The sequence below is a fragment of the Flavobacterium anhuiense genome, from assembly GCF_900101855.1.
Classification (GTDB): domain Bacteria; phylum Bacteroidota; class Bacteroidia; order Flavobacteriales; family Flavobacteriaceae; genus Flavobacterium; species Flavobacterium anhuiense.
The window spans coordinates 173,014-230,684 of sequence record NZ_FMVC01000001.1 but is presented as its reverse complement, the minus strand read 5'-3'; the positions used below and the strand labels follow the sequence as shown (position 1 = coordinate 230,684).

45 protein-coding genes and 2 riboswitches (1 of these 47 running past the window's edge) are annotated in these 57,671 nt (G+C 34.3%); of the genes, 38 read left to right on the top strand and 7 right to left on the bottom strand.

What is annotated here, in order from left to right; all coding sequences use genetic code 11:
* The first annotated feature begins 69 nt into the window (after window positions 1-69).
* The 5 genes from BLP44_RS00890 (at window position 70) to BLP44_RS00865 (ending at window position 7,708) form a co-directional block, all read left to right on the top strand.
* Window positions 70-1,047 (top strand): pyruvate dehydrogenase complex E1 component subunit beta, encoded by a 978-nt coding sequence (locus tag BLP44_RS00890; RefSeq protein WP_008466560.1) that lies wholly within the window; start codon window positions 70-72, stop codon window positions 1,045-1,047.
* Window positions 1,048-1,116: 69 nt separating this feature from the next.
* Window positions 1,117-3,618: a DUF5686 and carboxypeptidase-like regulatory domain-containing protein gene (locus tag BLP44_RS00885; protein WP_008466561.1), complete on the top strand. Its 2,502-nt coding sequence runs from the start codon at window positions 1,117-1,119 to the stop codon at window positions 3,616-3,618.
* Window positions 3,619-3,834: 216 nt separating this feature from the next.
* Entirely contained in the window at window positions 3,835-4,434 is a 600-nt protein-coding gene (locus BLP44_RS00875; RefSeq protein ID WP_091128325.1) for a DNA-3-methyladenine glycosylase family protein, read from the top strand.
* A gap of 111 nt (window positions 4,435-4,545) precedes the next feature.
* On the top strand, window positions 4,546-5,076 hold the full coding sequence (locus BLP44_RS00870) for an inorganic diphosphatase (protein ID WP_008466564.1): 531 nt from the start codon (window positions 4,546-4,548) through the stop codon (window positions 5,074-5,076).
* 112 nt (window positions 5,077-5,188) lie between these two features.
* Complete coding sequence (locus tag BLP44_RS00865) at window positions 5,189-7,708, top strand: sodium-translocating pyrophosphatase (protein WP_091128321.1); 2,520 nt, start codon at window positions 5,189-5,191, stop codon at window positions 7,706-7,708.
* Between the two features lie 185 nt (window positions 7,709-7,893).
* On the opposite strand, the gene BLP44_RS00860 is transcribed toward BLP44_RS00865, so the two are convergent.
* Complete coding sequence (locus tag BLP44_RS00860) at window positions 7,894-8,508, bottom strand: deoxynucleoside kinase (protein WP_008466572.1); 615 nt, start codon at window positions 8,506-8,508, stop codon at window positions 7,894-7,896.
* Window positions 8,508-9,323: a hypothetical protein gene (locus BLP44_RS00855; RefSeq protein ID WP_008466573.1), complete on the bottom strand. Its 816-nt coding sequence runs from the start codon at window positions 9,321-9,323 to the stop codon at window positions 8,508-8,510. The genes BLP44_RS00860 and BLP44_RS00855 overlap by 1 nt, the downstream gene beginning before the upstream one ends.
* A gap of 212 nt (window positions 9,324-9,535) precedes the next feature.
* On the opposite strand from BLP44_RS00855, the gene BLP44_RS00850 reads away from it, so the two are divergent.
* From BLP44_RS00850 to BLP44_RS00840, 3 genes are all read left to right on the top strand, one after another.
* Window positions 9,536-10,423: a GLPGLI family protein gene (locus BLP44_RS00850; protein WP_091128318.1), complete on the top strand. Its 888-nt coding sequence runs from the start codon at window positions 9,536-9,538 to the stop codon at window positions 10,421-10,423.
* Between the two features lie 91 nt (window positions 10,424-10,514).
* Window positions 10,515-13,202 carry a carboxypeptidase-like regulatory domain-containing protein gene (locus BLP44_RS00845; protein ID WP_091128314.1) on the top strand — a complete coding sequence of 896 codons (2,688 nt, stop codon included), beginning with the start codon at window positions 10,515-10,517 and terminating at the stop codon, window positions 13,200-13,202.
* 93 nt (window positions 13,203-13,295) lie between these two features.
* Window positions 13,296-15,569, top strand: coding sequence for a hypothetical protein (locus tag BLP44_RS00840; protein WP_091128310.1), 2,274 nt, complete (start codon window positions 13,296-13,298; stop codon window positions 15,567-15,569).
* Window positions 15,570-15,678: 109 nt separating this feature from the next.
* Here the strand turns inward: BLP44_RS00840 and metK are convergent, their stop codons facing one another.
* Complete coding sequence (gene metK / locus BLP44_RS00835) at window positions 15,679-16,929, bottom strand: methionine adenosyltransferase (RefSeq protein ID WP_091128308.1); 1,251 nt, start codon at window positions 16,927-16,929, stop codon at window positions 15,679-15,681.
* A 547-nt stretch (window positions 16,930-17,476) separates the two neighbouring features.
* On the opposite strand from metK, the gene BLP44_RS00830 reads away from it, so the two are divergent.
* The 11 genes from BLP44_RS00830 to BLP44_RS00785 all read left to right on the top strand — a co-directional run bounded on the left by BLP44_RS00830 (window position 17,477) and on the right by BLP44_RS00785 (window position 31,219).
* A complete protein-coding gene (locus BLP44_RS00830; protein ID WP_091128305.1) occupies window positions 17,477-20,323 on the top strand; it encodes a TonB-dependent receptor plug domain-containing protein in 2,847 nt (948 codons plus the stop codon).
* 338 nt (window positions 20,324-20,661) lie between these two features.
* A complete protein-coding gene (locus tag BLP44_RS22890; protein WP_170830203.1) occupies window positions 20,662-20,838 on the top strand; it encodes a hypothetical protein in 177 nt (58 codons plus the stop codon).
* Window positions 20,839-20,949: 111 nt separating this feature from the next.
* Window positions 20,950-22,254, top strand: a complete 1,305-nt coding sequence (locus BLP44_RS00825) for an O-acetylhomoserine aminocarboxypropyltransferase/cysteine synthase family protein (protein ID WP_091128302.1) — start codon at window positions 20,950-20,952, stop codon at window positions 22,252-22,254.
* 205 nt (window positions 22,255-22,459) lie between these two features.
* On the top strand, window positions 22,460-23,548 hold the full coding sequence (locus tag BLP44_RS00820) for a homoserine dehydrogenase family protein (RefSeq protein ID WP_091128298.1): 1,089 nt from the start codon (window positions 22,460-22,462) through the stop codon (window positions 23,546-23,548).
* A 634-nt stretch (window positions 23,549-24,182) separates the two neighbouring features.
* Complete coding sequence (locus BLP44_RS00815; protein ID WP_091128295.1) at window positions 24,183-24,398, top strand: hypothetical protein; 216 nt, start codon at window positions 24,183-24,185, stop codon at window positions 24,396-24,398.
* A 191-nt stretch (window positions 24,399-24,589) separates the two neighbouring features.
* Window positions 24,590-24,697, top strand: a riboswitch (SAM riboswitch).
* Between the two features lie 77 nt (window positions 24,698-24,774).
* Window positions 24,775-25,758, top strand: coding sequence for an alpha/beta fold hydrolase (locus BLP44_RS00810; RefSeq protein ID WP_244511647.1), 984 nt, complete (start codon window positions 24,775-24,777; stop codon window positions 25,756-25,758).
* A gap of 2 nt (window positions 25,759-25,760) precedes the next feature.
* The gene (gene thrA, locus BLP44_RS00805) at window positions 25,761-28,175 is read left to right on the top strand and encodes a bifunctional aspartate kinase/homoserine dehydrogenase I (RefSeq protein WP_091128289.1); all 2,415 of its coding nucleotides are present in this window, start codon (window positions 25,761-25,763) and stop codon (window positions 28,173-28,175) included.
* Window positions 28,176-28,251: 76 nt separating this feature from the next.
* Window positions 28,252-28,677, top strand: a complete 426-nt coding sequence (locus BLP44_RS00800) for an OsmC family protein (protein WP_091129760.1) — start codon at window positions 28,252-28,254, stop codon at window positions 28,675-28,677.
* A 165-nt stretch (window positions 28,678-28,842) separates the two neighbouring features.
* Window positions 28,843-30,015, top strand: coding sequence for a trans-sulfuration enzyme family protein (locus BLP44_RS00795; RefSeq protein WP_091128285.1), 1,173 nt, complete (start codon window positions 28,843-28,845; stop codon window positions 30,013-30,015).
* A 158-nt stretch (window positions 30,016-30,173) separates the two neighbouring features.
* Window positions 30,174-30,674: an RDD family protein gene (locus BLP44_RS00790; protein ID WP_091128280.1), complete on the top strand. Its 501-nt coding sequence runs from the start codon at window positions 30,174-30,176 to the stop codon at window positions 30,672-30,674.
* A gap of 134 nt (window positions 30,675-30,808) precedes the next feature.
* A complete protein-coding gene (locus BLP44_RS00785; RefSeq protein WP_008466594.1) occupies window positions 30,809-31,219 on the top strand; it encodes an RrF2 family transcriptional regulator in 411 nt (136 codons plus the stop codon).
* A gap of 91 nt (window positions 31,220-31,310) precedes the next feature.
* Here the strand turns inward: BLP44_RS00785 and BLP44_RS00780 are convergent, their stop codons facing one another.
* Window positions 31,311-32,093 (bottom strand): sulfite exporter TauE/SafE family protein, encoded by a 783-nt coding sequence (locus BLP44_RS00780; RefSeq protein WP_008466596.1) that lies wholly within the window; start codon window positions 32,091-32,093, stop codon window positions 31,311-31,313.
* Window positions 32,094-32,404: 311 nt separating this feature from the next.
* On the opposite strand from BLP44_RS00780, the gene BLP44_RS00775 reads away from it, so the two are divergent.
* The 16 genes from BLP44_RS00775 to BLP44_RS00700 all read left to right on the top strand — a co-directional run bounded on the left by BLP44_RS00775 (window position 32,405) and on the right by BLP44_RS00700 (window position 51,996).
* Window positions 32,405-33,292 (top strand): sulfite exporter TauE/SafE family protein, encoded by an 888-nt coding sequence (locus BLP44_RS00775; RefSeq protein ID WP_123906987.1) that lies wholly within the window; start codon window positions 32,405-32,407, stop codon window positions 33,290-33,292.
* 26 nt (window positions 33,293-33,318) lie between these two features.
* On the top strand, window positions 33,319-34,029 hold the full coding sequence (locus BLP44_RS00770; protein ID WP_066032892.1) for a phosphoadenylyl-sulfate reductase: 711 nt from the start codon (window positions 33,319-33,321) through the stop codon (window positions 34,027-34,029).
* A gap of 161 nt (window positions 34,030-34,190) precedes the next feature.
* Entirely contained in the window at window positions 34,191-35,090 is a 900-nt protein-coding gene (gene cysD / locus BLP44_RS00765) for a sulfate adenylyltransferase subunit CysD (RefSeq protein WP_008466601.1), read from the top strand.
* A gap of 118 nt (window positions 35,091-35,208) precedes the next feature.
* A complete protein-coding gene (locus BLP44_RS00760; protein WP_008466602.1) occupies window positions 35,209-36,453 on the top strand; it encodes a sulfate adenylyltransferase subunit 1 in 1,245 nt (414 codons plus the stop codon).
* Between the two features lie 80 nt (window positions 36,454-36,533).
* Window positions 36,534-38,624, top strand: coding sequence for a HEPN domain-containing protein (locus tag BLP44_RS00755; protein WP_091128276.1), 2,091 nt, complete (start codon window positions 36,534-36,536; stop codon window positions 38,622-38,624).
* On the top strand, window positions 38,617-39,390 hold the full coding sequence (gene cobA, locus BLP44_RS00750; protein WP_091128273.1) for a uroporphyrinogen-III C-methyltransferase: 774 nt from the start codon (window positions 38,617-38,619) through the stop codon (window positions 39,388-39,390). The genes BLP44_RS00755 and cobA overlap by 8 nt, the downstream gene beginning before the upstream one ends.
* Before the next feature lie 109 nt (window positions 39,391-39,499).
* Window positions 39,500-40,081, top strand: coding sequence for a precorrin-2 dehydrogenase/sirohydrochlorin ferrochelatase family protein (locus BLP44_RS00745; RefSeq protein ID WP_066032888.1), 582 nt, complete (start codon window positions 39,500-39,502; stop codon window positions 40,079-40,081).
* 96 nt (window positions 40,082-40,177) lie between these two features.
* Window positions 40,178-41,230, top strand: a complete 1,053-nt coding sequence (locus BLP44_RS00740) for an NAD(P)/FAD-dependent oxidoreductase (protein WP_066032887.1) — start codon at window positions 40,178-40,180, stop codon at window positions 41,228-41,230.
* A 122-nt stretch (window positions 41,231-41,352) separates the two neighbouring features.
* Window positions 41,353-42,171: a hypothetical protein gene (locus BLP44_RS00735; protein WP_091128269.1), complete on the top strand. Its 819-nt coding sequence runs from the start codon at window positions 41,353-41,355 to the stop codon at window positions 42,169-42,171.
* Window positions 42,172-42,435: 264 nt separating this feature from the next.
* A riboswitch (SAM riboswitch) is annotated at window positions 42,436-42,551 on the top strand.
* Window positions 42,552-42,875: 324 nt separating this feature from the next.
* Complete coding sequence (locus tag BLP44_RS00730; protein WP_091128266.1) at window positions 42,876-43,880, top strand: homocysteine S-methyltransferase family protein; 1,005 nt, start codon at window positions 42,876-42,878, stop codon at window positions 43,878-43,880.
* 49 nt (window positions 43,881-43,929) lie between these two features.
* A complete protein-coding gene (locus BLP44_RS00725; RefSeq protein ID WP_091128263.1) occupies window positions 43,930-44,355 on the top strand; it encodes a hypothetical protein in 426 nt (141 codons plus the stop codon).
* A 252-nt stretch (window positions 44,356-44,607) separates the two neighbouring features.
* Complete coding sequence (gene metH, locus BLP44_RS00720) at window positions 44,608-47,283, top strand: methionine synthase (protein ID WP_091128260.1); 2,676 nt, start codon at window positions 44,608-44,610, stop codon at window positions 47,281-47,283.
* Between the two features lie 92 nt (window positions 47,284-47,375).
* Window positions 47,376-48,332, top strand: a complete 957-nt coding sequence (gene metF, locus BLP44_RS00715) for a methylenetetrahydrofolate reductase [NAD(P)H] (protein ID WP_091128257.1) — start codon at window positions 47,376-47,378, stop codon at window positions 48,330-48,332.
* 131 nt (window positions 48,333-48,463) lie between these two features.
* Window positions 48,464-49,117, top strand: a complete 654-nt coding sequence (locus BLP44_RS00710; protein WP_091129758.1) for a class I SAM-dependent methyltransferase — start codon at window positions 48,464-48,466, stop codon at window positions 49,115-49,117.
* 175 nt (window positions 49,118-49,292) lie between these two features.
* Entirely contained in the window at window positions 49,293-50,516 is a 1,224-nt protein-coding gene (locus BLP44_RS00705) for a dicarboxylate/amino acid:cation symporter (protein ID WP_091128255.1), read from the top strand.
* A gap of 79 nt (window positions 50,517-50,595) precedes the next feature.
* Window positions 50,596-51,996, top strand: coding sequence for a pyridoxal phosphate-dependent decarboxylase family protein (locus BLP44_RS00700; protein ID WP_066032879.1), 1,401 nt, complete (start codon window positions 50,596-50,598; stop codon window positions 51,994-51,996).
* 323 nt (window positions 51,997-52,319) lie between these two features.
* On the opposite strand, the gene gldA is transcribed toward BLP44_RS00700, so the two are convergent.
* Window positions 52,320-53,216 carry a gliding motility-associated ABC transporter ATP-binding subunit GldA gene (gene gldA / locus BLP44_RS00695; protein WP_091128252.1) on the bottom strand — a complete coding sequence of 299 codons (897 nt, stop codon included), beginning with the start codon at window positions 53,214-53,216 and terminating at the stop codon, window positions 52,320-52,322.
* 148 nt (window positions 53,217-53,364) lie between these two features.
* On the opposite strand from gldA, the gene BLP44_RS00690 reads away from it, so the two are divergent.
* The 3 genes from BLP44_RS00690 (at window position 53,365) to BLP44_RS00680 (ending at window position 56,284) form a co-directional block, all read left to right on the top strand.
* Window positions 53,365-53,943 carry an outer membrane beta-barrel protein gene (locus BLP44_RS00690; protein WP_066032877.1) on the top strand — a complete coding sequence of 193 codons (579 nt, stop codon included), beginning with the start codon at window positions 53,365-53,367 and terminating at the stop codon, window positions 53,941-53,943.
* Between the two features lie 193 nt (window positions 53,944-54,136).
* The gene (locus BLP44_RS00685) at window positions 54,137-54,730 is read left to right on the top strand and encodes an outer membrane beta-barrel protein (RefSeq protein WP_091128251.1); all 594 of its coding nucleotides are present in this window, start codon (window positions 54,137-54,139) and stop codon (window positions 54,728-54,730) included.
* Window positions 54,731-54,937: 207 nt separating this feature from the next.
* Window positions 54,938-56,284 (top strand): deoxyguanosinetriphosphate triphosphohydrolase, encoded by a 1,347-nt coding sequence (locus tag BLP44_RS00680; protein WP_066032875.1) that lies wholly within the window; start codon window positions 54,938-54,940, stop codon window positions 56,282-56,284.
* A 74-nt stretch (window positions 56,285-56,358) separates the two neighbouring features.
* Here the strand turns inward: BLP44_RS00680 and BLP44_RS00675 are convergent, their stop codons facing one another.
* Window positions 56,359-57,360: a DUF3078 domain-containing protein gene (locus BLP44_RS00675; RefSeq protein WP_008466626.1), complete on the bottom strand. Its 1,002-nt coding sequence runs from the start codon at window positions 57,358-57,360 to the stop codon at window positions 56,359-56,361.
* Between the two features lie 34 nt (window positions 57,361-57,394).
* Window positions 57,395-57,671 carry the 3' portion of a 1-deoxy-D-xylulose-5-phosphate synthase gene (locus tag BLP44_RS00670; RefSeq protein WP_091128248.1) on the bottom strand. The gene runs 1,511 nt beyond the window's last position, so only the last 277 of its 1,788 coding nucleotides appear in the window; its start codon lies beyond the right edge, outside the window; its stop codon occupies window positions 57,395-57,397.

The following is a 57,671-nucleotide window of genomic DNA, read 5'->3' as shown; positions in this document are numbered from 1 at the left end:
ATTTTTGCTTTTAAGTTATTTAAAATATTTATTTTTGCTCTTCAGAAAATTCAACATACAATATAAAATATGAGAACAATACAATTTAGAGAGGCCATTTGTGAAGCAATGAGCGAAGAAATGCGTCGCGATGAATCCATATATTTAATGGGAGAAGAGGTTGCAGAATACAATGGAGCTTACAAAGCTTCTAAAGGAATGCTAGCTGAGTTTGGTGAAAAAAGAGTAATTGATACTCCGATTGCTGAGCTTGGATTTTCAGGAATTGCAGTAGGTTCTGCAATGAATGGAAACCGTCCTATTGTAGAATATATGACATTCAACTTCTGTTTAGTTGGTATTGATCAAATTATTAATAATGCTGCTAAAATGCGTCAAATGACAGGAGGACAATTTAATGTGCCTATCGTTTTCCGCGGACCAACAGCTTCTGCTGGTCAATTAGGAGCTACTCACTCTCAAGCTTTAGAAAACTGGTTTGCTAATACTCCAGGTCTTAAAGTTGTGGTTCCTTCAACTCCTTATGATGCAAAAGGACTTTTAAAATCAGCTATCCGTGATAACGATCCAGTTATTTTCATGGAATCTGAGCAGATGTACGGAGACAAAGGTGAAGTGCCAGATGGAGAATATACAATTCCTCTAGGTGTTGCCGATGTTAAACGTGAAGGAACAGATGTAACAATTGTTTCTTTTGGAAAAATCATCAAAGAAGCTTTTATCGCTGCTGATGAATTAGCAAAAGAAGGAATCTCTTGTGAGATTATCGATTTAAGAACAGTTCGTCCAATGGACAAAGACGCCATCTTAAAATCGGTTAAAAAAACAAACCGTTTAGTAATTCTTGAGGAAGCTTGGCCAGTTGCCAGCCTTTCTTCTGAGATTTCTTATATCGTTCAAGAGCAAGCTTTTGACTTCCTTGATGCGCCAATTCAACGTATTACAACTGCTGATACTCCTGCACCTTATTCTCCAGTATTGTTAAAAGACTGGTTGCCAAATGCAGGTGATGTAGTAAAAGCAGTTAAAAAAGTATTATACAAATAATACAAATACAAAATACTCATAAAACTTCATCAGGCAGAATGGATTGGTGAAGTTTTTTTTTACTTTATAATGAACAAATTAACTCTACTTCTCTTATATATTGTATTTGCATTTGCGAATGTTGTTACTGCACAAACTAAGGTGAGTGGAGTTGTTTTGGACAAATCCAACCAGCCAATACCTTTTGCTAATGTAGTTTTTAAAGGTTCTAATATTGGAATCGTTTCTAATGAAGACGGCCGTTTTTATTTAGAATCGCCAAATACTTATACCGCACTTATAGTTACTTCGGCAGGATTTTCGGATAAAGAAGTTCCTTTAGAAAAAGCAGTCAATTACAATTTTAAAATTGTTTTGGGCGAAGCTGAAGCATTGAATGAAGTTGTAATTTACACTGGGAAAACTTCCAAAAAAAATAATCCAGCATTGGATATTTTGAGAAAAATATGGGAAAGAAAACGTAAAAACGGATTATACCTATTTAATCAATATCAAATGCAGAAGTACGAAAAAGTAGAATTTGACATGAACACTATTGATAGTGCATTCATGAAAAACAAGCTTTTTAAAGGAATGGAGTTTATCTTTAATCACGTTGATACTTCTGACGTTACAGGGAAAACCTATTTGCCGATCTTCATCAACGAATCGGTTTATGATGTTTATGGAGATAATAAATTAAAGAAAGTAAAAGAAAATCTTACGGGAAATAAAATGTCTGGTTTTAACGGAAATCAGCAGATTTTATCTTTTGTAAAAGACCTTTATTCTGATTACAATATTTACGACAACCACCTAAAGTTTTTTGATAAAAGTTTCACAAGTCCGTTGTCAAGAACAGGAATTGATGTTTACAATTACGTTCTAAAAGACAGTGCTTATATCGATAAAAAATGGTGTTACAATATTGTTTTTTACCCAAGACGTAAAAACGAATTGACGTTTAAAGGAGATTTTTGGGTAAATGATACCACTTTTGCCATCAAAAAAATTAATATGGGTGTAACTAAAAGTGCCAATATTAACTGGGTAAAAGATATTTACATCGAACAGGAATTTGAAGTAGAAAATGATTCTGTTTTCCTTTTGACGCGTGATTATATGATGTCTGATTTTGCTTTAAACAAAAAAGAAAAATCAAAAGGAGTTTATGGTAAAAGAACAACTTTATACCGCAATCATAAATTCAATATTCAGAAGCCAGAGAAATTCTATAAAGAAGAAGTCAATTTTATTGATAATGCCGTTTACGAACGACCGCCAGAATTCTGGGAGGAAAATCGTTTCGAAAAACTAAATAAAGACGAACAGGGAATTTATAAAATGCTTGATACATTGCAAACTGTCAAGCGATTTAAACAATTATATAACCTTGTCTCCATTTTAGGAAGCGGTTATATTGAATTTAAGAATTTCGATTACGGACCTATATTTTCAACTTTTGGATATAATGAAGTCGAAGGTATAAGGCTAAGAGTGGGTGGAAGAACCTATTTCGGTCCAAACGATCCTTGGCGTATTCAAGCTTACACGGCTTACGGATTTGATGATAATAAATTCAAATACGGCGTTTCTGGAAAATGGATGCTTGACAAGAAAAATAGATTAATAATTTCTGGGGGAAATAGGCGTGACATTGAGCAGATTGGAGCGAGTTTAACCACAACAAACGACGTTCTAGGACGAAGTTTCGCCTCTTCAGCTCTGTTTACGACGGGAAGCAATGGAAAACTGACCAATATTAATCTAAGTAACATTTCTATAGAAATGGAGCCTAAAAAGAATTTTATTGTCTCAGCAGGGCTTTCGTATCGAACATTAGAATCGGCTTCCAAAACATTTAGTTTAGATTATTACACTACTTTGCCAACTCCTGAAAATCCTGCCGGTGTTGTGGAAAGTATGGTAAAACAGTCAGAAGCCAATATTCAGTTTGAGTTTATGCCAAACAGAAAAACCATTGGTTATGGAGTAGAAAGAGATTTAGTAGATAGTCCCTACAGTCATTTCTTTGTCAATTTCAGTTATGGATTGAAAGGTGTTTTTGACAGTGATTTTGCTTACGAAAAAATTCAGGTTTTCTACAGACAGCCCATTATTATTGGACCTTTAGGAAGAACAAATATTACAGTTGAAACAGGAAAAACATTCGGAACAATTCCGTTAGGTTTAATGAGTGTAATTCCGGGTAACCAGACTTATTTTACGATTGAGAATACATTCAGTAACTTAAATTTCTACGAGTTCGTTACCGATCAATATACAACCCTGCAGTGGAATCATGATTTTGGAGGTAGATTATTTGCTAGAATTCCATTCATGAGAAAGCTGAACTGGAGAGAATTTATAGGAATTAGAGCGGTTCATGGAACTATTTCTGATGCCAACCGCGCTATTAATGCTTCGGGATTGCCATACAATGCTCCTGAAAAAGTATACTGGGAATATAATGCAGGAATTGGAAATATCTTTAAAGTTTTCCGTCTTGATTTCTCTTGGAGAGGAAATTACCTAGATATGCCAGATGCACATAAATTTGCAATTAAAGGATCATTTGGATTTTATTTCTAGTTTTAAAAAGTTACAAAGGTTCAAAGTTACAGAGTTACAGAGTCGCAGAGGTTTAAAATCTTTGCGACTTTTTTGTTTCACGCAGATTTTGCAGATCGAGCAGATTTTTTATCCGCTTAATCTGCAAAATCTGCGAGAGAAAGAAAACTCAGCAACTTGGCGTTTTCGCGAGATTATTTTTTACTTATTTTTGAGATTAGACATAAAAGAATCATCATGCAAGAAGCCATTGACTTTCTAACCAATAAAAATCCAATATTTCTACAAATTATTGAAAAATATGGATTACCGCCAATTCCGAGACGCCCGCCTGGATTTGAAACTTTGGTTTTATTAATTCTCGAGCAGCAGGTTTCTATAGATTCGGCGAAAGCCACGTTCTTAAAAATTAAAGCTTTTACAACTTGTAATCCTGAAAATATGGTTCTTCTTTCTGACGAAGAATTTAGAAGCCTTGGAGTAAGCCGTCAGAAAACAAAGTACATTAAGATTTTAGCAGAAGCAGTTTTAAGTAAAGAATTGGATATTGAAAGTTTAGCTTCAAAATCTGCAAAACAAGTTCGCGAAGAGCTTATTAAATTAAAAGGAATCGGAAACTGGACAATAGATATTTATTTAATGTTCTGTCTTGAAGAACCCGATTTAATTCCATTAGGCGATATAGCTGTCATAAATACAATTAAAGAATTATTAAATATCCATGACAAACAAGAAATGGAAATTCATGCAGAACAATGGAGCCCGTTTCGTTCTTATGCAACCTATTTGCTCTGGCATTATTACTTAAAAAAAAGAAATAGAACAATTAGCTATTAAATGCTTGTTTTTTAAACTCTAATGAAGATAATTTAACCTTGTTTTTTATTGTAAAACTAGATTCTTTAGTTATTTTTGCAACCGAAATTATAGAAACAATAAAAAACAAAAATGACCGCAGACAAATTAACGACTTTCGATGTATTGATCGAAATACCAAGAGGAAGCAGAAATAAATACGAGTACGATTTTGAAATTAAAAGAATGCGTTTCGACAGAATGTTATTCTCTTCTATGATGTACCCAGCAGATTACGGATTTATTCCAGAAACTTTAGCTTTAGATGGTGATCCTCTTGATGTATTAGTTTTGGTAAACGAACCAACTTTCCCTGGATGTGTAATGGAGGTTAAACCAATTGGTGTTTTCCACATGGCAGATGACAAAGGACCAGACGAAAAAATTATTTGTGTACCAGTTTCAGATCCAATCTGGAATTCATTAAACGATCTTTCTGATATTAATCCACACTTATTAAAAGAAATCGAGCACTTTTTCCAAGTTTACAAAGATCTTGAAAACAAAAAAGTAGATGTTGAAGGATGGGGAGACGTAAAAGAAGCTTACGACATCATCGCAGAGTGCACAAAACGTTTTGATGACATTGAAAATAAACCGGCTGGATTATTTAGCATTAAATAATTTTAACCTTATTCTATTATAAAAAAAGCAATACTGCCGTCAGGAGTATTGCTTTTTTGTTTAAATTCGTTCAGTTAGATTGTTGACTATTAACCAAAACCAATAAAATATTATGAATGCATTTATGATTTACCTGCCAATTATAATGGCAGTTTTAGGATTACTTTTCATGGGAATAAAAAGGACTTGGGTTTTAAAACAAGACGCTGGAGACGGTAAGATGAAAGAGATTTCAGATTACATCTACGAAGGAGCCTTAGCCTTCCTAAAAGCCGAATACAAACTATTAAGCATCTTTGTAATCATTGCCAGTTTAGCTTTGGCAGGAATTACTTTTATTCCGGGAGTAAAAACACATTTGTTAATCGTAATAGCATTTATTTTTGGTGCATTTTTCTCTGCTTTAGCAGGAAATATGGGAATGAAAATAGCAACCAAAACAAACGTTAGAACTACTCAGGCAGCTCGTACGAGCCTTCCGCAAGCATTAAAAGTTTCTTTTGGCGGGGGAACTGTAATGGGGTTAGGTGTAGCGGGTTTAGCTGTTTTAGGTTTAACATCCTTTTTTATCATTTTCTTTCATTTGTTTTCTGGAGGAGTTTGGAAAGACACCGATACTATGACGGTTGTTCTAGAAACTCTTGCAGGATTTTCACTTGGAGCTGAATCTATTGCTTTATTTGCTAGAGTCGGTGGTGGAATCTACACAAAAGCAGCCGATGTTGGAGCCGATTTAGTGGGTAAAGTTGAAGCGGGAATTCCGGAAGATGATCCTCGTAACCCAGCAACAATTGCAGATAATGTGGGAGATAACGTAGGTGACGTTGCAGGTATGGGAGCCGATTTATTTGGATCTTATGTTGCCACTGTTCTAGCGGCAATGGTTCTAGGAAACTATGTGATAAAAGATATGGGCGGAAGTATTAATGATGCTTTCGGCGGAATTGGACCAATTTTGCTTCCAATGGCAATTGCCGGTTTCGGAATTTTATTTTCGATTATCGGAACAACATTAGTAAAAATATCAGATGACAATGCTAAAGAAGCACAAGTGCAGAAAGCATTAAATATAGGAAACTGGGTTTCTATTGTTTTAACAGCTGTAGCTTGCTTCTTTTTGGTACAGCACATGTTGCCAGAAACTATGCAAATGACTTTCTTTGGAGAAGGTTCTAAAGCTATTTCGTCAATGCGTGTTTTCTACGCCACTTTAGTCGGATTAGTAGTTGGCGGAGCTATTTCATCAGTAACAGAATATTATACAGGATTAGGAACAAAACCAGTATTGGCTATAGTTCAAAAATCATCTACAGGTGCAGGGACAAACGTAATTGCAGGTTTGGCAACCGGAATGATTTCTACTTTTCCAACCGTATTGTTATTTGCCATCGCAATTTGGATTTCGTATGTTCTAGCAGGATTTTATGGAGTTGCCTTAGCTGCTTCAGCAATGATGGCTACAACGGCTATGCAATTGGCAATCGATGCTTTCGGACCAATTTCTGATAATGCTGGAGGAATCGCTGAAATGAGCGAATTGCCAAAAGAAGTTCGTACTAGAACCGATATTTTAGATTCAGTTGGAAATACAACAGCAGCAACAGGAAAAGGATTTGCTATTGCTTCCGCAGCTTTAACTTCATTGGCCTTATTTGCAGCTTATGTAACCTTCACAGGAATCGACGGAATTAATATATTTAAAGCACCGGTTTTAGCGATGTTATTTGTCGGTGGAATGATTCCGGTAGTTTTCTCAGCTTTAGCAATGAATTCTGTTGGAAAAGCAGCAATGGATATGGTGTACGAAGTTCGTCGCCAGTTTAAAGAAATTGCTGGAATTATGGAAGGGACAGGAAAGCCAGAATATGGAAAATGTGTTGAAATTTCTACAAAAGCCGCTTTACGTGAGATGATGCTTCCAGGAGTTTTAACGATTGGTTTTCCGATTGCAATTGTTCTAATTGGAAAATTAGTTTATTCAGATAACAATCAATTAATTGCTGAAATGTTAGGAGGATATATGGCTGGAGTTACCGTTTCTGGAGTACTTTGGGCTGTTTTCCAAAACAATGCCGGTGGCGCTTGGGATAATGCTAAAAAATCTTTTGAGGCAGGAGTTATGATTAATGGCGAAATGACTTATAAAGGTTCTGATGCACATAAAGCCGCGGTAACTGGAGATACAGTTGGAGATCCGTTTAAGGATACTTCTGGGCCATCAATGAATATTTTAATCAAATTAACTTGTTTGATTGGATTGGTAATTGCCCCAATTTTGGGTGAAGGCCATGCTCCGTCAGATATTGCTGGAAAAGCGTCTTGCTGTGCTAAAACTGAAATGCATGCAGGAATGTCTAAATGCGGCGATATGTCTGGAATGACAAAAGAAGAATGTATTAAAATGTGTAAAGAAAAAGGTTGTTCTGAAGAAGAAACAGCTAAATGTTTAGCTCATTTTGATGCAAACGGAAAATACTCTCATTCAGAAAGTCAATCAGTTCGTGTTGAGGTTAAAAATATCAATGGAAAAACTACTGGAACTGTTACCAAAACAGTGGACGGAAAAACTACAACTGAAGTTTTTGAAGGTACTGAGGAAGAAGTTTTAGCAAAAGTAGAAGCTGCGAAATAAGTAGGATCTATCCTAACAGGTTTCCAAAACCTGTGAGGTATTTAGTTGAAATTGAAAGTAAAAATACTCTAAAGTAAAAAAACGCCTAACAGGTTTTGGAAACCTGTGTTAGGATAATAAAAGCAAAAGTCTCTAAAATTCATTTAGAGGCTTTTTTATTTCGTATAAATTTGTAAATTCGTTTTTTAAAACAATCCGTTCAATTCAGCATCAATTCTACTAATGATATCTCCTAGATCTTCGGGATTGTCAACAAAATTGATATTGTCCACATCAATAATTAAAAGTTTTCCTTTAGTATAAGTCTGAATCCAAGCTTCATATCTTTCATTCAAACGGCTTAAATAATCGATAGAAATAGAGTTTTCGTATTCGCGCCCTCGTTTGTGAATCTGTCCAACTAAATTCGGAATAGAACTTCTTAAATAAATCAATAAATCTGGAGCTTTAACCAGCGATTCCATCAATTCGAACAAAGACGTATAATTTTCAAAATCACGGCTTGTCATTAATCCCATTGCATATAAGTTGGGTGCGAAAATATGCGCATCTTCATAAATCGTTCTGTCTTGAATGATTTTTTTTCCGCTTTCGCGAATTTGCTGCACTTGACGGAAACGGCTGTTTAGGAAATAAATCTGAAGGTTAAACGACCAGCGCTCCATCTGATGGTAGAAATCATCCAAATACGGATTATCAACTACATCTTCATAATGAGGTTCCCATTTGAAATGTTTTGCCAATAATTTGGTCAAAGTTGTTTTTCCTGCGCCTATGTTTCCTGCTATTGCTATGTGCATTACGGTGTTACGATTTTATAATTTGATATATCTGTAGCTGTAAAAATAGATAAAATTTGGTCTTTGTAATAAAAATTGTCAAAGGTTTTTTCTAAAATTTTAATCTCAGAAAGTACTTCAGGATTTAATTTGTTGAACCCTTTAAAATACAATAAATTATCCTTGCTAAAAAGATATTGTGAAGTATTAACTATTGCGATTCTATCAAAATCAGCAATCTTTCCCAATGATGTTATCTTTCCGAAAATGTCGCAAGCGTAAAAATTGTTTTTCTTGTCAATCCAATAGAAAGTATTAAAATCAGTTTGATAATATTGTATTGGTTCTGTAAGTGGAATTGAAACTGTTTTGTACTCATTTTTTAAATAATCGAAAAGACCAATTTGCTGGTTTAAAGTATTGTAAATCCATAGCTGATTTTGTGTGGACATTCCAATGGCACTCACCACAATTGGAGTGGCATTCTGCGAAAAATTAATTTCGGTCATTTTATTTAATTGATTGTCCAATAAAACAACGCTATTGAAATCTTCATAAAACAAAACAATCTTTAGCGGATTCTGAAGATCGACTTTTGTGATTTTTCCCAAGGAAACATTCTTATATTCAAAGATTTCTTTTCCTTTAATCTTGCTAAAAACATTATTCTTTATCTGGTATGAATAACCAAACGCATCGTATCCTAAAAAAGTATCTGAGGTATTTTTATACTGCGAAATCAAGGTTGGATTTATACTCCATTCCTGAGCAGAAAGCGCCTGAAAAGTGCAGAAAAGAAATACAGCAAATAAAATTTTTTGCACTATTTTAAGCATGAGAAATTATTTTACAAGAGTACCAAATTACAAAAACTCTTCTTATAAATTTTAATTTTATGCCTTAAACCTTTTTGAAATCTAATAGTCTAAAAAATAAGCGGTTCTGTCTATGTCTTAATACCGTTTATATATTTAGTTTTTTGAATTTTAAAATAAATAATACATTTGAATGTAAGTTTTGTCGGATTTACTCACTTAAAGAAAATGAAATGAAAAAGATATTTTTTTATATGACTTTGATGCTTGTTTCTACCCAAATTCAGGCGCAAAAAGATTTCCAGGGAATGGCTGTTTACGAGTCAAAAACACAAGCGCCAAAGTTTGAGGGGATGCGCGGTAATAGAGATATTACGCCAGAAATGCAGAAAAATATGGAAGAGCGTATGAAAAAAATGCTCGAAAAAACATTCATTTTAAATTTCGATAAAGCAGCATCAATTTATAAAGAAGAAGAAAAATTAGAAGCGCCTGGCCAACAGCAAGGAGGTTTTCGAGTTATGTTTGGTTCGCTTACTGGCGGTGGAGGTACTTTCTATAAAGATGTGAAAGCAAAAACATATACGGTCGATAAAGAATTTATGGGCAAGGAATTTCTTGTTGTAGATTCTCTTCCAAAATTAGAATGGAAATTAGAACAAGAAACCAAGCAAATTGGCGGTTACAATTGCTTCAAAGCGACAGCTGTAAAACAGGCAAGTAAAACCGATTTTAGAAACTTCAGACCTAAAAAAAATGATGACAAAAAGGATGAAGAGAAAAAGACTTCTGGAGATACCAAAACGAATTTTGCAGATAATTTCGAAATGCCAAAAGAAATTGTCGTGACAGCCTGGTATACGCCAGAAATTCCGATCAATCAAGGGCCAGAAAATTATTGGGGACTTCCAGGATTAATTTTAGAAATCAATGATGGAACAACGACTATTTTATGTTCAAAAATTGTTTTGAATGCTAAAGATAAAGTGGAAATAAAACCTTCTAAAAAAGGAAAAGTAGTTTCTCAGAAAGAATATGACGAAACAGTAATTAAAAAAATGGAAGAATTTAGAGAGATGAACCGCGGCCGTGCTGGCGGACCTCCTCCTATGGGAAGATAATACCTTTAAAATTCCAATTTTTCAAAATCCAAAATCCAAATTGCTTCGCCTGTTCGCTATCGCTCGGGTCCAAACTTTCAATATTCTTATAATGAATAAGACACTCTTTGTATTTGCCTTACTTTTTACTTCGATATGCTTTTCTCAAAGTGTCCGTTTTGACGGTTTGATTCAGGATGAGCAGAAAAATCCGTTGGAAATGGCCAATATAATGGCTATCAATAATGGTACAAAAGCAATGGATTCCTATGGAATAACCAATGATAAAGGAAAGTTTCAATTGACTTTGAAACCCAATACAGCTTATACTATTAAAATAAGTTATTTAGGGATGAAGTCTAAAGAAATTGCAGTATCGACTAAGTCTGAAAACATGACTCAGAATATTGTTTTGGATGGCGCTGGAATAGAATTGGAAGGCGTAGAAATTGTTCGCGAAATGCCAGTTTCTATAAAAGGCGACACAATTGTTTATAATGCTGATTCTTTTAAATCTGGAACAGAAAAAAAGCTTGAAGATGTCTTAAAGAAACTTCCAGGAGTTGAGGTAAATGCCGATGGAGAAATTGAAGTTGAAGGGAAAAAAGTCAGCAAATTGATGGTTGAGGGAAAAGATTTTTTTGACGGAGATACCAAATTGGGCGTCAAAAATATTCCAGCCGATGCAATTGATAAAGTTCAGGTTTTAAGAAATTATAACGAAATAAGCCAATTAAAAGGTCTAGAAAATGATCAGGAAAATGTGGCGATGAACATTAAACTGAAAGAAGGAAAAAAGAACTTTTGGTTTGGAGATGTGACCGCAGGAATTGGAGTTGCAGAATTGGACAGCCGATATATTATTAATCCAAAACTTTTCTATTACAGCCCAAAATACAGTATTAATTTAATTACCAATTTTAATAATATTGGTGAATTGCCTCTTACGGCTCAAGATTATTTTAAGTTTACAGGAGGATTTAAAAATATGATGAAAAAAGGAGGAAGCAGTTTTAATGTTTCTTCAAATGATTTAGGAATTTCGTTATTGCGTAATAATCGTGCAAAAGAAATTGAAACCAAATTTGGCGCAACAAACTTTGCTTATTCAGCTACAAAATCGTGGAATATAAGCGGTTTCGGAATTCTTTCAACTTCAAAAACCGACTTAGAAACTAAATCGCAAACAACAATTTTAGAATCTGGAGATCAGCAGAAAAGTAACGAAAATACCAATCAGAAAAATAATTTGGGACTTTTTAAATTAAGCTCAACTTATAAGCCAAGCGACAAATTTCAGTTTGATTATGATATTTTAACCAAGCTTACTAAACAAGAAGAATACTCAGATTTGTTTAGAGAGCAGATTGTTCAAAACGTTGCGACTTCAGAAGATATTTTTACAACAAAAAAACAAGATCCTACTTCGATTAATCAGAATTTGAGTTTGTATTATACGCAAAGTGCTAAAAATATCTTTGCTTTTGAAATGCAGCATTTATATCAGGACGAAAATCCTTTTTATAATGCTAATTTGCAAACACTTCCTTTTGATTTATCAGGATATATTTCGGGACAAAACAGAAATGATTATAATCAAGACCGATTTGTAAAAACCAATAAACTAGATGCAAAACTAGATTATTATTATATGGTTACACCAAAAAGTAATTTCAATATTACTTTAGGAAATACGTATTCGTATCAGAACTTTAATTCTCACATTTTCCAAATGTTAGATGATGGAACGAGAAACGATTTGAATAATGCTCAAAATAATAATGATGTAGATTATCGTTTTAATGATGCTTTTTTAGGTTTTCATTATAAAATCCTCACAGGAAAGTTTACGTTTACGCCAGGAGTAAGCTTTCATACGTATCAAATGACAAACGGACAATTAGGAACCGATTATTCCCAAAATTTCACGAAAGTGCTTCCAGATTTCTTCGCTTTATACCAAATCAAAAAATCAGAAACGCTGACGTATAATTTCTCTCTAACAAACGATTTTACAGACATCAATCAGTTGGCTTCGGGTTATGTTTTGTCTAATTATAACAGTTTGTTTCGCGGAAATCGTTTCTTAGAAAATGCGACTTCACAAGTGCATTCGTTACGTTATTTCAAGTATAATATGTTCAATTTTGAGAACATTTTTGCCAACGCAACTTACACCAGAAAAGTTGATGCGATTAAAACAAAAGCAGATTTTGACGGAATTAACCAATCATCAGTTCCTTACAACTCCAATTTAGCTGATGAGACCTTTACGGGAATGGGAAATTACGGGCGTTCGTTTTTAAAGAATTATAAAGCTTCTGCAAATGCTAGTTTTAATTGGTCGAAATTCAATAATATTCAGAACAATCAATTGTCAACAACAGAAAGTTTCAGCCAAAGCTATACCGTTCGAGCTTCAACAAATTATAAAAATCTTCCCAATATCGAATTTGGCTACAATCTTTTGATAAATAAATATAGTGGTTCAACCTTTTACACTGATAAACCATTTGCAAGATTAGATTATTATTTCTTGGATAGTTTCTCTTTTGTTTCAGAATACGAATTCTACCATTATTATAATGGCGATAAAACTGTTGATAATGAGTATGATTTTTTAAGCGCCAGTTTAATTTATCAAAAAAAGAATAGCAAGTGGGAATATAAAGTTTCGGCAACCAATTTGTTGAACACAAAATATCTTAATGATGACAGCTTCTCTCAATTCTCTACAAGAGTTTCACAATACACTGTGCAGCCGCGTTATATCATATTTTCAATGAAATACAATTTGTAGTATTTTAATTGCAAATATTGTGACTTTTTGTGATTTGTTTAAAGAAGAATCAGATATCTTTGCGCTATATTATTAACAACAAAATATGTAGTTATGCGCAATTTTATTTGGAGTTTGTCACTCCTGTTTGCCGGAATTTCTATCTCTTTCGCCCAAACTAATGGAATAGAAAAAGGAACTTATTTATCTACAAATAAAGGAGGAAAAATCAAATTAAATTTACTGGATGATAATAAGTATGAATTGGTTTTTTATTCGGGAGGATATGAAATTAAAGGCGATTCTTTGGTTTTCTTAAAAAGTAAAAATACCGTAGATAATAGATTTGATCTTTCTTTTGCTAAAGATAAAAAAGCAAAAAAAATTAAGATTAAGTTTTTGAATCCGTCTTATTATTCCTTTTACATAGGAACTCAAAAAGGAACAGAAGCAGTTCAATACCAGAGACTTTCAGATATAAAAGCAAAAGTAGATCCTGAATATATCAAAACAGATTTAGATTTTGAAATAGAAAAAACGGATTTCCTTTATTTGGTTTACGAAGACTATGGTGGAAAAAGTGATGTCAATAAATATGCATTGCCAAAAGATGTTTCAGAGATAACAATCAATTATGATCTTGCTGTTTTGAATGATTTAAATCTTGCAGGATCTTTTGATAAGAATACAAAAGAATTAAAAATTTCTGATCAAGCAGGAAAAGATCCTTTAGTGTTTGTGAACGAAAAAGATGAGAAGCCGGCTAAAGCTCCAACAGTAGTCCCGATAGAAACACAGTCTATTACAAACTGGACTTATCCTGGGAAAGATCCTGATTACGGTTCTTATGGAAGCGCAGTAGTAGATAGTATATATAATGGTCTGCCAGTTGATACAACTGCGGTACCAGCAGCAGCATATCCTCTTGATCCTCCAGCTTTTTATACCAAATATGATTTTAAGCTAAAAATAGAAGGCAATCTCAAAAAGGCAATAGAATCTACCAAAACAGCTAGCAATAAATTTTTAGTTGTTGTGGTGGACAGCAAGAATAAAACGGCAAAAGAAACTTTTGATGCTTTTATAAAAGAGCAGGAAACGCAGACAGGCTATAATATGTATGATTCGTATAATGCACTTTATGATACATACAATTATTATTTGGCTGGAGCCGATGATAAAAAATGGCTGAAAAACAATAAAATAACTAATGATCCAAGCGTATTGGTTTTAAACGGAAATGGCGATGTACTTGCTGTTGCAAAATCAGATTTAACAACACAGCAATATCAGTTTAGCTATTATGGCGATTTTTATAGAAAACTTCAAAAAGCAAATGCTTTCCTTTCTATAGATAAAGTTTTAAAGAACAAAAAAGCCTCAGATGCAGACTTAATTAATGCTTTTAATAAAGCGGCTTTATTAGAAACGTCTTATGATTATGATTCAGATTATTCAGTAAGCGATCCTAATTCTACTGATTTTGTAATTACAAAAACGGCTTTAGACCAAAAAGAAGTAGCTCAAACATGGAAAAAATTGATTGAAGCGCACCAAAAAGACAAGGCTGTAAATATGTATTTGGCTGAGACTATTATAAAAGAAATCAAAAATCAAGGATTTACAAAACAGCTTTTTAATCAGGAAAGAATTCTTAATGATACCGATTTTCTAGCGATAGATTATTTGTTAAAACATTCTGATGATATTGAAAATAATAAAGTTGCTTTCAATAATAGTGCGCCAGAAGTTCATAATATAGGAAGTGCTGTTTCTGAAATTTCTAATGCATTACAGCAAAATCTGTACGCTTCTCAGGATGGACTTACAGGTGAAATGAATAAGGAGAAAATTAATTCTGTTTACAAAAAGATAATAGCATCTGGAAAAGGAAATTTTGATGCCTATAGAAATTATTTTTATTATTTAAGCCAGCTTGAAGATCAAGATGGGTCTAATACGACTTACTTAAAAGAGTTCAGTTCTTATTTTGATAATACATTAGCTGGACCAAGCCCAATAGAAAAATTAGATACTATTTTTGGAGGTTTAGATTCTAGCTCAGGTTATTCTTATGATGGATGGAGTTCGTTTAAACTTTACCACTCAGATATTTGCAATAACGCGGCATGGACAGTTGTATTAAAACCACAGAACTCAAATTTTATTAAAGAGGCAATTAAATGGTCTGAATATAGTTTGGTGATATCTAAAAACAATCCGTACTACTTAGACACTTTAGCGCAATTGTATTATAAAGATGGACAGACACAAAAAGCTATCGAAACACAGGTTTTAGCAGTAAAGTTTATTACTAGTGACGTTGATGAAGAAACTGCAAATCAAATGAAGGAAGTTTTAACTAAAATGAGTAACGGAACATATTAATAAAACTAGCATATAAAATAAAAGCCGATTTCTATTTTTTAGAAATCGGCTTTTTTATGTTCGGCTAATCTAAGATGTCTGATAATCTAAGTTAGTCTATAGATCTGAATTATAATCCAAATGCAGCTTTTACTTGGTCAACAAAATCAAGTTTTTCCCATGTAAACAACTCAACAGTAACTGTTTTTTCGTTTCCGCCTGGAGCAGAGAAAGTTTTAGTAACAGTTTCTGGTTTACGTCCCATGTGTCCGTAAGCAGCAGTTTCGCTATAGATTGGGTTTCTTAATTTCAAACGTTGTTCGATGAAGTAAGGACGCATATCGAAGATAGCTTCTACTTTTTTAGCGATTTCACCGTTAGTTAAGTTTACTTTAGAAGTTCCGTAAGTTTCAATGAAAATTCCCATTGGCTCAGCAACACCAATTGCGTAAGAAACCTGAACTAAGATTTCATCAGCAACACCGGCAGCAACTAAGTTTTTAGCGATATGACGAGTTGCATAAGCAGCACTTCTATCTACTTTACTTGGATCTTTTCCAGAGAATGCACCACCACCGTGAGCACCTTTTCCACCGTAAGTATCAACGATAATTTTTCTACCTGTTAAACCAGTATCTCCGTGAGGTCCTCCAATAACGAATTTTCCTGTTGGGTTGATGTGATAGTTGATTTTATCGTTGAATAAATGAGCGTGCTCTGGGTTTTTAGCGATAATTCTAGGAATCAAGATTTCGATAATATCTTTTTTGATTTTAGCCAACATTTCAGCTTCTGTATCAAAATCATCGTGTTGAGTTGAAATTACAATCGCATCAATACGAGTTGGTTTATTATCGTCGCTATATTCTAAAGTAACCTGAGATTTAGCATCTGGACGCAAATACGTGATTTCTTTGTTTTCGCGTCTTAAGATTGCTAACTCTTGTAATAATTTATGAGATAGATCTAATGCCAATGGCATGAAGTTTTCAGTTTCGTTTGTAGCGTAACCAAACATCATTCCTTGATCTCCAGCACCTTGTTCTTCTGGCTTAGCTCTGTCAACACCTTGGTTAATATCTGCAGATTGCTCGTGAATAGCTGAAAGAATTCCACAAGAATTCGCTTCAAACATATATTCACTTTTAGTATATCCAATTTTACGGATTACTTCACGTGCAATTTGCTGAACATCAAGATAAGTATTCGATTTTACTTCACCTGCTAAAATTACCTGACCAGTTGTAACTAATGTTTCACAAGCTACTTTTGAGTCAGCGTCAAATGCCAAAAAGTTGTCAATTAATGCATCCGAAATTTGATCTGCAACTTTGTCTGGATGCCCTTCACTAACAGATTCTGACGTAAATAAATAAGCCATAATAATGTAATAATATATTAGTTTTTTAAAAATTAAGCAGAGAAAGTAATTGCTAAAAAGGGCTAAAGGAGAGTTTCTGCTTTAGCATTTTTTACTACTGAAATGAATCTTTCAGCATTCATAACGAAACCATTTCATTATGAAGAGGTTGCAATCAGTTCAAATTTTTCCTCTGTTTCGGGTGCAAAGGTATGAAACCATTTTGATTTGCAAATTAAAGTTCAACTTTTTTTATTTTTTCTAGCAGAAATTTAACAATAACATACTATTTTGATAGGGTAATAGAAAATATTTGGTTTTTTGTTTGGTCGATTAAAAAATAGTTTGCAACTTTGCCCCGTTAAAACAAAAGAAACAAATGAAATTTACAGTTTGCAATATGATGTCTTGTAAGATGCCGGAGTTCTCCGCAGAGACACTATTGTAAAATATTTTTCAAAATATATAAATAGAACCTCTGCCGAACCGCAGAGGTTTTTTTATTCAAAAAATAAAAGCTGTAAGATTTTTTTTAAGCCAAAAACACTAATTAATCAGTAAAGAAGAAATGAAGAAAAATGTACTAATCGTTTTAGGTCTTGTGACATTTTCAGGACTTTATGCTCAGGACAATAAAAAAGAGCAGGATAGTTTAAAAAACAACGAACTGTCTGAAGTTACTATTATTGGATCAAGAAGTAAAAACAGAGTTAAAACAGATGTGCCAGTTCCGGTTGATGTTTTTAACGTATCCGAAATAACAAAAGGAGCACCGCAAACGAGCGTAACTCAGATTTTAAATTATGTTGCTCCGTCATTTACGAGTAACCCAACATCTACAGCAGATGCAACAGACCACGTTGATCCCGCACAATTAAGAGGATTAGGGCCAGATCAGGTTTTAATTTTAGTAAACGGAAAAAGAAGACATACCAGTGCTTTGGTAAACATAAACGGATCGCCAGGAAGAGGATCTGTCGGAACAGATTTAAATGCGATTCCGTCTTTTGCTATTGAAAGAATCGAAGTTTTAAGAGATGGAGCTGCAGCGCAATATGGTTCTGATGCAATTGCAGGAGTTATTAATATTGTTCTGAAAAAGAATGCTAATTATCTAACAGGGGGAATTCAGTATGGAGCCAATCTATCTTCGGGATCAAATAATTTTGAAGGAGGAGCAGACGGACAAACTGCCCAAATCGATTTAAACTACGGAACTTCATTAGGCAAGCCAGGAAGTTTCTTAAATATTACAGGAACTGCGGTAACTAGACAAGCAACAAGCCGAGCAGGAATTAGAAGCAATGCTATTTTTAATGCTTACAATGCGGTCGAAAATAGAGCGGCGCAAGATGGAGTAGAGATTAACTCGCTATTTAGCAACATTAATACGACCACAAATTCAGCTCAGATTTTGTCTTCTTTAAAACAGTATGCGCCACAAGTAAGCTATTTTACGACGGCACAGCAAAACGCTATTGCATCAGCATCGACAATTGCACAGATGCAGACGGCTTTAAATTTTGATGTTACTAATAATGAACTGGCTTATAGAAATCAGCAGAGAAGTGATTATAATATGAGTGTTGGGCAGTCAGAATTGGCTGCAGGACAATTGTATTTTAATGCAAAATATCCTTTGAGCGAAATCACTTCATTATATTCTTTTGGAGGTGTTTCTTATAGAGGCGGTAAATCGTATGCGTTTAACAGACTGCCAAACGGTTCTGGAACTTTCACGCAAGTGTATCAAAACGGATTCTTGCCAGAAATTGAATCAAAAATTTTAGATGCTTCTGGAGCAGTTGGAATAAACACACAATTATTCGGATTTGATACTGATTTAAGCACAAATTTAGGAACAAACTCCTTTAATTATGATGTGAACAATACGATCAATGCAACTTTAGGAACAAACTCTCCATTTAGTTTTGATGCAGGAAAAGTTTCGTTTTTACAAAGTACAACCAATTTAGATTTTAGCAGAAAATATGATGTTCTTGCTGGATTGAACGTTGCTTTTGGGGGTGAATTCAGATACGAAAATTATCAGATTAAAGCAGGAGAAGAAGCTTCTTATGGATTATACGATGTAAACGGAAATTTAGTTTCAGGAATTCTGCCAAGCAATTCACCATTAATTGTAACTGACTTTTTCGGAAACAAACGTGGGGCAGGAGCGCAAGGATTTTCAGGATTTCAGCCTTCTGATGCTAAAGAAAAAGACAGACAAAGTGGAGCGGCTTATGTTGATTTAGAATTGAATGCCACTGAAAAATGGCTTATAAATGGAGCTGCACGTTATGAAAACTATTCAGATTTTGGAAATACGGTTACTTTTAAATTGGCTTCGCTTTTAAAATTAAATGATAATATCAATTGGAGAATTTCTGGACAGACAGGTTTTAGAGCGCCTTCTTTACAGCAAAGATATTTTGAATCAAGTTCTACTCAATTTATAAATGGAGCTCCTTACCAGGTAGGATATTTTACAAACGATTCGCAAGCGGCAAAAAGTATTGGAATTGAAAGTTTAAAACCAGAAAAATCAAAAAGCATCAGTACAGGATTTACATTCAAAATTCCTGAAGCTAACATAACCATTGCAACTGATGCTTATTTTACAAGAATCAACGACAGAATTGTACTGTCTGGACAATATTCAAGACCAACAGATGCACAGATAGCGGGGGCAACTTCACCAGAACAAGCAGAGGCATTGACTTTATTTCAGCAAGCATTTGATTTGAAAGGGGTAGAAAGAGCTTCATTCTGGACAAATGGAATCGATTCTGAAACAAAAGGAATTGATCTAGTAATTTCTCAAAAATATGATGTAATTCAGGATTTCACAATTAGAAACGATTTTGCCCTAAGCTTTAATGAAACTAAAAGAGTAGGAGATTTGCATATTCCGCAATCTATAGTGAATGCCGGGGGTGAGCCTTATATTTATTCTTTCTTTCCAGAATCAAGCCGAGTATATTTAGAAGAAGCTATTCCAAAATTGAAAGCCAATTTGATGACCACTTTCAATATTAAAAAACTGGATATTTATTTAAGAAACAGCTATTTTGGAAAAGTTACCGATCCAGGAGCAACAGATGTTAATCTAGACGGATTTTCTTCTGTATACGAACATCCAGAATACAGCGCAAAATTGGTTACCGATTTATCTTTAGGATATCAGATCAACGAGCATTTGAGAGCTACAATTGGAGTTAATAATATAGGAGATGTTTATCCAGACAGAAATAATCCTGCAACTCCAGCTTTTACAAATACAACTCCAACTTTGTCACCAGCGCCAAGTACAGATTTGACAAATGCGAATCAGTTTGCGTATTCAAGAGCAGTTTCTCAATTTGGATTAAACGGAAGATTTGGTTTTGCCCGTTTAAGCTTTAAATTTTAATTAAAATAATTTCTTTCAAGCCTTTTAAATAAAGGTTTGAAAGAAATTTCAAAAAAAATAATATAAAACTTCAATTTTAATTTGGTCGTTAAAAAAATACTTATTACATTTACTCTATCGAATTAGTCGAGTTTAAAAAATAGTCAAATTCAATTTTTAAATAAAATGAAAACAATAGCAAAAAGAAATATGATGTGTTGTGAGATGATGCAAATGTGCATCCCAATTTGCTGTTGCCAAAAGTGAAAGAGACAATCTTTGTTATAGTTAAACTATAAGCCCTTTTGGTCGCCATCCGAAAGGGCTTTTTTTATTTCCAACATTTTAAATTTTAAATCATGAATACACTAGATATAAATACAATCGCATTTCAATACTTACTAAGAAATAATAATTCGGAAGAACCATCAGCTGAAACTCTAAAATATGATCCTACGCTACAGATAAAAACGCAGAAATCATTATTGTTTCATCTATATGATCTTGAAGAAGAAGCTGAAGATATTTTAGCTTAAATCAATAACAATATCAATAACAATATCAATAACAATATCAATAACAATATCAATAACAATATCAATAACAATATATAAACGTATTAACAATACTTAAAAAACTAAGAAATCATGAGTACACAAAAATTTGCAACAAACGCATTACACGCAGGACATGACGTAACTAAAAACGCAGGAACTAGAGCCGTGCCAATTTATCAGACATCATCATACGTATTTAACAATGCAGATCATGCGGCCAATTTATTTGGTCTTGCCGAAGCCGGATTCATATATACAAGATTAAACAACCCAACAAATGATATTCTAGAACAGCGCTTGGCAGCACTAGAAGGCGGAATCGGAGCTGTGGTTACAGCTTCTGGAGCATCTGCAATTTCAACAACTTTATTGACTTTGCTAAAAGCAGGAGATCATATCGTGGCTTCAAACAGTTTATACGGCGGAACGTATAATCTTTTAAAAGTTACACTGCCAAGATTAGGAATCACAACCACATTTGTAGACCCGTCAAAGCCTGAAAATTTTACAAAAGCGGCAAAAGAAAATACAAGAGCTTTCTTTGTTGAATCTCTTGGGAATCCAAAATTGGATGTATTAGATTTAAAAGCAATTTCGGCAGAAGCCAAAGCATTCAAAGTGCCATTTATAGTAGATAATACAGTTGCGACACCTTATTTATTAAACCCAATTAAATATGGTGCCGATATTGTAATTCATTCCTTAACTAAATATATCGCAGGAAACGGAACTTCATTAGGAGGCGTTATCATTGATGCTGGAAACTTTGATTGGGCAAACGGAAAATTTCCTGAGTTTACCGAGCCATCTGCAGGATACCACGGATTAGTATATCATGAAGCTTTAGGAAATGCGGCTTTTATTGCAAAAGCTCGAATTGAAGGTCTGCGTGATTTTGGTGCTGCTTTAAGTCCATTTAATGCTTTTCAGATTATTCAGGGACTAGAAACACTTCCAATCCGAATCAAAAAACATAGTGAAAATGCTTTGGCTCTGGCTGAATGGTTAGAAAAACAAGATGAGGTAGTTTGGGTAAATTATCCAGGTCTAAAATCGAGTAAATATAATGATCTGGCTAAAGAATATCTTCCAGAAGGACAAAGCGGAATTATCACTTTCGGATTAAGAGGAGGTTTTGATGCGGCAAAAAAAGTGGTAGATGACACGAAGCTATTCTCTTTATTAGCCAATATCGGTGACACAAAATCACTGATTATACATCCTGCAAGCACTACACACCAGCAGTTGACAGAAGCAGAACAAATAGAAACGGGAGTTTCTAAAGATTTGATTCGTCTGTCTGTGGGAATTGAAGATATTGAAGATTTAATTGCTGATTTGCAAACTGTTTTTGAAAGTGTTTCACTTTCGCAGTTCAGCATCAATAAAAATTAGGTTTTTTTGTTTTTTGTTTGAAAGATTGCCTTTAGCCTATGTGCTAAAGGTAATTTTTTATGAAAAGCATCTTTATAAAATTTAAACCATATAAGGAATATAAGTGCATTTTCTAGAGACGCACCACATGCGTCTGCTTTTTGCTGCAAAACATGAAATAAACTTACATCACTTATATGGTTTCAAAAATTAAAAAATAGAAATTATGTCAAAGCTTAAAATAAACATTATCCTTTTCGGAATTGGTAATATCGGAAGTACTTTGATTAATCAGATTATTGAAAGTCAGGATTTTTTTCTCGAGAGCAAAAATGTCGATTTTCATTTTCCAATTATAACCAATTCGACGGTTGCTTTTTTTGAGAAAGAAGGCGTGGGTTATTCTTGGGAAACCAATTTTAGACAATTGGCAGTTCCTTTTAAGATAGAAGATATTGTCGAATTTGCACAAGAAAACGAATTTGAAAACTTAATAGCTGTCGATGCAACAGCTAGCGATGAATTGGTGAAACATTATAATACGTTAATCAAAAACGGATTTAATATTGTAGCAGTAAATAAAAAGGCCAATACGCTCCCAATAGACTTATATAAAGAGCTAAGGGCAGATCTTAAAAAGTACGACAAAGAATTTTTGTATGAAACATCGGTTGAAACTGGAATTCCTGTTTTGCAGACTTTAAGAGATTTGTACTATTCGGGAGAAAAAATCACAAAGATTCGAGGCGTTTTTTCCGATAATCTGAGTTACGTCTTTAATAGATTTTCATCTGAAGATGTTTCGTTTTCATCTGTTTTAAAAGATGCGAGTCTTTTAGGTTTGATGAAATCAAATTTTAAAGAAGATTTGTCTGGAAATGATACTGCAAGGAAACTTCTAATATTGGCCAGAGAAATAGGAAAAGATTTTGATCTCTCAGATATTAATATAAAACCTTTTATAACCGAAGAGCATTTGGAAAAAAATGGAGTGCTCGATAAAGAAACTGTAGATAAATCATTTAAAATTGCCAAAATCACTCAAGCAGAAAATCATGTACTCCGTTATGTAGGAGAGTTTGATGTAGAAAAAGGCACTTTAGAAGCCAAATTAATTTCGGAACCAATAGTCTCTCCAATCGGGCAGTTGAAAGGTTCCGACACTATTTTTGAAATTTATACCAAATCTTACGCCGATATTCCAATCGTAATTCAAAGTGCTCCGCCATGTAAACAAGCAATTTCGAGAGGAATTATAACTGATATCCTAAAAATAGTGGAACGAATTAGGACTAAGGAAGCAGTCTGGCTATAATTTTTTAGCCGAAAAAGAAAAAGGTTCTTTGATAAACTGATTTGTCAAATGGAATTATTAAGAAAAACGAGTTTGTTTTGTAAGTTTTTTACCTGTATTATTTCGTTTTCGTTTTTGTAAGATGTTTTTTGACGTTAAAAAATTGATTTTTAACGATTTTTGTAATTAAATTCTTGAATTTAATTTGTGTAATAAAAAAAATAATTGCATATTTGTTATACCCAAAAACTACTAGAAATCAAATGAACTTAAAAGTCAACAAAATGTTTTGTGCCATTTCGGTTAAGACCGAGGCTGGGGTGTCTATTGCTTAAAAAATTGTAAGAATACAATAATAATATAGTAAGAGCCTCCCGAGAAATTTTGGGAGGCTTTTTAATTTAATACAAATGCAGAATTTAAATAAACAATATAAATCACAGATGAATAAATCCTTACAGATGAACAAGATGTTTTCTGTCGCGCTTATTTGCGCATACGTCTGTTGATACTAAAAGTATACGTGAGTGTAAAAACTTAAACCCTTTTGGTATCTGAAAATCCAAAAGGGTTTTTTTATTCCAGAAAGCAATTTAACAAAAAGATAAACGAGAAATAAAGATTATAAAACACAACTTAACTAAAACTTAATATCATGAGCACATTGAACTACTTAGCAGAAAAAATTTCAAATTTGAAAAACAGAAGGACAAGAAAAAATAATCCACCACCAACAAACGAATTGGCTCACCCAAGATTCGGAATAACTGAGGCTGGAATCACAGAAGAAAGTAAAGGAGCTAAGAAAAAAGCACCAAACTCTTTATTGTTTTTGATGTATTCAAAAGAAAATGACACGCTTTTTATCTAAACGGAAGAAGCATCATAAACTAGGGTAAAACCTGCTTAATTTTACTGGGCATTTTTGTTCGGTAAATTTTTGCGTATAATAGTTTTTGCTAAAGTAAGTCTCAGAAATTTAACAAACACTTTTAGATAAAATTTGTTTGTTAGAGAAAATAGTAGTTAATTTGCACTCGTTAAGTTCAAACACGTATTGAAATGTTATAAAGAAAGGACGAGGGATTAGACCCGATGAAGCCTTAGCAACCCTTCGGTAAAACGAAGAAGGTGCTACATTCTACCACGCCAAACGTGGAAAGATAACAACAAGATTTTTTCTAGTTAAACCTAGTTTTTCTTTCTAATATTTCCATATACAAATCAATAATACAACAGATTTGAAATTGGAAAATATACCAAATCCCATTATAATTCAAGATTTCATCACAGAAAGTGGTGCAGCTTACCGTTCTATACCTTTGCACTTTACATTGGCAGGACAGCCTTTGCATAGTGCGCCAATTGTATTGGTTAATCACGCCTTAACAGGAAATGCGCAAGTAACTGGAGAAAACGGCTGGTGGAATGACTTAATTGGCGAAGGTAAAACCATAGATACTGTTGTTTATACCATTTTAGCCTTTGATGTTCCTGGAAATGGAAGCAATTCTTTTTTAATTGAAAATTATCTTGACTTTACAGCCAGAGATGTCGCAAGAATCTTTATCGAAGGTGTAAAAGCTTTACAAATTGAAAAACTTTTTGCAATTATCGGAGGTTCAGTTGGAGGCGGAATCGCTTGGGAAATCTTAGCTTTAGAACCTAATATAACAGAAAACCTTATTCCGATCGCGAGTGACTGGAAATCTACCGACTGGCTTATTGCCAATTGTTTTCTTCAAGAACAAATTCTAAACAATTCTTCAAAACCAATCGAAGATGCAAGAATTCATGCCATGCTTTGTTATCGTTCGCCAGAATCATTCAAAGAGAAATTCCAAAGAACAATCAATCAAGATCTTTTGATTTTTAATATCGAAAGCTGGTTGGCTCATCATGGTAAAAAATTGCAGAAAAGATTCCAATTGTCTTCTTATAAATTAATGAATCAATTGCTTAAAACAATTGATATTACTAGAAATAGTGAAAGTTTTGAAAACTTGTTGTCCAAAACAAAAGCCTCAATTCATATTATCGGAATCAATTCAGATTTGTTTTTTACGGCAAAAGAAAACGTAGAAACCTATGAAGAATTGAAGAAGTTTAAAGACAATGTTTTCTACAGCGAAATTGATTCGGTTCACGGACATGACGCTTTTTTAATCGAGTACAAACAATTAGATCATTTACTTGCCGACATTTTTAAGGCAGAAACAATAAAGAAATAAAAATGAAAGTATTAAAATTTGGAGGTAAATCATTAGCAAACGGAGAAGGACTTAACAAAGTTGTTTCAATCATTTCAGATAAAGTAAATCAAGGCGAAAAAATTGCCGTTGTCGTTTCTGCACGTGGAAATGCGACAGATGAGCTTGAATTTATCTTAAGCATTGCTGCTAAAAATGGTAGTTATAAAGAATTATTAGAGAATTTTAAAAAATATCAAATATCAGATTATCCGCAAGTTGATTTGTCTGAAGAGTTTAATGTTTTAGATAAACTTTTCGAGGGTGTTAGCTTAATTGGCGATTACAGCAAAAAAATCAAAGATCAGATTTTGTCAAAAGGCGAATTGCTTTCGGCTAAATTATTGACGGCTATTTTACTAGAAAAAGGAATTCCAGCCAATTTTGTAGATACAAGAGAATTATTGAAAACGGATTCTAAATTTGGTGATGCACAGCCATTAGAACAGCTTTCAAAGAAAAACGTAGTCAATTATTTTAAAGAACATAACGGAGAAACGGTTAATATAGTTACAGGTTTCATTGGATCTAATAACAACAACGACACAACTACTTTAGGTAGAAATGGCAGTAACTATACCGCTTCGTTAATCGCAAATTATTTAAATGCTGAAGAATTGCAGAACTTCACGCACGTAGACGGAATCTACACTGCAAATCCTGATTTGGTTGCAGATGCTAAGAAAATCGAATATTTATCGTTTAATGAAGCAAATGAGCTGGCAAATTTTGGAGCTACAATTTTGCATGCTAAAACGATTATTCCATTATTAGAAAAAAATATTCCGTTACGAATTTTAAATACTTTCAACCACGAAAATCGCGGAACTTTAATTACTTCAGATTCTTCAAAAGAAGGAATTAAAACACTTTCTGTTTTAGAAAATGTTTCTCTTGTAAATCTTGAAGGACGAGGATTGCTTGGAAAAGCAGGAGTTGACGCTCGAATTTTTAAAGTAATGGGAGATAATAATATCAGTGTAAGCATCATTTCTCAAGGTTCTTCAGAAAGAGGAATCGGACTTGTGGTTGCAACTGATAAAGCAACAACAGCAGTTGTAGAATTAGAAAAAGAATTTGAAAATGACTTTTATTCTAAAGACGTAAATCAGATTACGGTTACAGACAATGTATCTGTAATTTCGATTATCGGACAGGATTTGAGCACTTTCCACAAACCATATACTGCTTTAATTAAAAATAAAATTGTCCCGATTTTGTTCAACAACACCGTAACAGGTAAAAACGTAAGTTTGGTTGTTAAAAAAGAGGAATTAAACAAAGCTTTAAATGTAATTCACGGAGAGATTTTTGGAGTTTCAAAGAAAATCAACATTGCAATTTTCGGTCACGGATTAGTTGGAGGAACTTTAATCAACCAGATTTTAGAATCGGCTGCTGCAATTGAAAAACGTAAAGATATTAAGCTGAATGTTTTTGCTATAGCGAATTCTAAAAAATTGCTTCTAAACAAATATGGAGTGAGCAGCAACTGGAAAAATGAAATTGAAACTAAAGGAGAAGCTTACACCATCAAAGATATTATTGCTTTCGCTAATGAACATCATTTAGAAAACTTAATTGCAATTGACAATACAGCAAGCGCGACTTTCGTTGAAAATTATATTCCGTTAGTAGAAAGCAGTTTCGATTTGATTTCTTCTAATAAAGTGGCTAATACATTGACGTATGGTTTCTACAAAGAATTGAGAAAAGCTCTAGCAGAAAACCAAAAGAATTATTTATACGAAACAAATGTTGGTGCAGGTTTGCCGTTAATTGACACAATCAAATTATTGCACCTTTCAGGAGAAAATATCACAAAAATAAAAGGAGTTTTCTCTGGAACACTAAGTTATTTGTTCAATAATTTCTCTGCAAAAGATGCGCCTTTCAGCGAAATTTTGCAAGAAGCAATTGATAACGGATATACAGAACCGGATCCGCGTGAGGATTTATGCGGAAACGACGTGGGTAGAAAATTATTGATTTTGGCTAGGGAATTAGATTTACAGAATGAGTTTGAAGAAATTTCAATTCAGAATTTAATTCCGGAACATTTACGTGAAGGAAGCGCTGCCGATTTCTTGACGAAATTAAAAGAATTCGACTCAATTTATGCTAAAATAAAAGCAGAACAACAGCCAAATCACGTTTTAAGGTATATCGGTGAATTGTCTGGAGATTTGCAGAATGATAAAGGAAATCTTGAAGTAAAATTAGTTTCAGTGCCAAAAGATACTGCATTAGGAGGATTAAAAGGTTCTGATTCTTTCTTCGAAATTTACACAGAATCTTACGGAGATCGTCCAATCGTTATTCAAGGAGCTGGTGCAGGTTCTGCAGTAACAGCGAGAGGAGTTTTCGGAGATATTTTGAGATTGTCTGATAAAGGGTAAATACGATTTTAGATTGCAGATTTTAGATTTTAGATTGAAATCTGAAACGACACAAAAACAAAAAAATAACAACACAATGAAAGTAACTTTAAACAGAGTAAATGACGCATTTCATTTTAAAGTAAAAAATGAACGCGGACACGTAGTTGACGTTGATAGCAGAGCCGAATTTGGCGGAAGCGATTTAGGTGCAAGCCCAATGGAATTGGTATTAATGGGTGTTGCGGGTTGCAGTGCAATTGATATGATTTCAATCTTGAAAAAACAGCGTCAGGAAATCACTTCTTTTAATGCTGAGGTTGAAGGAACTCGTGTACAAATCGAAGAAGCAAAACCTTTTAAAGAAATCGACGTGGTTTTCTATTTAGAAGGAGAAATCAACCCTGAAAAAGCAAAAAAAGCAGCGCAGCTTTCTTTTGAGAAATACTGCTCAGTGGCCAAAACAGTCGAACCAACAGCAACAATTACCTACAAAGTTGTCTTGAATAACGAAGCTTTGTAAAGTAGATAATTAGTCAATTTGGGAATTAGAAAATGCTCAGATTGTGCATAAATAATTGACTTGTTTAAGTTTAGATTTCAGTTTTAAAACTTGAAACCTGAAACTTGACACGAGGCTGGAAGCCGAACTGGCGAAGCAAACAAAAAAAAACAAAAAAACAACACAATGAATACAGAAGAATTTGGTTTTGAAACACAAGCCATTAGAACACAATTAGAAAGATCTCAATATTTAGAACATTCGGTGCCTTTGTACCTTTCGTCAAGCTTCGTTTTTGAAGATGCAGAAGACATGCGAGCTTCTTTTACAGAAGAAAAGGAAAGAAATATTTACAGCCGTTTTAGCAATCCGAACACTACAGAATTTGTAGACAAAATCTGCAAAATGGAAGGTGCTGAATCTGGTTATGCTTTTGCAACCGGAATGGCAGCAGTATATTCTACTTTTGCAGCTTTGTTAAATTCTGGAGATCATATTGTTTCTGCTAGCAGTGTTTTTGGTTCTACTCACGCTTTGTTTATGACTTATTTCCCAAAATGGAATATCGAAACTTCTTATTTCGAAATCAGCAAGCCTGAGACAATCGAGAGTTTTATTAAACCAAACACCAAAATATTATACGCCGAATCCCCAACAAATCCTGGAGTTGATGTTATTGATTTAGAATTGCTTGGAAATATTGCTAAAAAACACAACTTGATTCTAATTATCGACAACTGTTTTGCAACACCATATTTACAGCAGCCAATTAAATTTGGAGCACATTTGGTTATCCATTCAGCAACAAAATTAATCGATGGACAAGGAAGAGTTTTAGGTGGGGTTACAGTTGGAGATGCAGAATTAATTAGACAGATTTATTTATTCTCTAGAAATACTGGGCCAGCTTTAGCGCCGTTTAATGCTTGGGTTTTGTCAAAAAGTTTAGAAACTTTGGCTGTTCGAGTAGACAGACATTGCGAAAATGCTTTAAAAGTAGCTGAATTTTTAGAAAGCCATCCAAATGTAAACAGTGTAAAATATCCGTTCTTGAAATCTCATCCGCAATACGAAATTGCTAAAAAACAGATGAAAGCAGGTGGAAACATCATCGCATTTGAAATTAAAGGCGGAATCGAAGCAGGAAGAAAATTCTTGAACAGCATTAAACTTTGCTCATTATCTGCAAATATTGGCGATACAAGAACCATTGTTACGCACCCGGCTTCTACAACACACAGCAAATTATCCGAAGAAGATCAGTTGGCGGTTGGAATCACACAAGGTTTAGTTCGTGTTTCTGTTGGTTTAGAAACTGTTGAAGATGTAATTGCTGATTTAAAACAAGCACTTTCTTAATTAAAGGTTTTTAGATTCCTGAATTATATTAATGACGATTTTTAACTGTAAATTTATTACTGTTAAAAATCGTCATTCTTTTTAATGGTTGTTGATGTAAAAAGTATATTTTTGTTGTGAATCAACAAAATATATTTAGTAAAAATACCAATTAGCATATGAGCAACTCTACTTACATTCTTGATGATAAATTATTAGCTTCTAGTGGAGCACGTTTTTTAAATTATATTCTAGATCTATTATTTTTTTTCATTGTCTTTATGATGATTATTTTTTTTCTCGGCATTTTAATTGGCTTAGGATTTACAGATTTGGGAATTTGGATGGACAATTTGGGAGATTTTGGATGGAATATTATTGCAATTGTTATTTCGCTTACGTATTATCTGGTAATGGAAGGACTGTTTGCAAGATCGATTGCAAAATTTATCACTGGAACTGTAGTAGTTAATGAAAACGGACAAAAACCTGATTTTGCCACTATTTTTAAGAGAAGCTTATGCCGTTTTATTCCGTTTGATGCACTCACTTTTTTAGGAGGATCAAGAGGATGGCATGATTCTCTTTCTCACACTTATGTAGTTAACAAAAAAGCTTTGGAAGAAGAAATGAGAATGTTTCAAGAATTCAATTTAATTGGAATTAACGAAGTAATTTGATAGAATTAGTAGAATTTAACTATCTAACTATTATTTTTCTCATTTAAAAAGCCTATTTTTGTTGCAGAATAACATGGAATTGTTCATTTTAGGAAAATCTAAAATCTAGATTCTATAATCTAAAATATAAAATAGTGCTTTCAAAGAAAACAAAATACGGAATTAAAGCTTTAACTTATTTAGCTAGACGTGAGAATAATGAGCCTGTACAAATTGCAGAAATTGCAAAAAGCGAGCATATTTCAATTAAATTTTTAGAAAGTATTTTGTTGCTTCTGAGAAATTCTGGTTTTCTGGGGGCTAAAAAAGGAAAAGGCGGAGGCTATTATCTGATAAAAGACCCAAAAGATATCAGTATGGCAAAGGTTTATCGAATTTTGGAGGGGCCAATTGCATTGCTTCCATGTGCAAGTCATAATTTCTACGAAAGATGCGATGATTGCGATGATGAATCAACTTGCGCAGCACGCCGATTAATGACTGAAGTTCGCGATAATACCCTTAAAATATTAGAAAGCAATTCTTTAGCAGATATTGCTTTTTAATTTTCACTATATAAGGAATATAAGTTCAGCAAAACAACTTTACACAAAGTCTAACATGAACTTATATTTCTAATATGGTTTAAAAGCTTATTTAAAATATTAATTTATACCCAGCCAAGAAGAGCATTACCGCAATAGCATTTCTAAGAAACTGATCTGGCACTTTCCCGCTAAGCATGCTTCCCATATAAATCCCTGGAAGCGATCCCATTAGTAATTGTCCTAGTAAGCTTAAATCTAGATTTCCCATAGAAGCATGTCCGATTCCGGCAACTAAAGTTAACGGAACAGCATGTGCGATTTCAGTTCCAACCAATCGAGGTGTTGGTAATAGAGGATATAAGAAAAATAAAGTTACGGTTCCTAATGCGCCTGCTCCAATAGAGGTTAAGGTTACAGTTGCTCCTAATAAAACGCCAATTCCAATCGTCAGCATATTTTGTGTAGTACTTTCGCTGTGGAATTTATCGCCAGCATGTTTTTGAGAAAATTTCAAAAGCTTTTTTTTGAATATAATGGCCACAGAGGTAAATAGTAATGCCCAGCCCAAACTATATTTAATGACGCGATTTATAGTTTCGATGTCGGTTTTAATGCTGTTTAAAATCCACAAAGTCAGCAATGCAGCGGGAACACTCCCTAAAGTTAGCCAGCCTGTAATTTTCCAGTTGATGTTTCCTTTTTTATTGTGTACAAATATTCCTCCGGCTTTAGTAAAAGCGGCATAAAGTAAATCGGTTCCTACTGCTGTTGTTGGGGGGATATTAAAGTATAATAAAATGGGGGTCATTAAAGAACCGCCGCCAACTCCAGTTAATCCTACAATGAAACCAACAGTTAATCCGGCAATTACAAGACCTATTTGAAAATCCATGCTAAAAAATTTGGCGCTAAAATACAATATTTTTATAATAATCCTATCGATTTTATAGAGATTAAAAAATGTATTTAACAAACAAATGTTTTTGACTCATAAATTGTTGGAATATCTTGAAATACGGCCTTATTTGTGAAATTATACTACAAAATTCTTAAAACTCTATTTTAGAACATAATAAATGAAGGTTTTAGGGTTTAAAAAAATAATAATATTGCTTTGTAATTTAGAAATAAGTAGTATTTTTGCAAAGTAATCTATTAACCCGATAGGGTAATAGGTTTGAAACAAATTTAAACATGTTAAATATGGAGAAAGAACTGAAAATAAATAGTGCTGATTCTTTTAAGGAAAAGCTTTGGATTGGAATTCCTGTTGTTTTACTAGTAGGTTTATTATCTGTTTTAATATATAATCATCACGCAGAATTTACGTGGGATGGATTTGTGAATGGTTTTAATGCGGAGTTTTTAGTGTTTTTGGCCATTGGAGTTTTTGCTCAATTGGTTGATGGTACTTTAGGAATGGGTTACGGAGCAACTTCAACGTCATTTTTATTGGCTTACGGAGTGCCGCCAGTTGTAAGTAGTACAGCAGTTCACGTTTCAGAAATGTTTACAACGGGAGCATCGGCACTTTCTCACCATCGTTTCGGAAACATTAATAAAAAGCTGGTAAAACATTTATTGATTCCCGGAGTTTTAGGCTCGATTACAGGAGCTTATTTATTGTCTGATGTAATTGATGGCGACGTTATTAAGCCTTTTATTGCAGTTTATATGATGATTTTGGCAATTGTTATTATCAGAAAGGCATTGAAAAAGAGTATAGTAAAAAAGAAAACTAAAAAATTGGGCGCTTTAGCTGTTTTTGGCGGATTTATGGATTCTGTTGGAGGCGGAGGTTGGGGGCCAATCGTAACTTCGACTTTATTAGGAAGAGGAAGAAACCCAAGATATACAATTGGTTCAGTAAACGCTGCTGAATTTGCGATTTCATTTGCAAGCGGTATCACCTTTATGCTTTTTGGAGGAATCCACGGCTGGCAGGTGATCATCGGATTGATTTTAGGAGGAGTCGTTTCAGCGCCTTTGGCAGCTTATTTAGTAAATAAAATCAAAAGAAAACCAATGATGGTTGCAGTTGGGATTCTAATTATAATATTGAGTTTAAAAACATTATCTAAATTATTGTAAAGATAATTTTAGAAAGGAAAAGATTTATGAGTGCGATTATTGTACAAGAATTATTAGAGAAAACTAAAAATCTTTCGCTTGACGAAACCTTAGTTTTTTTAGCAAAAGAATTTCCGGGAAAAGTCATTTTTTCGACTTCTTTCGGACAGGAAGATCAGGTAATTACCGATTTTATTGCAAAAAGTAACACAGATATTAAGGTGTTTACTTTAGATACAGGAAGATTATTTCAGGAAACGTATGATGTTTTTCATAAAACATTAAAAAAATACAAAAGACCAATCGAAGTTTATTTTCCAGAAGCAGCTTCAGTAGAAAATCTGCTTCAGACTAAAGGGCCAAACAGCTTTTACGATTCAGTTGAAAACCGAAAAGAATGCTGTTTTATTCGAAAAGTGGTTCCGTTGAGAAAAGCTTTGGCCGGAAATTCAGTTTGGATTACAGGATTAAGAGCCGAACAATCAGAAAACAGACAAGATTTAAGTTTGTTTGAATACGATGGAAATTTCGAAATCATCAAATTCAATCCTTTACTAAAATGGACTTTAGAAGAAGTTGAAATATATCTTTCAGAAAATAATGTTCCGCAAAATGCATTACACAAACAAGGTTTCGTAAGTATTGGATGCGCGCCATGTACCAGAGCGATTTTCCCTGGAGAAGATATTAGAGCTGGAAGATGGTGGTGGGAATCAAGCCATAAAGAGTGCGGGCTGCATAGTGCTAAGAAAGAGTAGGTAAGACTTTTAGAGGCAAGAAGAAAGAGGCGAGACTTTCTTTTAGAGAATAGAATATAGATTATAGAATAAAGAGTGGAGATTTTAGATCAGGCAACTTGAAACTTTAAACATGAAACCTGAAACAAATTTTCACAACAAAAATATCAAACAAAAAAACAATGAGTTCAGTATTAAAAACAAACGCTTTAGAGAGTGAAGCGATATACATTTTCAGAGAAGTAATTTCACAGTTTGACAAACCGGTTTTACTTTTCTCAGGAGGAAAAGATTCTATTACGTTAGTGCGTTTGGCGCAAAAAGCATTTTTCCCTGCTAAGATTCCGTTTCCTCTTTTGCACGTTGATACAGGACACAATTTTCCTGAGACAATCGCTTTCAGAGATAAATTGGTAGAAGAATTAGGTTTAGAGTTGATCGTTCGTAATGTTCAGGATGCTATTGATGAAGGAAAAGTAGTTGAAGAAACTGGTAAATACTCAAGCAGAAACAGTTTGCAAACAACAACACTTTTAGATGCAATTGAAGAATTTAAGTTTGATGCTTGTATTGGCGGTGCGCGTCGTGATGAAGAGAAAGCGAGAGCCAAAGAACGTATTTTCTCTGTTCGTGATGATTTCGGACAATGGGACGAGAAAAATCAAAGACCTGAATTGTTTGATATCTTGAATGGAAAAATTGAAAATGGACAAAACGTTCGTGTTTTCCCAATTTCAAACTGGACAGAATTAGATGTTTGGAGTTATATCGAAAAAGAAAAAATCGAGATTCCGTCAATCTATTTCTCACATAAAAGAAAAGTTTTTTTGAGAGACGGTTTAATCTGGTCGCATTCTCCTTTTGTGTACCAAGAAGAAGACGAACAAATCGAAGAAAGAATTGTTCGCTTCAGAACCGTTGGAGATATGAGCTGTACAGCAGCTGTTGAATCTTACGCAGCAACAATCGAAGAGGTTGTAGGCGAAATCAGATCATCAACCATTTCTGAAAGAGGAGCCAGAATCGATGATAAACGTTCTGAAGCTGCAATGGAAAAAAGAAAACAACAAGGATATTTTTAATGCAATTAAAAATTGAGAATTAAAAATTAAAAGTTAGAATCAAGAAAACAAAAACATACAGATTTAAGTTTCGAGAGAACATGAAACCTGAAACTTTAAACCTGAAACAATATATAAGATGGACGTTTTAAAAATAGCAACAGCAGGAAGTGTAGATGACGGAAAAAGTACTTTGATCGGAAGATTATTGTACGATACAAAATCGTTGACAACTGATAAAATAGAAGCAATCGAAAAAAGCAGTAAACAGAAAGGATACGATTACCTTGATTTTTCTTTGGCAACTGACGGACTAGTAGCAGAAAGAGAGCAAGGAATTACGATTGATGTTGCGCACATTTATTTTTCGACAGCAAAGAAAAGTTACATTATTGCCGATACTCCGGGGCACGTAGAATATACAAGAAACATGGTTACAGGAGCCTCGACTTCTCAGGTTTCTATTATTTTAATTGATGCTAGAAAAGGAGTTATCGAGCAAACTTACCGTCACTTTTTCATCAACAATTTATTGAGAGTGAAAGAAGTAATTGTCGCCATCAACAAAATGGACTTAGTAGATTACTCAGAAGAGGTTTTCAATAAAATCAAAGCTGATTTTGAGGCTTTAAACGCAAAAAGCACATTCAAAGAGCAAAACGTAAGCTATATTCCGTTAAGCGCAATCAACGGCGGAAACGTGGTTGATAAATCAGAAAATATGCCTTGGTACGAAGGACAAACGGTTTTAGAGCATTTAGAAGGATTGCATTCTCATGATGTTTACGAAGCAGGAAAAGCGCGTTTCCCAGTTCAGACCGTTATTCGTCCAAAAACAGAAGAATACCACGATTTCAGAGGATACGCTGGAAAATTGTACGGAAACTCAATTAAAGTTGGAGATGCAGTTACAGTTCTTCCATCGTTAACAGAATCAAAAGTATCTAAAATTCACTTTTTCGATAAGCAATTTGATGAAGCTACAGCAGGTTCCTCAATTACAATCGAATTAGAAAATGATATCAATGTAACGAGAGGTGATATGATTGTAAAATCAGATGAGCTCCCAAAAATTGAAAAAGATATTACAACAACAGTTTGCTGGATGGACAGCAAAAAACTCGTTCCAGGAACAAAATACTTGGTACAACATAATACAAACAGAGTTTTAGCAAAAGTAGAAAGCATTAAAAATACTATTGCAACAGATTATTCAGGAACAACTCCGGCAACACAATTGGCAATTAACGAAATCGGAGAAGTGAGCATCAAATTAAGCAAACCGTTATATTTTGATCCGTACAACGAAAACAAATCAAACGGAGCTTTCATCTTAATTGATACAGCAACAAACACAACAGCAGGAGTAGGGTTTATTCGATAATTGATCGTAAATGGTTTTGGTTGATAGTTATCTTCCAGCAAACCAACAACCAGCAACTGACAACCAACAACTAAAGAAAAATGGAAAGTTTTAGAACAGAAATAGAAAATCCGGTAGTTCAGAAGGAGATTATCGAATTAGAAAAAAAGATTCACTTATTCCGCGGAGGAAAAATTGATGATGAGCGTTTTCGTAGTCTTCGTTTGGCTCGTGGAATCTACGGTCAGCGTCAGGAAGGTGTTCAGATGATTCGTATCAAACTGCCTTATGGTAAAGTAACCAGCGAGCAGTTGAGAAGAATTACAGAGGTTTCAGATAAATATTCAACAGGCCGTCTGCATATTACAACACGTCAGGATATTCAGATTCACTACGTGAGTTTAGACAGAACACCTGAGCTTTGGTCAGAATTAGCAAAAGATGATATCACTCTGCGTGAAGCGTGTGGTAACACAGTTAGAAATATTACAGGAAGTGAATTGGCAGGAGTTGACGTAAACGAACCATTTGATGTTACGCCTTATGCACACGGAATGTTCCAATACTTATTAAGAAACCCAATCTGTCAGGAAATGGGACGTAAGTTCAAAATTGCGTTCTCTTCTTCAGACGAAGATACGGCTTTGAGTTATTTGCACGATTTAGGATTTATACCGAAAATTAAAGACGGACAAAAAGGTTTCAAAATCATGTTTGGAGGAGGTTTAGGATCTCAGCCAGCACATGCAGAATTGCTTTCAGAGTTTGTACCAGTTAACCAAATTATACCAACAGCAGAAGGAATCATCCGTATTTTTGACAGATATGGAGAACGTGCTAAAAGAATGAAAGCACGTATGAAATTCTTAATCAAAGAAATCGGGAAAGATGCCTTTTTAGAATTGGTTGAAAATGAGAAAAAAGCGATTGCTTTTGAAACATATGAAATCGACACCACTGCTTTTGAAGGGCCAATTGCTGAACCAGTTTTAGAAGTTCCGCAAGTTACAATTGAAGATACAGAAGCGTATGAAGCGTGGAAAAAATCGAATGTAATTAAGCAAAAGCAAGAAGGTTATTACGCTATTGGAATCAAAGTTTTATTGGGAGATTTTTACACTGATAAAGCAAGATTATTAGCCGATTTAATTAAAAATTACGCAGCAAACGAATTACGTTTTTCATTGCGTCAAAATATTGTAATACGTCACGTAAAAGAAGAGAATCTTCCTTTCTTTTATCAAGAATTAGCCAAACTTGACTTTGTTCATTTAGGATATAATTCAGTTGGAGATATTACGGCATGTCCGGGTACTGATACTTGCAACTTGGGGATTGCAAGTAGTACCGGTATTGCAGAAGAATTAGAAAGAGTTTTAAAAACAGAATATCCTCAGTATTTAAACAACCGTGAAATCGAAATTAAAATTTCAGGCTGTATGAATGCTTGTGGGCAGCATAATATGTCTGCAATTGGATTCCAAGGAATGTCTATCAACTCAGGAAAATTAGTAGCTCCGGCTTTACAAGTTTTGTTAGGAGGAGGAAGATTAGGAAACGGAGAAGGACGTTTTGCTGATAAAGTAATTAAAATTCCTAGCCGTAGAGGGCCAGAAGCATTACGCACTATTTTAAATGATTTTGATGCTAATGGAAATGGAGAAAAATTCCTGAATTATTACGATTCAAAAGGAGAAAAATACTTCTACGAAATTTTAAAACCATTATCTGATGTTACCAATTTAACGGAAGCTGATTTTGTAGATTGGGGTAACGCGGACAATTACGTAAAAGCAGTTGGAGTTGGAGAATGTGCCGGAGTTGTGATCGATTTAGTAGCTACATTATTGTTTGAAGCTAAAGAAAAATTGATTTTGGCTCAGGAATCTTTCGATGAGAAAAAATGGTCAGATGCAATTTATCATGCTTACGCAGGATTTGTAAATGGCGCAAAAGCATTGTTATTGGCCGAAAATCAAAAAACAAACCACCACGCAGGAATCGTGGACTTGTTTGATACTGTCTTTATTGATACTAATAAAATCGAATTAAACTCAACTTTTAAAGACTTGGTTTACCAAATCAATAAAAACGAACCATCTGAAGCTTTCGCTAAAGATTACATTGCACAAGCAACAGTTTTCTTTGATAAAATCGAAACTTTCAGAGCACAGGAATTAGCAAATGCATAATATAAAACCCAAAATAACTTTAGTCGGTGCAGGTCCGGGCGATCCCGATTTACTGACGCTCAAAGCTGTAAAAGCATTGGCTGAAGCTAATGTGGTTTTATATGACGCTTTGGCCAACGAAGAAATTCTAGATTACGCGCCAAAAAATGCCATCCGAATTTTTGTTGGAAAAAGAATCGGAAATCATGCTTATACGCAAGATCAAATCAATCAATTGATTGTCGATAATGCACTGACATACGGAAACGTGGTGAGATTAAAAGGCGGAGATCCATTTATTTTCGGAAGAGGCGGAGAAGAAGTTGATTTTGCAGAAAGCTTTGGAATCGAAACAATCGTGGTTCCCGGAATATCATCAGTAGTTGCTGTTCCTGCAAGCCAAGGAATTTCAATTACAAAAAGAGGAGTTTCAGGAAGCTTTTGGGTAATTACGGGAACAACTTCTGATAGAAAATTATCATCAGATGTAGCTTTAGCAGCACAATCCTCTGCCACAGTAGTGATTTTGATGGGAATGCACAAATTGTCTCAAATTATCGATTTGTTTCAAAAAGAAGATAAAGGAAACTTACCCGTTGCAATCATCCAAAACGGAACAACAGCTGAAGAAAAAGTTGGCGTAGGCACAGTCGATTCGATTTTAGAAGTTGTAAAACAAAAAGAATTAGGTTCACCAGCGATTATTGTTTTAGGCGAAGTTGTCCGTGAAAGCAATAAGCTAAAAGGATTTTACGAAGAATTTCTATCAAAAGAAACCATTCGTTAAAATTGCATGTTCCTCAGGAACATTTGATTAACAACCGATTTTGTAGCGTCAGGTTTTAACCCGAAGTTTGCATTATTAATTGTTCCGTTAGGAACAACATATTGGTAACATGGAACAAAACGAATTATATCCAATATTTCTAAAGCTTCACAATTTAAATGTATTGATTGTTGGTGGAGGAAATGTAGGTCTGGAAAAGCTTTCTTTCTTGCTCAAGTCAAGTCCGAATGCAAATGTTGAGGTAGTGGCAAAAGAATTTCATTTAGAAATAAAAGTTCTGGCCGAAAAACATCCTTCGATAACATTAACAAGATCGAAGTTTAAAAAGAAAATGCTCAAAAAACGTCACATGGTAATTGCCTGTACAGACGATTTGAAAGTGAATAAAAGAGTTTACGATTTAGCGAGAAAGCGCTATTTGATTTGCAATATCGCCGATACGCCAGATTTATGCGATTATTATCTAGGTGGAATCGTAACAAAAGGAAATGTCAAAATTGCGATTTCAACAAATGGAAAATCGCCGACGACAGCCAAAAGACTTCGGGAGTTTTTCGAAGAAGTAATTCCAGAAGATATCAATCAAATGGTTGAGAATCTGAATGAATACCGAAAAACCTTAAAAGGCAATTTTGAAGAAAAGGTTAAAAGAATGAACGAGATTACCTCTTCATTAAAAAATAGAGAGTAAAAAGTTTCGGAAAGAAATTAATGATAAAAATCATTGAAAGTACAAGGATTTATTCGTTTCTTTGCGTTATTAAGAATGATTATAAACAACAACATAATGATTAAAACAGATATACTTATAATTGGAGCAGGACCAACAGGTTTATTTGCCGTTTTTGAGGCAGGATTGTTAAAATTAAAATGCCACATTTTAGATGCGCTTCCACAAGCGGGAGGGCAACTATCAGAGTTATATCCAAAAAAGCCAATTTATGATATTCCTGGATTCCCAGAAGTTTTAGCCGGAGACTTAATCGACGGATTAATGGAGCAAATCAAGCAATTTGAGCCAGGTTTTACTTTAGGAGAACGTGCAGAAACAATCGATAAGCAAGAAGACGGAACTTTCATTGTAACATCAAATAAAGGAACTAAATTTCATGCGCCAGTTATCGCAATCGCGGGAGGTTTAGGAAGTTTCGAACCTCGTAAGCCACTTATTGAAGATATCGAGTTTTATGAAGATAAAGGAGTAAAATACTTCATTAAAAATCCTGAGAAATTCAGAGATAAAAGAGTTGTTATTGCAGGAGGAGGAGATTCAGCATTAGACTGGTCAATTTTCTTAGCAAACGTAGCTTCAGAAGTAACTTTGATCCACAGAAGAAACGAATTTAGAGGAGCTTTAGATTCTGTAGAAAAAGTGCAGGAATTAAAATCAGCTGGAAAAATCAAATTAATCACTCCAGCAGAAGTTGTTGGAATCAACGGTGCAGAGCACGTAGAATCATTGGACATCGAAGAAAATGGAGCACACCGTAAAATCGAAACAGATTATTTCATTCCACTTTTCGGATTAACACCAAAATTAGGTCCAATCGGTGACTGGGGATTAGAAATCGAGAAAAATGCTATCAAAGTAAACAATGCATTAGATTACCAAACTAACATTCCGGGAATCTTCGCCATTGGAGACGTAAATACATACCCAGGAAAATTAAAGTTAATCCTTTGTGGTTTCCACGAAGCCACTTTAATGTGTCAGGCCGCTTACCAAATCATTAATCCAGGTAAAAAATACGTATTGAAATATACAACAGTTTCTGGAGTAGATGGTTTCGACGGAACTCGTAAAGAAGCGCCAAAAGCTGTTGTGAAAGCGATTGTTTAATCTGAGGTGCTGAGGTTAAGATTTTTATATAGAAAGCTCAAACTTTATAGTTTGGGCTTTTTCTTTTTTAAAATGTAATGACTTAATCTATATCTTTAATCAAAAATTTATTTAAGGTGTAAATGAGAAACATAATACTTCTGATCTTAGTTTTTTCGAGTTTTGCAACAGGATGCCAAAAAACAAAAAAAGAACCAGTTAAAGCTAAAGTAAACATTTCTGAAAAAAAGGATACAACATGTCTGCCTCATTTGTATGACGATCCAAAACTTGAAAAAGAAAAAGTTCTTATTTATGCAGAAGAAGGTATTGATTCAGTATTAATTTCCAGAAATGAATTGAACAAAATTGAAAAGCTTTTTCCTGTATTTAAAGCCGAATTTCCTTCAGATCCAAATGAATCATATGCCGGTAAAGTATGGGAAAATTATATTAATCAGGATGGAAAAGAAGAATCTATTACATTTGGCAGTGAAGTTGGCAGAGATGATTTTTGTTTAATTTATGCCTATTATTTAAAGCAAAAAAATGGAGAAGCAAAATTCAAACTAGAAAGAGAAAAATTAATTAAATTATATAGAGCAATAAACGGACTTTATGAAGGATTAAATTATGGAGGAACTTATTTTGGCCATCAACATAAAAGATTAAATGCATCTGTAGAATATTCAATTTATAAATTAAAATTAAGGAAAGAATATTATGAAAAGAAATACAATTTTAAAAAGCAAAAAGATTTGTATATCAAAGCGTTGATGCAATATGTTTCAGATGAAGAAAGTCAGGATCCATACAATCAAGATGATCCTAGAGATGGCAAGGGAGAAGGAAGTGAAAGAGGAAAACGACTTCAAGAGAAAATCGATATTTTAGAAAAATTGATTACCAATTATTTCTATTTAAATCAGGTTCAAAATTTCGAAATAACATATTACAAATAATAAACTATGGAGGATTGGTTTGAAAATCTATCGAAAGAAGAAAGAGAAGAAATCGAAACTGGACTTTATTCAGGCAGAAAATAATGAAGTCATAGAACATGAAGAAGTGATGAAAGTGTTCTTTAAAATATAAAACCGAAAAGGAATAAGTTTTAATGGAGAAACCTTAGAACCTTAGCATCTTAGTCCCTCAGAACCTTAAAAAAAAACATTTGCAAATCGAAACCCTATTTCATACCTTTGCACTGTTCTTAAAATTATTGTTAGTTATCACGAAAGGCGGAGGGACAGACCCAATGAAACCTTAGCAACCCTTTACCATAAAGAAGGTGCTAAATTCTACTTTTTACTAATTTTCAAGTATTAAAGATAGATAACACAAATACATTACAAGTATTTCTCAAAACTTTTCCAGACAACGTACAATATTTACCGAAGCAATTCAGTAGAAGGAGCGAATCATTGGCGCATTTTTGCAGTCAGTAGTTCCCGCTTTCGCCTATATCTCTCCATTTCATTGCGAGGATACCGGCTCAATCGGGGCTAATGAGCCAGCAATAGTGCACTTTTGGAAATAAAGTGAAAAAAGTATCCGAAGCAAACCTAAAAGGTTTTAAAACCTGTTAGGTTTAAACTTCACAATCATAATAAAAAAAACTTAGCATCTTAGAACCTTAGTATCTCAGAAGCTAAAAAAAGAAGCCATGGCAATAACAATTCAAGAAGCAATAAAAAAAAATATCCTAATCCTTGACGGAGCAATGGGAACAATGTTGCAACGCTATAATTTCTCAGAAGAAGATTTCAGAGGAGAGCGTTTCAAAGATTTTCCGCATCCGTTAAAAGGAAACAACGATTTACTATCCCTGACACAACCACAAGCAATCCGCGATGTACATGCCGCTTATTTTGAAGCAGGTGCTGACATCGTAGAAACCAATACCTTTTCAGGAACGACAATCGGTATGGCCGATTATCACATGGAAGACTTGGTTTACGAGTTAAACTACGAATCGGCAAAACTTGCACGCGAGGTTGCCGATGAGTTTACCGCAAAAAATCCAGAAAAACCACGTTTCGTAGCCGGTTCAATCGGACCTACAAACCGTACAGCAAGTATGTCACCAGACGTAAACGATCCAGGTTACAGAGCTGTAACATTTGACGATTTACGAATCGCATACAAACAACAAGCAGAAGCGTTAATGGACGGTGGATGTGATTTACTTTTAGTAGAAACGATTTTCGATACATTAAATGCAAAAGCAGCACTTTTTGCAATCGAAGAAGTAAAAGAAGAACGTAATCTTGATATTCCAATCATGGTTTCTGGAACAATTACCGATGCTTCAGGAAGAACACTCTCTGGACAAACTGTTGAAGCATTTTTGATTTCAGTTTCACATATTCCGTTATTAAGCGTAGGATTCAATTGCGCTCTTGGAGCTGATTTACTGAAACCGTATTTAAAAACATTAGCACATAATACGAGCTTTAATGTTTCGGCACATCCAAATGCAGGATTGCCAAACGCATTCGGACAATACGATGAAACACCAGAACAAACACAAGCATTTATTAAAGAATATTTAGAAGATAATTTAATCAATATCATCGGAGGTTGTTGCGGAACAACTCCAGATCATATTCGATTAATGGCTGAGGTTGCAAAGGATTATAAGCCACGTGTGGCGCCAGTTATTGAATAAATTGCCAAATTAATATTGCTTTTGAAATTAAAAATGATAAAAAGTAACGTTGGAAAGTAAAACAAATCAATGGAAAACTTTTCTGTTCTTCGTAGTAGTTAGTTTTATAATCTACCAAATATATTTTGTTCAAAAAAATGATTATAGAAAATCTTTCAAAGGAGAAGCGATTGCATTAGTAACTATAAATGAAGGAACAGAAAGGCACAAAGTTGTAAGATATTATTTTTATACAGATCGAAAGATTTTGGGAAAGATTGGAAACAGGACCCGTCAAAATAATTTGTATAAAGAGATAAATAAGTTTTATAAAGTAAAATACGATTTGAATAAACCTGAAGAGAATGAAATTTTCTTAGAAGAGGAATTAAAACCTGATTCTTTAGCACTCGTTAAAGCGGGTTTTGTCAAAACTAAATATTATGAATATGATGATGCAACGGGTAAATATTTAGAAAAATCAAAATGGAAATAAATGTATTATAAGAATGAATTTATGATAAATCGTCTTATGAAACCGATTTTGCGTGAGGGATAGAAGTGAAAAGCCCACAGCCTGACGAAGGAAGAGCGAGGACTTGTAACGGATAGCCCGACCCGGAGGGGCACGCCCAAATTAAAATATTGAAAAAGAATATACCTATAAGGTTTTACAAACCTCACAGAAAAAAATAGAATAAAAAACTTAGAACCTTAGTATCTCAGGATCTTAGTAACTTTAAAAAAAATGACAGAAAAAAGAAGAGACCTTGTATTATCAGGATTAGAACCGTTGATTATTACGCCGGAAAGTGTTTTCGTGAATGTTGGTGAGCGTACAAACGTAACAGGTTCAAGAAAATTCCTAAGATTAATCAAGGAAGAGAAATATGACGAGGCACTTGATATTGCAAGACAGCAGGTAGAAGGAGGGGCACAGATCATCGATATTAATATGGATGAAGGAATGCTTGATGGAGTTACGGCAATGACTAAATTTTTGAATTTAATTGCGGCTGAACCAGATATTTCGAGAGTCCCAATTATGATCGACAGTTCGAAATGGGAAATTATTGAAGCTGGTCTAAAAGTAGTACAAGGAAAAAGCGTTGTAAACTCGATTTCGTTAAAAGAAGGGGAAGAAGCTTTTATTCACCACGCCAAATTAATCAAACGTTACGGAGCGGCGGCAATTGTTATGGCTTTTGACGAAGTAGGTCAGGCCGATAATTACGATCGTAGAGTAGAGATTTGTAAGCGCTCGTATGATATTTTGGTGAACAAAGTAAATTTCCCTCCACAGGATATTATTTTCGATTTGAATATTTTCCCAGTTGCAACGGGAATGGAAGAACATAGATTGAACGCGTTGGATTTCTTTAGAGGAACAAAATGGGTTCGTGAAAACTTGCCGCATGCACATATCAGCGGTGGCGTAAGTAACGTTTCGTTCTCTTTTAGAGGGAATGACGTTGTTCGTGAAGCGATGCACTCGGTGTTCTTATACCACGCCATTAAAAACGGAATGACGATGGGAATCGTAAATCCGGAAATGCTGACGATTTACGATGATATTCCAAAAGACTTATTAGAATACGTTGAAGACGTAATTCTGGACAGACGCGACGATGCAACCGAAAGACTTTTGGATTTTGCTGAAAGTGTTAAAGGCGAAGCAAAAACAGATGAAAAAGCCGTTCAGGAATGGCGTTTAGGATCGGTTCAGGATCGTATTACACATTCATTGGTAAAAGGAATTGATACTTTTATTGAAGAAGATGTAGAAGAAGCTCGTTTGGCTGCCACAAAACCAATAGAAGTTATCGAAATCAATTTGATGGCCGGAATGAATGTAGTTGGAGATTTATTCGGAAGTGGAAAAATGTTCCTTCCTCAGGTAGTTAAGTCGGCTCGTGTAATGAAAAAGGCAGTTGCTTATTTATTGCCTTTTATTGAAGCGAGCAAAGAAGCAGGAGACAAACAAGGAAACGGAAAAATCCTGATGGCGACTGTAAAAGGTGACGTTCACGATATTGGTAAAAACATTGTTTCGGTAGTTTTGGCTTGTAACAATTATGAGATTGTAGATTTAGGAGTAATGGTTCCTCCAGAGAAAATTATTTCGGCTGCAATTGAGCATAATGTAGATATCATCGGATTAAGCGGATTGATCACGCCTTCGCTTGACGAAATGGTTTATTTGGCCAAAGAATTAGACAAACAAGATATTAAAATCCCAATTATGATTGGTGGGGCAACGACTTCGCGCGCACATACAGCCGTGAAAATTGCACCTCAATACAGAGAAACTGTAATTCACGTAAACGACGCTTCGAGAGCCGTTACGGTTGCAGGAAATCTTTTGGATCATAATAGAAAAATATATGCAGCAGATATTCGTGCAGAATACGATTCGTTTAGAGAAACGTTTTTAAATCGTTCAAGAGACAAAAACTTCCTGACGATTGAAGATGCCCGCAAAAACAAAATGCAATTGGATTGGTCTGAATATACGCCGACTAAACCAAAAGTAATCGGCGCACAAACCATCGAAGTAGAATTGGATGTTTTGGTTCCGTATATCGACTGGACGCCATTTTTCCAGACTTGGGAATTGTACGGAAAATATCCAGCGATTTTGACTGATGAGGTTGTGGGCGAACAAGCCACATCTGTTTTTAAAGATGCTCAGGCAATGCTGAAAGTTATTTTGGCTGAGAAAAAACTAAAAGCAAAAGGTATTTACGGAATTTTCCCTGCGAATCAGGTAAATGACGATGATATCGAATTGCGCGATGAAAACGGAAAAGTATTAGAGAAATTCTTAACGCTTCGTCAGCAGTCGCAAAAAACAAAAGGCGCGCCAAATATTGCTCTAGCCGATTTCATTCTTCCAAAAGAAAGCGGAATCGAGGATTACATAGGAGCTTTCTGTGTAACAACTGGTTTTGGTGTTGACGAATGGGCTGCGGAATACGAAAAGAATTTAGACGATTATAATTCGATTATGGTTAAAGCCCTTGCGGATCGTTTTGCTGAGGCTTTCGCTGAATATCTTCACGAGCGAGTGCGTAAAGATTTCTGGGGTTATGACAGCGAAGAATCGTTAACCAACGAAGAATTGATTAAAGAAAGTTATAAAGGAATTCGTCCGGCGCCAGGTTATCCAGCTTGTCCAGATCACTTGGAGAAGCCAACCATCTGGAAACTTTTGGATGTTGAAAAACAAATTGGAGTGAAACTAACAGAAAGTATGGCAATGTGGCCGGCTTCATCAGTTTCAGGATATTATTTTGGAAACCCAAAAAGCCGCTATTTCGGACTCGGAAAAATAAAAGAAGATCAGGTGACAGATTACGCCAAACGCCGAAATGTACCGCTTGATTACGCAATGAAATGGTTAAATCCTAATATAGCAGACTAACGAAAAAGTTATTTTGGTTTCAGGTTTCAAGTTTCAAGTTACAGTAGAGAACTTGATACATGGAACTTGGAACTTGAAACAAAAAACAAATAATGAAAGTAACAGAACATATAGAAAACGCCAAAGGAAAAACATTATTCTCATTTGAAATTATTCCTCCTCAAAAAGGGAAAAGCATTCAGGAATTATACGATAATATTGATCCGTTAATGGAGTTTAACCCACCATTTATTGATGTAACAACTTCTCGTGAAGAGTACATTTACATTGATCGCGGTAATGGACTTTTGGATAAAAAACTGACTCGTATGCGTCCAGGAACGCTTGGAATTTGCGCTTCTATAAAACATAAATACAATGTCGATACGGTTCCGCACTTGCTTTGCGGAGGTTTTACCAAAGAAGAGACCGAATACATGCTAGTTGACTGTCATTATTTAGGAATCAATAACGTTATGGCGCTTCGTGGCGATGCAATGAAACATGAGCAATCTTTTACACCAAAAGACGGTGGAAATCATTATGCAGTTGATTTGGTAAAACAAATCAAAGATTTAAACTGCGGACAATATCTGCATGAGGTAATTGATACTGATAATAAAGCCGATTTCTGTATTGGAGTTGCAGGTTATCCAGAAAAGCACTTAGAATCTCCTTCTTTACAATCAGACTTAAAAAGATTAAAAGAAAAAGTAGACGCAGGAGCTGATTACGTAGTAACACAAATGTTTTTTGACAATGCTAAATATTTTGCTTTCGTAGAAAAAGCAAGAGAAATGGGTATCACAATTCCAATTATTCCTGGAATTAAACCAATTGCTGTTCAAAGACATTTACAAGTTTTACCGCAGATTTTCAGAATCGATTTACCAGAAGATTTAATCGATGCAGTAGACAAATGCAAAAACAACGCTGAAATCAAACAAGTCGGAATCGAATGGGCAGTTCAGCAGTCATTAGAATTAAAAGCCGCCGGAGTTCCATTTTTACACTATTATTCAATGGGTAAATCTGAGAATATACGCCAGATTGCAAGTCAGGTTTTTTAATTGCAGACGCATAGAACTTTGTCAAAGTTTAAAACTTTGACAAAGTTGTTGAGTTCTAGTTGTCGTTCCTCGCAATGACCAACAGGCTTGGAATTTGTATTTTTAAATTTTGGAATTTAACTTTTACAGTCATGAAGCAAGAAGAATTACAAGCCATAGCCTCTCAATTGAAACATCCATCGGGAGAAAAAGGAATTGAAATGGCCAATATGATGAACGAAACGAACATCAATATGACCAAACATTCCATCCAAAATCTAAATATTTCAAACGAAAACAGAATCCTAGAAGTAGGCCACGGAAACGCAGGTCACGTAGAATTTCTGTTTGAACAAGCAGAAAAATTAAAATATTACGGACTGGAAATGTCGGAACTGATGTTTCAGGAAGCACGCCAGATTAATAGAAATTTTGTTTCTCAAAAACAGGCTTTTTTTTCAATTTATGACGGAAATACGATTCCATTTGAAGATGGATCATTCGATAAAATTTTCACTGTAAATACGATTTATTTTTGGCAAAAGCCTGAAGAATTGCTTTCAGAAATTTACAGAGTTTTAAAATCGAACGGTACTTTCTGTTTGACATTTGCCGAAGAAGATTTTATGAAAACATTGCCTTTTACACAATACGAATTTGAATTGTACAGTACACAAAAAGCGCAGGAATTAATCAAAAAATCAGAATTTAAAATCGTTTATACAGAAACACAGACCGAAAAAGTAAAAAGCAAAACCGGAGAATTGGTTGACAGGGCTTTTACTACTATTGTTTTGGAGAAATAAATGAAATTTTTAAACGCATAGAAACATAGATTTTTTTAATTTTAACTGAGAAGAATTAAAAGAAAAACAAATTTTTCACACATAGTCTATGTTTGTTTAAACAAATGAAAAGAGAACTATGTTTCTATGTGTTTGGAAATATAAAGCTTGCTGAATTCTAAATCCTTTTATCATTATGGAAGTTAAGAAAATCAATTTTTTGCAGAGTTACAGCAGTATTTTATGGCTTCTTGGCGGAATCATAATCGGGAGCATTTTCGGGGTAGTATTTGGAGAAGATGTTTTGATTATAAAACCCCTTGGCGATATATTTCTGAATTTACTTTTCACAGCTATTATTCCGCTTATCTTTTTCACGATTGGTTCTTCGGTCGCTAATCTGGAAAGAACAGAAAAGCTTGGAAAACTGTTTGTCATAATGTTATTGGTTTTTCTCGCTACCATTTTGATTTCGGCAATTGTGATGATTTGCGCGGTTTATCTTTTTCCAATTCATGAAGATATTGCGATTGCAAAAGTTCCCTTGGAAGAAGTAGCATCGGGATCAGCGGGAGATCAAATTGCGAAACTGCTTACGGCCAATGATTTCTTCGAATTATTGTCTCGAAAAAGTATGTTGGCACTGATTATTTTCTCTTTTTTAGTCGGTTTTGCCACATTACAATCAGGAGAAAAAGGAAATTCCTTCAAAAGTTTTCTAGATTCAGGAAACGAAGTGATGAAACAGCTTTTGAATATTATCATGAAATTGGCGCCTATTGGTTTAGGAGCTTATTTTGCTTATCAGGTTGGCGTTTTTGGACCGCAATTATTAGGAGTTTATGCAAAACCTATGGCAGTTTATTACGCAGCTTGTGTCTTCTATTTCTTTGTTTTTTTCAGTTTATATGCGCTTGTTGCTGGCGGAAAGAGAGCTTTTAAAGTTTTTTGGAGCAATAATATAATGCCTTCTTTAACAGCAGTAGGAACTTGCAGTAGTATCGCAACGATTCCAGCCAATTTAGCTGCAGCAGAAAAAATGGGAATTCCAGCACATGTTAGAAACTTAGTGATTCCGCTTGGAGCGCCTTTGCATAAAGACGGTTCGAGCATGTCATCTATCTTAAAAATAACCTTTTTGTTTGCCATGTTTGGTAAAGATTTTTCAGACCCTATGACCATTCTTTTGGCACTCGGAATTACAGTTATCGTTTCGATTGTTGAAGGAGGAATCCCGAATGGAGGTTATATTGGTGAAATTTTAGCGATAACAGTTTATGGTTTTCCTATGGAACAAGCTTTGCCAGTTGCCATGATTCTAGGGACACTGGTAGATCCAATTGCTACTTTATTAAATGCAAACGGAGATGTAATCTGCTCGATGATGGTTTCGAGATTCTCGGAGAAAACCAAGTGGTAGCTTTTCTTTAAACACACACAATTTTTATTAATCTTTCTCATCCGCGCAATCTGTGCGACATAACTAATACAACAAACTTATGAATTCAATATTACAGCATGATCTCAATAATTTTGAGAATATTTTAGAAAAAACAAAACAGCAGGGAATTGATTTTCTCAATAATATCGAAAATATTCCCACATCGAATACTTATTCGATTGATCCTAAAACAGTCTTAAACGAATTGGGTTTGGGATCTATTGAAGCTTTAAAAGAATTTAATGAAAGATTGGCTCCTTTGATAGTTTCTTCGCCAGGTCCAAGATATTGGGGATTTGTAACAGGAGGTTCAACACCAGCCTCTATAGTAGGAGACTGGCTGGCGTCGGTTTACGATCAAAACACGCAGTCAGTTACATCCCAAGGCGGGAATTCAGCTTTAATAGAATTTGAAACTATTAATTTATTATTGCAATTATTAGAGCTTCCTGATTCATTTTTAGGCGGATTCGTTACAGGCGCGACGATGTCAAATTTCACTTCTCTTGGAGTTGCCCGACAATGGTTTGGGAAACAGTCAGGGAAAGATTTTGCTAAAAACGGAGTTTCAGAACCAATCAATATCTTAACAGCGACACCCCATTCTTCTTCTATAAAATGTTTGTCGCTTTTAGGAATTGGAAGCCAGAATTATACGGTTGTAAAAACAATTGAAGGAAATCGTGAGGCTTTGGATATTGTTGATTTAGAAGAAAAAATCAAAGCTTTAAACGGAAAACCTTTTATCCTTATTTCGAGTGCAGGAACTGTAAATACAGCAGATTTTGATGATTTTGAAGCCATTGCAACATTAAAAGAAAAATACAATTTCTGGTGGCATATTGACGGAGCTTTTGGCGGATTTGCTGCTGTTTCGGAAAAATACAAACACTATGTAAAAGGCTGGGAGGGCGCTGACAGTATTACTATTGATTGTCATAAATGGCTGAATGTGCCATATGAAAGTGCTTTTTATTTGATTAAAAAAGAACACATTAATCTTCAGATTGAAACTTTTCAGAATTCAAATGCGCCTTATTTAGGAAATGCACTGGAGAACTTTAATTATCTAAATGTGCTTCCCGAAAATTCACGCCGCTTGCGTGCACTCCCTGTGTGGTTTTCGCTTAAGGCTTACGGAAAAGAAGGTTTTAGAAATCTTATTGAAGATAGCACAGCATTGGCTTTGCATTTTGGAAATGCTTTAATAGAAAATGATTTTGAACTTTTAGCACCAATTCGTTTGAATAATGTCTGCTTTACGTTGAAAGGAGAACACAATCAGGAAAAAGTGAGCCAGTTTTTATCTGTATTGAATGATACAGGAAAAGTATTTATGACGCCTACAGTTTATCAAAACAGAAAAGGTATTCGCGCTTCTTTTGTAAATTGGAGAACTACAGAAGATGATGTGAAACTTGTAATTGAGGAAATGCGAGAAGTGCTTTCAAAAATATAAACCTTATAAAAGTAGAAGAGCCTGTTTGAAGGAACAGGCTCTTGACTAACACAAAAAAAAACAAAAAACAAGGTATTTAAAGAACGAAATTAAATTTGTTATAAATGCATTACCACTATTGAGGTATACATGACATTTAAATTTGATTTGCCAAATATAATATTATTTATAACAAGTCTAAATAAAAATAGTAAATATTTATTGAAAAATCCTTAATTTGCTGGTTTGTAGAGAAGAGGGTATAGTAAGGAATAAAAAAGCGGTCTGTTTTTTTATAAAACAAACCGCTTTTCTAACTGAAGATCATGACTGTGACTGAAAACTTACTTAGTAATTTCTCTAAAAACAGCTTCCAGATTTTTATTTTTCTGATTTAATTGTAAAGTTTTTAATCCATTTTCGTTGGCAAAGTCAAAGATGGCAGGACGCATATCTTTGTCTGTAACAAAAGTCAGTTCCCATGTCATGTCATGTGTATTTATGTACGAGGAAATATTTTCTAGTTTAGCCAAAAGTTGTTCTTCAACTTTGTAATCAAACTCTACTTCAACAACTTGCTCTTTGTCGGCAGTTACCAAATGGTCTAATTTATTGTCTGCAACGATTTGTCCTTTGTCAATAATTATGACACGATCGCAAATTGCTTCGACTTCCTGCATAATGTGTGTGGATAAAAAAACTGTTTTATTTTTTCCCGCATTTTTGATCACATTACGAATTTCCATTAACTGATTCGGATCCAGACCTGTAGTTGGTTCATCCAAAATTAAAACTTCTGGATCGTGAAGCAAAGCATTTGCCAATCCGACGCGCTGACGATATCCTTTAGAAAGCTGTCCAATCTTTTTATGGCTTTCTGGTGTCAGTCCTGTCAGTTGAATAACTTCTTCGATTCTTGATTTTGGTACGTTATAAACATCAGCATTAAATGCCAAATACTCACGAACATACAAATCCAAATACAGTGGATTATGCTCTGGCAAGTACCCAATAAATCGTTGCACCTCTTTTGGGTTTGTCATGACATCGTGACCATTTACAAGGGCTGAGCCACTATCGGCAAGTAAATAAGTGGTCAAAATTTTCATTAACGTAGATTTTCCAGCTCCGTTTGGACCAAGAAATCCTACGATTTCTCCTTTCTCAATTTTAAAAGAAATTTCATTTAAAGCTTTTTGCTCTCCGTAACTTTTTGATATGCTGTTTACTTCTATCGACATGACTTTTTATTTGCTACAAAAGTAAACAGAAATAGTCTCGATTGCTAAAATTTTATCTTTTAAAGTAATCATAAAAAAAATGGGCAGCCCTTCATTCACGGCATTGTTATTGTTAAGGGAATGCTAAAATTAAAATAAAACCCAAATTATGAAAAAAATGTTAGTGATGGCTGCTTTAGCTATCTGCAGTTTTGCAAACGCACAAAAAGGAACAGTATTAGTAGGTGGAAACATCTCTTATTCTTCTGAAACAAGAGATTTTGGTAATGCAGAAAGAAAATCAAATGAATTTGCTTTTTCTCCAAAAGTAGGTTACCAATTTCACGAAAACTGGACAGTTGGAGGTGAGTTTACAGTTGCTTCTTCAAAAGATGATCAAGGTGTAAATGAATACAAAACAAACAGTTCTAAATTTGGTGCATTTGTACGTTACACAATGCCATTAAGCCAAACTTTCTCAGTATTCGCAGATTTAGGAGCTGGTTTCCAAAATCAAACTGAAAAAGATTACGTTGGATCAAACTACACAAAATATAAAGCAGATGGAATGTATATTGGTGTAACTCCAGCTCTTTTTATTAACATGAAAAATGGTTTCGGTCTTAACTTCAGCATTGGTGGTTTAGGGTACGAAACATTAAATTATGATAACAACGGTCCAGATGTTAGCAGATTTAATTTCAATTTTGGTAAAACAGCAAGCATTGGAATCTCTAAAAACTTCTAATCTTTAGTTTTTATATTCAATTTCAGAAAGCGCTCCAAATGGGGCGCTTTTTTTATAACCATTTCTTAGTGTTATTTTAATTTTTAATCTGTTTGAAATGAGTGTTTTTTAATTAATCGTTAAGAAAATCATTGCGATTCGATGTTGGTATTTTAATTGTTTGCTGTATGTGAAATCTTAATAAATACCATATATGAAAAAAATGCTACTTATTCTTGCATTAGCTATGGTTAGCTTTGCAAATGCCCAAAAGGGAACAATTTTAGTTGGCGGAAATTTTAGTTATAACTCTGAAAAAAACGAGCGCGAAATTTCGCCTACCAAAACAGATGCACTTGCTTTTTCTCCAAAAGTAGGGTATCAATTTCATGAGAACTGGACAGTTGGAGCTGAGCTTTCTTTAACGTATTCAAAATCTAGTATTGAAGATGGAGAAGGAAAATACACTGCATATAAAGCAGGTGCGTTCGTACGTTACACAGTTCCGTTAAACGAAACTTTTTCAGTTTTTGCAGATTTAGGCATCGGTTATCAAAATCAGAAAAATAAATATTATGATAATGGATCACTTACTTCTACCAATGGGGGTAACGGGATTTACACTGGTATAACTCCTGCGCTTTTTATCAATATGAAAAAAGGTTTTGGTTTAAACTTTAGTATTGGTGGTTTAGGATATGAAACATTAAGCTATGATCTTGATGATGAGGGATATGATTCTGATTATAGCAAATTCTTGGTCAATTTTGGAAAAACAGTAAACATCGGAATTTCTAAAAACTTTTAATTTTTGATTTCTTATAATATGAAAGCACTCCAACTTGGAGTGCTTTTTTTGTTTGGTGATATTATGGAAACTAAAATTCGTGGCAAAGAAAACATTTAATCTTCTAATCAAATTAATCTGAGCCATATTTTATCCTAAAAATAAAATGTATTTTTGAAGTCTCGATGATTAATCTAAAATCATCAATCTAATATCTAAAATTCAACAATGAACTGGGAACAACTTTTATCATTAAAACGTCAGGGAGATACAAGCAAAAGATTACGCGTAGAACAAGATGATACTCGTTTAGGATTTGAGGTGGATTATGACCGAATCATATTTTCTTCCGCTTTTAGAAGTTTACAAGATAAAACACAAGTTATTCCGCTTTCTAAGACAGATTTCGTGCATACGCGTTTAACGCATAGTTTGGAAGTTTCTGTTGTTGGACGTTCGCTTGGGCGTTTGGTTGGGAAAAAAATTATTGAAAAGTATCCTTATCTGAAAGAAGTTCATGGTTACCATATGAATGATTTTGGAGCAATTGTTGCTGCAGCGTCATTGGCGCATGATATTGGGAATCCGCCTTTTGGACATTCTGGAGAAAAGGCAATTGGTGAATATTTTTCTATTGGAAATGGTCAGAAATATAGAAACCAGCTTACTGATAAACAATGGCAGGATTTGATTGATTTTGAAGGGAATGCTAACGGATTTTCTGTATTAACAGCAAGTCGCCCAGGAATTGAGGGTGGACTTCGTATTTCGTATGCAACCTTAGGCGCTTTTATGAAGTATCCAAAAGAAAGTCTTCCAAAAAAACCGACCAATAATATTGCCGATAAAAAGTACGGATTCTTTCAGTCGGATAAATTATTCTTTGAAGAAGTAGCCAAAGACATGGGAATGATTGCCAATAAATCTGGTGAAGATATTGGTTTTGAAAGACATCCATTGGCTTATTTGGTCGAAGCAGCAGATGATATCTGTTACACAATTATCGATTTTGAGGACGGAATCAATTTAGGTTTGGTTTCTGAAGATTTTGCCTTAGAGTATTTGATTAATTTGGTAAAAGACAATATTGGAGTTTCTAAATATAAATCTTTAACTACAAAAGAAGATCGCATTAGTTATTTGCGAGCTTTGGCAATTGGTACTTTAATTAATGATGCGGTAAATGTTTTTGTTGAAAATGAAGAAGCAATTTTGGCTGGAAACTTCCCGTATGCATTAACAGATAAAAGCAAGTACAAAGCACAAATGAATGATATTATCAAACTTAGTGTTGATAAAATCTATCAGAGCCGTGAAGTGATTGAAAAAGAAATTGTCGGTTATCAAATCATTCAAACATTATTGGATAAATTCATAACAGCATTCAATAATAAATATGAAGGAACGGCTTCAAACTACGATAAACTGATTTTGAAAATGTTGCCAGAGAAACATCATTTAGAGAAAACCAATCTATACGAACGTTTATTGCATATCTGTCATTATGTTTCGCTTCTTACAGATGGAAATGCACTTGAATTGTATGAAACCATTCAAGGACAGAAAAAACGTTAATTGATTTTCATTTAAAAAAAAATGCCTCTTTCAAGATTTCATGAAAGAGGCATTTTTTTTAATTCTTATTTTATTTATTTAAAAGCATAAACCAAACCAACGCCAAGAACTTGTCTTAGCTGCATTCTTGGTCCGTCATTTACCTGAGTCGTTGCTCCTGTAGTTGGGTCAACCACATCTTTTTTGGTTTTAATATCATCGTCATAAATTAAGTGAACGCCTATATTTGCTTTTACATATGCGTTGACGACAAGATCAAGGCGTGTATCATAATCAATATCGACATTTCCGAATTTGTTTAGGTAATCGGTATACAAGCTTAATCTGTTTTCATAAAAAACGTTTTTATAGATTTCGTTTTTCATATAAGCTGTAAAAAGTATACCAAATTCGGCTTTTACTTTTTGGCCTTCTTCAATTAATATCTGTTGTGTAGGATCTAGCGGGTCTGGCGCATAAACCGCTTTTTTAACCCCGAAAGAACCTTGATTGGCAAGATATTGATCAAGTACTAAAGTAGTTTTTAATGTAATAGGAGAGAAGTAAAATACTCTGTTTTTTTCTTTATTTGAATTCTCTGCTCCGGCTCCCAGAAAGATATAAGCTGGCGCAAAAGGTCTAGAGATCGCGACATCTCGGTTTGGATAATTATAACCGTCTGTAAATTGTGTGTTGAAGTTTAATTTAGAAGAGTAATACCAGTTTGAAGCCGTATCTTTTCTAAAACCATAAGTTGAGTTGAACTGAAAAGCATCGTCTGTTTTTCTTAACTCAATTCCGTCTTGTTTGTTTAAACCATATTTTACGATAAGCTCGTTTACCCATTTATGATTTTTCTTTGTGTAAGTTCTATTAAATTCACCTTTAAATAAACCTGAAATAGAACTTGTTCCCCCGGCACTCCAGTTTACAAAAGCAATTTCGGAAATGTCAAACCCTAATTGATTTTTTTTGCTCCAGTTGGATGGCGGTTTAGGTGCTTGATTTGGGCTTAAAGTGGTTTGTATAATCTGGGCAAAGTTATTAGAAGTACACAAAAGCAATAATAGCAAAAGGGTAGAACGCAATAATTTCATTTAGGTAATTTTTTTTTTTGGTTTCGCAAAATAATTATTTTGAACCGTTAGAAAAAAGATTTATTAAACTTTTAACGTCAATTTTACACAATTCTTGCAGTTGATTTACGGTTCCATGTTCGATAAACTCGTCTGGAACACCCAAAATTTCAATAGAATTCTTAAAATTATGTGATGCTGCAAACTCTAAAACTGCGCTTCCAAAACCACCATTTTTAACCCCGTCTTCAATAGTAATTATACGTTCAAAAGTTGAAAAAATGGTTTTTAATGTATTGATGTCTAGTGGTTTAATAAAACTAAAGTTATAG

Excerpts from the sequence above, each read along its gene's own strand:
- BLP44_RS00890 (WP_008466560.1), top strand. The coding sequence starts at position 70 with ATGAGAACAATACAATTTAGAGAGGCCATTTGTGAAGCAATGAGCGAA.
- BLP44_RS00885 (WP_008466561.1), top strand. The coding sequence starts at position 1,117 with ATGAACAAATTAACTCTACTTCTCTTATATATTGTATTTGCATTTGCG.
- BLP44_RS00875 (WP_091128325.1), top strand. The coding sequence starts at position 3,835 with ATGCAAGAAGCCATTGACTTTCTAACCAATAAAAATCCAATATTTCTA.
- BLP44_RS00870 (WP_008466564.1), top strand. The coding sequence starts at position 4,546 with ATGACCGCAGACAAATTAACGACTTTCGATGTATTGATCGAAATACCA.
- BLP44_RS00865 (WP_091128321.1), top strand. The coding sequence starts at position 5,189 with ATGAATGCATTTATGATTTACCTGCCAATTATAATGGCAGTTTTAGGA.
- BLP44_RS00860 (WP_008466572.1), bottom strand. The coding sequence starts at position 8,508 with ATGCACATAGCAATAGCAGGAAACATAGGCGCAGGAAAAACAACTTTG.
- BLP44_RS00855 (WP_008466573.1), bottom strand. The coding sequence starts at position 9,323 with ATGCTTAAAATAGTGCAAAAAATTTTATTTGCTGTATTTCTTTTCTGC.
- BLP44_RS00850 (WP_091128318.1), top strand. The coding sequence starts at position 9,536 with ATGAAAAAGATATTTTTTTATATGACTTTGATGCTTGTTTCTACCCAA.
- BLP44_RS00845 (WP_091128314.1), top strand. The coding sequence starts at position 10,515 with ATGAATAAGACACTCTTTGTATTTGCCTTACTTTTTACTTCGATATGC.
- BLP44_RS00840 (WP_091128310.1), top strand. The coding sequence starts at position 13,296 with ATGCGCAATTTTATTTGGAGTTTGTCACTCCTGTTTGCCGGAATTTCT.
- metK (WP_091128308.1), bottom strand. The coding sequence starts at position 16,929 with ATGGCTTATTTATTTACGTCAGAATCTGTTAGTGAAGGGCATCCAGAC.
- BLP44_RS00830 (WP_091128305.1), top strand. The coding sequence starts at position 17,477 with ATGAAGAAAAATGTACTAATCGTTTTAGGTCTTGTGACATTTTCAGGA.
- BLP44_RS22890 (WP_170830203.1), top strand. The coding sequence starts at position 20,662 with ATGAATACACTAGATATAAATACAATCGCATTTCAATACTTACTAAGA.
- BLP44_RS00825 (WP_091128302.1), top strand. The coding sequence starts at position 20,950 with ATGAGTACACAAAAATTTGCAACAAACGCATTACACGCAGGACATGAC.
- BLP44_RS00820 (WP_091128298.1), top strand. The coding sequence starts at position 22,460 with ATGTCAAAGCTTAAAATAAACATTATCCTTTTCGGAATTGGTAATATC.
- BLP44_RS00815 (WP_091128295.1), top strand. The coding sequence starts at position 24,183 with ATGAGCACATTGAACTACTTAGCAGAAAAAATTTCAAATTTGAAAAAC.
- thrA (WP_091128289.1), top strand. The coding sequence starts at position 25,761 with ATGAAAGTATTAAAATTTGGAGGTAAATCATTAGCAAACGGAGAAGGA.
- BLP44_RS00800 (WP_091129760.1), top strand. The coding sequence starts at position 28,252 with ATGAAAGTAACTTTAAACAGAGTAAATGACGCATTTCATTTTAAAGTA.
- BLP44_RS00795 (WP_091128285.1), top strand. The coding sequence starts at position 28,843 with ATGAATACAGAAGAATTTGGTTTTGAAACACAAGCCATTAGAACACAA.
- BLP44_RS00790 (WP_091128280.1), top strand. The coding sequence starts at position 30,174 with ATGAGCAACTCTACTTACATTCTTGATGATAAATTATTAGCTTCTAGT.
- BLP44_RS00780 (WP_008466596.1), bottom strand. The coding sequence starts at position 32,093 with ATGGATTTTCAAATAGGTCTTGTAATTGCCGGATTAACTGTTGGTTTC.
- BLP44_RS00775 (WP_123906987.1), top strand. The coding sequence starts at position 32,405 with ATGGAGAAAGAACTGAAAATAAATAGTGCTGATTCTTTTAAGGAAAAG.
- BLP44_RS00770 (WP_066032892.1), top strand. The coding sequence starts at position 33,319 with ATGAGTGCGATTATTGTACAAGAATTATTAGAGAAAACTAAAAATCTT.
- cysD (WP_008466601.1), top strand. The coding sequence starts at position 34,191 with ATGAGTTCAGTATTAAAAACAAACGCTTTAGAGAGTGAAGCGATATAC.
- BLP44_RS00760 (WP_008466602.1), top strand. The coding sequence starts at position 35,209 with ATGGACGTTTTAAAAATAGCAACAGCAGGAAGTGTAGATGACGGAAAA.
- BLP44_RS00755 (WP_091128276.1), top strand. The coding sequence starts at position 36,534 with ATGGAAAGTTTTAGAACAGAAATAGAAAATCCGGTAGTTCAGAAGGAG.
- cobA (WP_091128273.1), top strand. The coding sequence starts at position 38,617 with ATGCATAATATAAAACCCAAAATAACTTTAGTCGGTGCAGGTCCGGGC.
- BLP44_RS00745 (WP_066032888.1), top strand. The coding sequence starts at position 39,500 with ATGGAACAAAACGAATTATATCCAATATTTCTAAAGCTTCACAATTTA.
- BLP44_RS00740 (WP_066032887.1), top strand. The coding sequence starts at position 40,178 with ATGATTAAAACAGATATACTTATAATTGGAGCAGGACCAACAGGTTTA.
- BLP44_RS00735 (WP_091128269.1), top strand. The coding sequence starts at position 41,353 with ATGAGAAACATAATACTTCTGATCTTAGTTTTTTCGAGTTTTGCAACA.
- BLP44_RS00730 (WP_091128266.1), top strand. The coding sequence starts at position 42,876 with ATGGCAATAACAATTCAAGAAGCAATAAAAAAAAATATCCTAATCCTT.
- metH (WP_091128260.1), top strand. The coding sequence starts at position 44,608 with ATGACAGAAAAAAGAAGAGACCTTGTATTATCAGGATTAGAACCGTTG.
- metF (WP_091128257.1), top strand. The coding sequence starts at position 47,376 with ATGAAAGTAACAGAACATATAGAAAACGCCAAAGGAAAAACATTATTC.
- BLP44_RS00710 (WP_091129758.1), top strand. The coding sequence starts at position 48,464 with ATGAAGCAAGAAGAATTACAAGCCATAGCCTCTCAATTGAAACATCCA.
- BLP44_RS00705 (WP_091128255.1), top strand. The coding sequence starts at position 49,293 with ATGGAAGTTAAGAAAATCAATTTTTTGCAGAGTTACAGCAGTATTTTA.
- BLP44_RS00700 (WP_066032879.1), top strand. The coding sequence starts at position 50,596 with ATGAATTCAATATTACAGCATGATCTCAATAATTTTGAGAATATTTTA.
- gldA (WP_091128252.1), bottom strand. The coding sequence starts at position 53,216 with ATGTCGATAGAAGTAAACAGCATATCAAAAAGTTACGGAGAGCAAAAA.
- BLP44_RS00690 (WP_066032877.1), top strand. The coding sequence starts at position 53,365 with ATGAAAAAAATGTTAGTGATGGCTGCTTTAGCTATCTGCAGTTTTGCA.
- BLP44_RS00685 (WP_091128251.1), top strand. The coding sequence starts at position 54,137 with ATGAAAAAAATGCTACTTATTCTTGCATTAGCTATGGTTAGCTTTGCA.
- BLP44_RS00680 (WP_066032875.1), top strand. The coding sequence starts at position 54,938 with ATGAACTGGGAACAACTTTTATCATTAAAACGTCAGGGAGATACAAGC.
- BLP44_RS00675 (WP_008466626.1), bottom strand. The coding sequence starts at position 57,360 with ATGAAATTATTGCGTTCTACCCTTTTGCTATTATTGCTTTTGTGTACT.